Raw genomic sequence first — 57,671 nt, 5'->3', positions numbered from 1 at the left:
GCTTTTCCCTTCCCTCAGCTCTTATCAGCTTGGCGCGGTATCCGAGCAGTTCGGCATTCGCCATGATCAGCATCACCGCGCAGACAGCGATGCAATGGCTACAGCCATTTTATTTTCCGAATGTGTCAAAAAGCTGCGCGGACTGCCATTGCTGACTCTGCAGCATTTTGCAGCCATAATACAAGACACGGATCTCGCTTGGTTCCTTGCAAGTGAACTGGAAGCGCGTCAGCTCAGCACGGCACTGGATATAGATTCCCATCAATACTTCCGGCAGATCGCGCTTAGGTCGGGTGATTGGACGGAGGAGGAGCCTCCACGTGAGGATGGCTCCGACAATCCACTGCAGGATATGAGCTTCGAGGACTATCTGGAGATGGTCAAGACGGGATTCCAGACCATCTTCGAGGACTATGAGGAAAGGGAAGCTCAGGTGACGATGTTCCGCGAGGTGAACGAGGCGTTCGAGAACCATCGCCATTTGCTTATCGAAGCTGGCACCGGCACCGGCAAGTCGCTCGGATATTTGATTCCTTCTTTATATTTTGGAATCAAAAACGAGCGCAAAATCGTCTTAAGCACGCATACGATCAATTTGCAGGAGCAACTGCGTCAAAGAGATCTGCCGCTGCTTCGCGATGTGCTGCCGTTCCCGTTCCGCGCCAGCGTGTTCAAGGGCAGAGGAAACTACATCTGCTTGCGCAAGTTTGAGACGAGACTGCAAACGTTGGAACTGTCCGCAGGCGGCGACGAAAGGTTGACCGCCACACAAATGCTCGTTTGGCTTGGGGAGACGGAAACCGGAGACCAAGAGGAAATCAACTTTGGCAATCGCGGCGGCGAATTCTGGAACACCGTTTCCAGTGATGCGGATTCCTGCCTCAACCGGGCCTGTCCTTGGTTCAAACGTTGTTTTTACCATCGGGCTAAACAAGAATCCAACCTGGCTGATGTCGTTATTACTAACCATTCTTTGCTGTTCACGGATATTAGAGCCGATCATCGACTGCTTCCTGCTTATGAATATCTTGTTATCGATGAAGGCCATCAGCTGGAGGAAGTGGCGGGCAAACATCTCGGTCAGCAGCTTGGCTTTTATGGGTTCTTGAACCTGGCTAACAGGTTGGCTAAAGATTCCCGCAACGGCCTGCTACCGCAGCTGCGCTCGCATATTCAAGGCGAGGACGGGGATGATGTCAGCAAATGGACGGAGCAGCTTGACGAGGTCATTCCGCGCTTTGGGTCTTTAAAAGATACTTGGGAAAAGCTATTTGAGCTGCTTCAGGCGCTTTCTACACCTGCTGCTGGAGCGGCTGAAGCCGGCCAGACGATCGTCAGGCTCAAGCCCGGTGAGCTGCCGAAGGCATGGGAAGCGATCGAGTTTGAGGAGTCGCTCTTTTTCAAGGAAATGAATAAGGTGTTCAAGGTGCTGGACAAGATGAGCTCTGAGATGAAGGATAAGCTGGATGGCAATGCCCTGCAGGGCATGGTAACGGATCTGGCGGGAGCGGTTAAGGATGGAGGACGCATCCGCGACGAGCTTAAGGTGTTCGTGCGGGCGGATAAGCCGGAGATGGTGTACTGGATCGAGTCGAGCGCGAGCACGCGGACGAAAAGTGTACAGCTTCATACCGTGCCAGCCGATGTGAGCGGACAGATTAAGGAATACTTTTTTGAAAGCAAAAAAAGTGTTGTCATTACCTCGGCCACGTTAACCGTACAAAAGTCGTTCCAATACGCTGCCGAGCAAGTTGGCTTGAATCTGGAAAATCCGCATTATGCTCGGACAGTGCAGCTGCCTTCACCTTTCCATTATCGCTCGCAGGCGCTTGTTATGATCCCAAGAGACTTTCCGAAGGTTAAGGGCGCTGCGGCTGATCCAGCTTACATCAATAAGCTAGTAGAATCGCTCTCGGCTGCTGCCATGGAGACGGGAGGACGGATGCTGGTGCTGTTCACCAGCTACCGCATGCTCAAGGAAGTGTATGAGCCGCTCAAGGAAGCGCTGCTTGGCTCTGGTATCCAGGTGCTGGGACAAGGAATTGACAGCAGCAATCGCAGCAAGCTGACGAGACTTTTCCGCCAGCAGCCGGCCTCTGTGTTGCTCGGCACGAGCAGCTTCTGGGAAGGAGTCGACATTCCGGGAGACGCGCTTGTTTGCTTGGCGATTGTAAGGCTGCCGTTCCAGCCGCCGAATCATCCTCTGCAGGAAGCCAAAGCCGAGCTGCTGCAGGAGACGGGGCAGAATCCGTTCATGAAGCTGTCCGTCCCGCAGGCGGTCATCCGTTTCAAGCAAGGGTTTGGCAGACTGATCCGAACCTCCAGGGACAAGGGCATTGTACTTATCTATGATACACGTGTTATCGAGACCTTTTATGGAAAACACTTCCTTTATTCGCTGCCGGGCCCTAAAATTGAACATATGTATGCCGAGCAGTTCATCCCTCGTATGAGGGAATGGATGCAGAGCGATCAAAAGGAGGCCGCGCAGCCTTGAGCAAACTAGGAAAACCAATATCGGAGGCGGTCGTTCGCCGACTTCCGGTTTATCTGCAAGTGCTGAACGACCTGCACATTCGTGATGTTCAAACCGTGAGCAGCCAGGAGCTCGGCCGCAAGCTGGAGCTGAATCCGGCGCAGATCCGCAAGGATCTCGCTTACTTCGGCGAATTCGGCCGTAAAGGCGTCGGTTATGACGTCAATTATCTCATCGAGAAAATCCGCGGCATCCTCAAGCTTGACCAACCGATGTTAGTGGGGCTTGCGGGCGCGGGTAATCTCGGTCATGCGTTATGCAACTACAGCTCTTATGTTAAGGATAATATGAAAATAACAGCTGTTTTCGATGCCAGCCCTGCGAAGATCGGCAAACGAATTAACTCTCTTGAAGTGCTGCCGATCGATCAGCTGCAGGATAAAGTACGCGAGGATGGTATCCAGATTGGTATCATTACGGTGCCGGCGGGAGAAGCGCAAAATGTGGCCGATCGATTCATCGAGGCCGGAGTGAAGGGCATTCTCAACTTTGCTCCTGTCGTGCTGAAAGCTCCGGACCATGTGCGGATTCATTATGCCGATTTTACGACTCAACTGCTGAGCTTGGCCTACTATATGAATAAGGACGGTACGGTAGACGATGAACAAATGGTGGATTGAAAATGGAACTTTCGTCACGATGGACGAAAGCCAGCCAGTCGTACAAGGACATATGGTGATCGAGAATGATCGTATCACCTACATAGGCAAAGAGCGTCCGCAGGATGCGGATTCCATCTCGGTCAAAGTCGACGGCAGCAAAAAAGTATTTATGCCTGGTCTGATTAACACTCACGGACATGCTGCGATGTCGCTGCTGCGCGGTTATTCGGATGATGAGGCGCTTCAGACTTGGTTGCAGGACTATATGTGGCCGATGGAAGCCAAGTTCACGGATGCGGACGTTAAGTGGGGAACTTCGCTAGCCGTTCTGGAAATGCTGAAAAGCGGTACGACGACGTTTGTTGATATGTATGATCGGATGGACGAAGTGGCTAAAGTTGTACAACAGTCCGGTATGCGCGGTGTACTTATGCGCGGTGCAATCGGACTATGTCCAGAGGATGTGCAGAACCAAAAGCTAGCTGAGGCCGTACAGTTCGCCAAGGATTGGAACGGAGCCGCAGATGGGCGGATCATGACGATGATGAGTCCTCATGCCCCTTATACCTGTCCACCAGAATTCATCGAGAAATTTGTGCAAGCTGCACATGATTATGATCTCCCGATGCATACGCATATGTCCGAAACGGTAGCCGAAGTGGAACAAAATGTTCGCGATTACGGTGTGCGTCCGGTAGAACATCTCGATCGCTTGGGCTTCTTCTCCCGCCCGAGCTTTGTCGCTCATGCCGTGCATCTGACCGACGAGGAGATCAGCTTGCTGGCCGAACGCGGTGTAGCGGTATCTCATAACGCAGCCAGCAACCTGAAGCTGGCAAGCGGTGTTGCCCGAGTACCAGAGCTGCTTAAAGCAGGTGTTACAGTGTCGCTTGGCACCGATAGTGCGGCAAGCAACAACAACCTGGATTTATTTGACGAGATTCGCTTGGCAGCGCTAATTCACAAAGGCGTCTCCGGTGATCCAACCGTTATTCCGGCAACGCAAGCGCTGCAGCTTGCCACGCTAGGCGGAGCGGCGACGATTCGTCAGCCGCAACTGGGAGCGCTTCGAGCTGGTATGAAGGCTGACTTCATCGCGCTGGATGCTGACCAACCGCATTTCTATCCACAAACGGATATGATCTCACATCTCGTTTATTCTGCATCCGGTCGCGATGTTCGCGATGTATGGGTGAACGGTCAACAAGTTGTACGGGGCGGAATTTGCCTGCTGCTTGATGAAGAGAAGATCAAGGCAGAGGCGGAAGCTTGCTACCGCAGGCTGGCGGGCAACTGATGGCAAGGGGCCGCAGCCCAAGATGGTATTTCAACCGCAAGGGATGGACCATCTGGGGAATAGTTGCTTTTCTCGCATTGCTTTTTCTGATGCATGCGGAGCTGCGTAACATCCAGAAGCCAGTTTGGGCCGGGGAAGAGCAAGCTGCAGCCGAGGCTAAAGAAAAAGCTGGGCTGGTGGAAGTTGAATCGGCGGAAAAGTACGTTTGGGATGAGCCGTTATGGGTGGTGAGCGGTCGCAATGACAAGGGCAATAGCCTAGTCGTTTGGTTGCTCAAAGATAAAAAGCCCCATACGGAGGATGTTACGCAGAGCGTTAAAGAGGCTGCAATTGCCCAAACACTGCTGACGAGTCGGACTGGGGGGGCGGACATCATCCGCATCCGTCCTGGCTGGTATCAGGGAAAGCCTGTTTGGGAGGCTCATTACTCGCTTCAGAAAGAGCAAAAGCGCTACTACTATGATTTCTATGAATTTGTCAGTGGAAAGTTTATTGCTACTTATTCCCTTACTGCTAAACGTTCTTCCTGATTTGTACACAATTACATGCCCTCTATCGGCATCGAAGTGATATACTCATCGTATAGCATTTATGATATACTAGTATGCATCATAAATCATATTGCGGATGAGCAGGCCTTTTCTTTAGGTCACTTCGATTCAGAAGGGGGCTTTTTGCATTGATTAAATGGAAACCATTTCCCTTTTTCGTGACGATTGCCGTATCGGCAATTCTATTGTTTGGCGGGTGGTATGCCTATCAGCAAACCGCTATCGAGCGTCCTCTCAGCAAGGCTGTTCAGTCGCTGCCGGGTGTTGCTTCTGCAGTACCATCAATTAGCGATGACGCCGTTACGGTCAAGCTTAAGCTTAATACTGGAGCTGACCTACGTACGATATATGATCAAATTTCCCGTCAGGGAGCTTCGATAATTGGTTCCCGCAAGCTCGTATTGCAAATTGACCAAGTTTCCAGTCCTCAGCTTGACGCCGTTTGGTCCACCCAGCTGTTCACGATCGCCGAGGCGATGGAAACTCGCGAATATTCTCGTATCCCCGATACAATGGTTAAGCTTGAAAAAACGCAACCTGGCTTGAAGGCAAAATCTTTGATGGATGATAAAAATGTTTACGTTACGTTGGAATTCGGAACGGATACGAAGTATATTATCCTGCCCCGTGCGGGCGAAGTTATGGGGGTATGGCCAAATGCCTAAATACAGCGTCGAAATTGGCGCCGGCTTTTTGACCGCTCTGCTGGCGTTTCTCTTATTTCGAGGAGTTAATATTGTACCTTTGCTGCTAGCTCTTTCTCTCGCTGCGGTGCTATTTTTCGCAGTTCGCTCCAAAGGCCAATTGGCTGCTGCTGGTGGCAGACGTGATGCGGTATCCAAGACCAGTACTCCTTTTTCGTTTGATGATATAGGTGGTCAGGAACGCGCAAAAGGTGAACTTATTGAAGCACTTGATTTTCTAGTTAAACATGAAGAGATCAGCAAGCTTGGCATCCGGCCGCTCAAGGGTATCTTGCTTACGGGACCGCCGGGAACAGGTAAAACGCTAATGGCCAAAGCTGCTGCATACTATACGGATTCTATCTATTTGACTGCTTCGGGCAGCGAGTTTGTTGAAATGTACGTCGGCGTTGGCGCAGGGCGCATTCGTGATCTGTTCAAGGATGCTCGCCGTAAAGCCCAAAAGGCCGGTAAAAAAAATGCCGTCATTTTTATTGATGAGATTGATGTCATCGGTGGCAAAAGGGATGGCGGACAGCATCGCGAGTACGATCAGACGCTCAACCAGCTGCTTACGGAAATGGACGGTATTCATGCGAACGAATCGCCGCGCATTCTGCTAATGGCTGCAACGAATCGTAAAGAGATGCTGGACCCAGCGCTTTTGCGTCCCGGAAGGTTCGACCGCCATATCGGCGTTGATCTGCCCGACAAAAAAGCTCGTCTGCATATTTTAAACATTCATGCTAAAAACAAACCTCTTGCCGCCGAGGTCAATTTGATGAAAATCGCTGAGGAGTCATTCGGCTTCTCCGGTGCTCAGCTGGAAAGTGTGCTTAACGAAGCCGCCATTTACGCGATGCGCGAGAGCAGCGAGTTTGTCGTTCAGCAGCATCTGTCAATGGCAATTGACAAGGTCATGATGGGCGAAAAGACAGATCGCGAATCCACCAAGGAAGAGCGGGAGCGCGTCGCCATCCATGAGCTTGGTCATGCGATTGCAGCCGAGCTGCTGCGTCCCGGCAGCGTGTCTCAGGTTGCGCTGTCACCGCGTGGAGCTGCACTTGGTTATGTGCGCCATAATCCAACACAGGATCATTATTTGTACACAAAGGACTTTCTTGAAGCCCAAATTATGATCGCGCTTGCCGGCGCTGCTGCGGAGGAAATGTTTTATGGAGGCCGCAGCACAGGCTCTCGTAATGACTTTGAGCAATCGCTCAGCATTGTCCGTACGATGGTGGAATGCGGGCTGACTGAAATCGGCATCATTGAAGATCGGATGATGACGCCGGATCGCTGGGCTACCATTTCTGGCTCGATACTGGACGAATTGATGAGACGCACGAAGGAAATGCTTGGCTCGCGCAGAGAGCTGTTCCAGCATTGCCTGAACATTCTAATCGACAAAGAAACGCTCGGCGGCGAACAGTTCCGCGGGCTGATTAAAGAGGAGCAGACGCTTAGCGCCTGAATCGCTTGTAACTACCAATTTGGACGGGCCATCGGCCCGTCTTTTGTATGTTATGGGGCAAGGTCATCATTTCCTACTTAGGCGTATTGGTAATAAGTGTTTATAAGTGACAGCAGAGCGTCGATTTTGACGGCTCTGTGTCTGCTCATGTACCGCGCTAACGCAAAAAAATCCAGCAGCGGCGCGGTTTTCCTGTCGTGAGATTGTCAGAAATACAGCTCGCTAAAAGTTGTGTAACAGGCCTTTGGAAAGGTATAATAAGGGGCAACCTATAGATAAAAAAGGTATACGAATGGAGCGGACTTACTGTGAATTTTAGAAAGATCGGTGTTATTGGCGCCGGTACGATGGGACAGAGCATTGCCGAAATGCTTGCTTACAAAGGAATGGACGTCTTTTTGATGGAGCTTACTCCTGCCAAGCTGGAGCAGGGTATGCGCAACATTGAGATCAGCCTGGACAAGCAGATCGAGAAATGGGCGCTGACACAGGCCGAGAAAAAGCTTATTCTGAATCGCATTCACGGAGTGACCTCCATGGAGGATTTCTCCCAATGCGAGCTGATCATAGAGACGATTACGGAGGATCTTGAGCGTAAAAAGGCCATTATTGCGGCCGTGGATCGCGCCTGTCCACCGGATGTCATTGTTGCGAGCAATACCTCGACTCTATCGCTGACGGAGCTGGCTAGCGCTGCAGAACATCCAGAACGTGTTATCGGCATGCACTTTGTGTATCCGGTATTCAAGGTGGATCTCGTAGAAATCGTACGCGGTCTGCGCACTTCTGATGCGACCTTCAAGCTGACCAAAGGCTTCGTAGAGCAGGTCATCGACAAAAAAGGCGTCATGGTATTTGAGTCACCAGGTTTCATTACGACACGCCTGATCTGCCTCTTCATCAATGAAGCGCTCCATATTTTGGAGGAAGGCGTTGCCTCGATCGAAGATATCGACAGCGCAATGCGGATCGGTTACTCGTTCCAGCATGGCCCATTCGAGATGGCGGACCGCTTCGGATTGGATTCCGTTCATGCAGCACTTGATTCGATGTTCCGCGAGTTCGGAGAGCTTAAGTACCGTCCATCCTTCATTCTCAAAAAAATGGTGCGTGCCGGCCAGCTTGGAGTTAAAAGCGGGGAAGGCTTTTTCCATTATGACAAGGATGGTGACCGGGTATGAAAATTCTAGTCATAAATGCGGGAAGCTCTTCGCTGAAATACCAGCTGTATGACATGACCGACGAATCCGTTCTGGCCAGTGGCCGCGTAGAGCGGATCGGCATGGATTCCTCAATCGTGACGCATGAGCCGGCTGATCGCCCGGAAGTCAGAGTCGTCGACGAAATTCTTGAGCACACTAGCGCGATCAAGCGCGTGCTCGACATGCTCACGCATAAGGAGCATGGTGTGCTTTCCTCCGTCAGCGACATCGATGCGGTTGGACACCGTGTCGTACACGGCGGCGAAGTGTTCAAGGAGTCGGCACTCGTAAACCAGGAGACGAAGCTAGAGATCCGTAGATTGTTCGATTTAGCTCCGCTGCATAACCCGGCCCATATGATGGGGATTACAGCCGTTGAGGCGGTATTACAAGGTGTGCCTCAGGTCGTCGTTTTTGATACGGCCTTCCATCAAACGATGCCGCAGCAATCGTATCTGTACCCGATTCCGATGGTGCTGTACAAGCGCCATGCGATTCGTCGCTACGGCTTCCACGGTACAAGCCACGCCTATGTGAGCGAGCGCGCTGCGGATCTGCTTGGCAAGCCGCTCCAAGAGCTGAAGCTCGTCAGCTGCCATATTGGCAACGGCGCCAGCGCAACGGCTATTTTGAACGGTAAATCTTTTGATACTAGCATGGGCATGACGCCGCTTGAAGGGCTGATGATGGGCACTCGCAGCGGTGACCTCGATCCGGCAATCGTGCCTTATACGATGAACAAGGAGGACTTGACGCTCACCGAGGTCAATTCCATGCTCAACAAGCATAGCGGCCTTTTGGCGATTTCTGGCCTTAGCAGCGACATGCGCGAGATTACTGAAGCGATGTTCGACGGTGACAAAAATGCCCGACTTGCTTTTGAAATGTACACGTACCGGGTGAAAAAATACATCGGAGCTTACGCGGCAGCGATGAATGGCATTGATGTGCTGCTGTTCACGGCAGGTGTCGGAGAAAACTCCGCTGTTCTGCGCGAGCATGTATGCGACGGGCTTACCTTCCTCGGCATCAAGCTGGACAAGGAGCTCAATGCACAGCGCAGCAAAGAAGCGCGGATCATCTCCACGCCAGATTCCACTGTGACGGTCATGATCGTGCCAACTAATGAAGAGCTGTTGATCGCTCGCGATACGTTCAAGCTGACGAAACAAGCCTAGTATCCATTACAGGCGCAGAATAGAGAGGGGAAGTCTAGGCATGAGTGAGGCATTGGTAACGATTCGGGAAGTATCCGGCCATGTAGGCCGCAGCGTGCGGATTGGCGCCTGGGTTCAACGTAAGCGCTCGAGCGGCAAAATCGCTTTTCTGCAGCTGCGGGACGGCACCGGCTTCATCCAAGGCGTAGTCGCCAAAAACGAAGTGAGCGAGGATATTTGGGACAATGCAGGAAAGCTGACCCAGGAAAGCTCGCTGTATGTGACCGGTACCGTTAAGGAAGAGCCACGCAGCCCATCCGGCTTCGAGCTCGTCGTTGAGGGCATCGAGATCATCCAAGTGACTCAGGAGTATCCCATCACTCCGAAGGAGCATGGTGTCGACTTCCTGATGGATCATCGCCATCTATGGCTCCGCTCGCCCAAGCAGCGTGCGGTTCTGACGATTCGTGCGGAGATCAAGCGCGCCGTCAACGAATATTTCGATACGAATGGATTCACCCAGGTTGATCCGCCGATTCTGACGCCGACCTCGGCTGAAGGCACGACGAATCTGTTCCACACGAAGTATTTTGATGAAGATGCTTATCTGACTCAAAGTGGACAGCTGTACATGGAAGCAGCCGCAATGGCGCTTGGCAAAGTATACAGCTTCGGACCGACGTTCCGCGCCGAGAAGTCCAAAACTCGTCGTCATCTGATTGAATTCTGGATGATTGAGCCGGAGATGGCGTTTGTCGACCTAGAGCAAAGCTTGCGCATTCAAGAGTCATTCGTTGCGCATGTCGTTGCCAGCGTATTGAAAAACTGCCGTCCAGAGCTCGACACGCTTGGCCGTGACGTTTCCAAGCTGGAGGCGATTCAGGCTCCATTCCCGCGCATCACTTATGATGAGGCGATTGATTTCCTGAACAATAACGGATTTGAAGTGCCTTGGGGCGAAGACTTCGGTGCACCGCATGAAACGGCGATTGCCGAAGCATACGACCGCCCGGTGTTCATTACGCATTACCCGGCATCAATCAAGTCCTTCTACATGAAGCCAGATCCGAATCGTCCAGAAGTCGTGCTGTGCGCGGATATGATCGCACCGGAAGGTTACGGCGAGATCATCGGCGGCTCCCAGCGGATCGACGATCCCGAGCTGATGGCGCAGCGCTTCGAAGAGCATAAGCTGCCGCTTGAAGCATACCAGTGGTACATGGATCTGCGTAAGTACGGCACCGTTCCACATTCCGGTTTCGGACTTGGCTTGGAGCGTACGGTAGCTTGGATCTGCGGCCTTGAGCATGTACGTGAAACGATCGCCTTCCCGCGTACACTCTACAGGCTCTATCCTTGATCATGAATCAAGAATTTTCTGCTGCTTATACACGCGCCTTGGCTTCCCTGTTGGGAGACCGGGGCGTGTTCCTGCCTTCGCTGCTGTTACGCTCTTATCGGGAGCTGGGTCTTAGCGACAGCGACTTCATGTTAATGCTGCAATTGATGGCGTTCCGTGATTCGGAGCGCAAGGACTTTCCAACTCCCGAGGAGCTGGCGGTTCGTCTCGGCATATCCGGGCGTTCTGTGGAGCAGATGCTCGGCAGGCTCATCAAGGAAGGCTATTTGACTATTGATGATGCGCTGGATAGTGTGAGCGGAATCCGTTACGAGCGTTACAACTGGCAAGGCTGGTTGGAGCGGGCGGCGCAGTGGGCAGCAGCGGAGGAAGTTGCCGCCGCTGACAGCCCTAAGACGGAAGCTCACGCCCGTCCAGAGCCGACCAACGAGCAGAATCTGTTCGCGGTATTCGAGCAAGAGTTTGGCCGGTTGCTGTCGCCGATGGAATTCGAGCGCATTAGCAGTTGGCTCGATCAAGATCGCTACAGCGACGAGCTGATCCGTTTTGCGCTGCGTGAGGCGGTGTTTGCTGGAAAGCTTCATTTTCCGTACATCGACCGTATTCTGCTTGAATGGAGCCGCAATCGGGTAAGCACGCCGGAGGAGGCTCGCGTCCATAGCCGCAATAAGTTCCGCGGTACTGGCGGCAAGGGCTAAATTCCCTCCGTGTTCGGTAAGTCTGGCATGCCTAAGGAGGCTGGCCGTCATGAAGGTTCGCTTCTGCCGCAAGAATTTAAGGCTGATGTCCAAGTCCGCTTATCAAAAGCTGAAGGACGAGCCCGGCTTGGAGCTCAAGAAGTCGGATTGTCTTGGTAGCTGCCGACTTTGCAAAGAGCGATGTTTTGCCGTAATAAAGGGTAGAACGGTATCCGCCGCGAAGCCCAAAAAGCTCGTTAAGCGCGTGCTCAAAAAGCAATCATCCCCCTAGGAGGCATTCCCATGAACGACAAGTTGGCCAAAGCGTTGAACGATCAGATGAACTTTGAATTTTATTCCGCCCATGTGTACCTCGCAATGGCGGCCCATTGCTCCGGCGAGAGCTTGGACGGCTTCTCTAACTTTTTCCTCGTGCAAGCGGAGGAGGAGCGCTTCCATGCGATGAAGATTTACAAGTTCCTCAATGATCGTGGACGCCGCGCCGTTCTCCAGTCGATGCCGGAGCCGAAAAACGAATACTCCTCGATGTTGGATGTATTTCAGCATGGCTACCACCACGAGCAGCAGAACACGAAAAACTTCTACCATTTGGCTGACCTCGCCCTTGATGAGCGCGAGCATGCGACGATCTACTTCCTCAAATGGTTCATCGATGAGCAGGTTGAGGAAGAGGCTCTGTTCGATAGCGTTATCCAGAAGCTGAGACGGATCGAATCCGACAGCAACGCTTTCTACATGTTGGACAGCGAGTTTGCAGGTCGGAGCTTTACGCCTCCGGCGGAATAAGTTTCTAGGTAATGATATGATCCCCTTACGGTAGGCAGTGAAAAAAGAGTTCATGGTATCATGAACTCAACACTGCTGGCCGGAGGGGATTTTTCATGTGGGCTTTTTGGACAAATCTAAGAGAGTCTGAAGATAAAATGTGGTTATTTTGAAGGCTTGAAATCAAAATTAATGGTTGAAATATCAAAGTGAGCAAAAACAGGAGGGTAAAATGGAAGAAAACTTAAAATTCGGTATTGTTGTAAGTCCTCCTAAACAACAAAAGGTTATGACAGATGCCACTACATTACTTCAACGAACTGTCCGGATTACCAGAATCACAATTTCATACAATCGTTTCCATAGACAACAAGGAAGTTCATCTTGAGACAGTCCCTATAGCCTACAAACAACCTTCCTCCATCTGCCATTCTGAACTTGTGAACCCTAAAGTGGTTGTGATAGATCTTGCTCAGGCGTATCACACGTGGATCAGCGAATGCTTTCCTAATGCCGTTCGCATTGCGGATTGATTTCATTTTCACGGCTATGTCATTGATAGTGTCCAGGAGGTTCGCAAATCGGTTCAGCAAACCCTTTCCCCAGAGCCATAGCAATCTTGAAAAGTCACTATCGACTTCTGAATCCACGCATTGATAGCCTGCCTGAGAAGAGCAAGGCTCAATTAGAAATCCTCCTTACTTACTCTTTAGTGTTACGCAGCGTATTGGAATGGAAGGAAGCATATTCTCGGTGCTATGACTGTTCATCAAATGTCTGCACCGCTAATCTGGGCTTTACCTGCTGGTTGGGGTAAGGAGAAAAAATAGAACATGACGCCGTACGAAGCACCTAAAACCATCGTAATTGGCAGGAAGAGATCGTGAACTTGGACGAATGCAACCGTAGATAGACGACACAATCGTATCAAGGCTTACCAGCGTCGGCACTATTTCACACGTAATCGTGAGTGCTACAAAGCTGGTTTTTTAATTGAGTGTAATCGACGCCGGTTTACAAGTTGAAAAGCTCAACCACTAATATTGAAGCCGCTGAAAAGATTCTTTATCTGTAAGCAACGGACTAGGCCCTGTCTTCAAAATGTAATTCAAGCCGAAATAATGGTAGAATCAGGATATGAGAAGACGATACGAAATACAAGACGAACAATGGGGATTTATTTATAAAAAAACAGCTATCTGTTGAAAGGAAAAGCAAGGTGTACGACCGGAAAAACACAATCGAATGATGCTAAATGCAACGCTATGGATCGCGAGAACCGATGCAGCTTGGTGTGATCTGCAGGATTTTTATGGTTTTTGGAAGTCGCTATACACTCGGTTTCGCCGTTGTGGGACCAAATTCTAACTCATGTATCCATTGAAATCGACTTAGAAAGCGTGATGATTGATGTGACTGTTGTCCGCGTTCATCAGCATGGTTCCGGGGCAAAAGGGGGCAGCAATTTCATGCCATTGTAGATACAACTGGGCAACCCTTTGCGTTTTGAAATGACCGGCGGCCAGAGTCATGACTGCGTAACGGACTATGAGATATTGGAGTCCATGGAGCTGGCTGGGACAAACGTCTTAGCAGATCGCGCCTACGATACAAATGCAATCGTCAATTATCTCGACGAGCAATAGGCTCATGCGGTCATAACAAAACAAGTAAAAAATCTCGTCAGATTCAGCGCCCGTGTGATTGGTGGCTCTATAAAGAACGACATGCGGTGGAATGCTTCTGTAACAAGATTAAACATTACCGTCGTACTGCCACAAGGTTGATAAACTAGCTTACTCGTTCAAAGCTTTTTCGCATTAGTTTCTATCATGGTCTGGCTTCGTTAAGTTTTAAGACAGGCCTAGAACGAGAAGTGGTGGAGCAGAGCGATACGCGGTTTCGGGGATCCCGATGCCAAAGCTAAGCTGGAAAGATGTAAACAGCGCACCACGGAGAGAGAAACCCAATCAACTGACTCATGCTCCCGCGTCTTCTCTTTGGCTACACCCACGACCTGACCTAAATACCAGTACCATATCTTTCTCCCGATGGAAACCTTTTCTACTAAAAATATCTGACGCTATCGAATCGAATTTAAGGCATCGTTGTCTAAACCTTTATGCCTAAAAATCAAAATTCCCAAATCCTATTATAGGAGATTGGTTAGAAGTATGAAACAATTCAACACAAGCTAATGGTGCCATTTGAATGATTTCCCTTAAAGAAGATCTTTTGATGAATTTTAATCAACACATTCCAACATATTTCGACATGTTAATCATATAGATTATACTGCAAAAGAACCATTAACAAAATTGTAAAAAAATGATATTATATAAATGGGTCGCGAACCTATAAATACCAAATCAGGAGGTAATAAATTGAAAACTGTCAAGAAAAAAATTGTATCTGGCATGATCACATTCGGTATTTTATCATTAACTTCCATTACTGCTTTTGCTGCTACTGAACCTTTAACTTATACTTCTTATGCATTGCCTACTTTTAAAGGAAATAATTACACAGGATCTCACCAGAAACAAACAGCTGATGAATTTATAACTAACAAAGTTACTGACATTACTGGAACTAGTACTGCCACTTTTTGGGCTGCTAATGGTATAAAAGAACAAATTTCGAATGATTATGATCAGAAAAAAAACAATGTAAGCAAAATTCAATTTAGAAATTCAGTCTCCAAGGGTGGAGATGTAATTATGGGTATGCAAAATGCTAATTTGAATATTTTGGATAGTGGTTTTGTTTCTGGAGAAGTTGATTTCAGATAATATCGCTTTTTCTTATTGACATCAGAGGAGTGCTGATTTTTCAGCATTCCTCTTTCAGAAAAAGGAGGACGCTTTATTGTTAAGGCAACTAGAATTAGAGTGGCGTTTATGTTCACAAAGAATAACATTCCAAGTACTGACATTCTTGTTTTTTATGTTATCTATAGGAGCATTTTTATTTGTATGCTACCGTAATTACGGGACAGATTTATTGTATGTGCGATCAGCTTACGAAATGTCAATTTTGCAGGGAACATCTACGAGAATCGTTTTAACGATGGAATTAATGCTATTGCCGTTGATGACTCCGCTTATCTACTCTGACTCATTTACAAGAGATATTCACAGCGGAATTTTTAAGGGAATCTTAACACGAGTTGAAATACGTACCTACCTAGTTGCTAAAGCTATTATTATTTTTCTTGTATCTTTTTTAATTATTTTTATTCCTCTGTTGATTAACCAACTTCTATGTCTTTTGGCTTTTCCAAAATTAGGATTCGATAATCGATATAATTTGCCTCCTTACGATATTGGTTTTCAAAATTATGATTCTGAGGCGATCTTGGATGTATTAAGACTAGAAAGCCCGTTGTTGTATAATGTTACTTTTATGCTTTTAATCAGCCTTATGGGTGCTGCGTTTTCCTTGTTTTCATATGGAATATTTTTACTTTTTAATAAAAGTAGATTTGTAGTGTTTTCAGGGATGTTTTTGTTTATAACGATTTTTAATCTGGGTTTGAGTGCAATTGTTTCTTATCGTTGGTCTTTTACCAATCTGTTAGTACCTGGTAACCCAGGCTCTCTCGAGGTGCTGTTTTTTTGGTTTTTGGTTCTGATTCTTGGCTTTATCACTGCATTATTATATACGATAAAGAAACGAGAAGTTGGTTTGGAGAAGTAAATTAGCTAGGGGGCTACTCTTTGCAATGAAACTATATACTCGGGTTCTGGTAGAATGTCTTATTTCCAGAACTATGCTCATTTATTTGCTTGTTCAAACAGCATTATTTGTATTCGCTTTAAAGTCTGTACCTACACTGCCCCAGATCGCCAATTCAATGGAAATAACAACTTTATGGATGAGTATCTACAAAATCATGGCAAATGATAAAGAGTATTTGTTTATTTACTTTCCGGTTTTTTTAATGCTTGTTATAAGAGGGGTCTCATTCAATAATCAGATCCCTGTTATCTTAAGGCAAGGCGTTAAAAAGTGGTGGTTAAGTAATTTATGGTTGATTACAGCCTTATCCATACTGATCTCGTTGGTGATACATCTTTTTCTACTTGCTTCTTTAATATTAAAGGGATCAACTTCGTTAGCCATTGGATCTGAATATCTAAGTTTCTTTCTGTTTTCTTTATTTATTAACTTTGTTGGTTTCTTGATAATTGGGTTGATTGCAGTATCTGTAATTCTATTTACTTCTCAAATACATTGGGGGATCATTGTACCTATTCTGTTACTTGTCTTATTTAAATCAATAAAATTACTACTTAAAGCTGAATGGCTTACCTTTGAAGAATATGTATCCTCCACTCATAAAATTGAGACTGGAAATTTGTTTTTAAAATCCATTGACCTGCTTTTAGTTGGAAGTTTCCTTATTCTGGTAATACTTTGCTACTTCAAGATAAGCATATTTTTAAAGGAGAAAGACTTTTATGAAGCTGAATCGAATAGACATTAAATGGGAAAGATTTATTCTTCTTAAACTTACAATATGGGGAATTTTATTAGCTTTATTCAGTGTGTTGCGTGTGCACGGCTCTAACCAAAGTCTTGATGATTTTATTAGTTCGGCCTATGGAACGATCAACTTGAGTAATGTGCAGAATGTTATCCCTGTTTTAATATGGATGCTCCCGCTTTTGGTTTTGAATTTCATTTTAGGAGATTACATTGATAAGCAGTTAAATCAACATGCTGTGTATATATTTACAAGAACTGAAAAGAGAAAGGAATGGTTAACCGCACAGGCAATCTCATTATTTTCATATGTGATATATTTTCATATTTTATTGCAAGTATTCCTTGTTACATTTGGTTATGTCTCAGGGTTTCGAGCTCTTTCACCTATTACCATGTGGGGAAATGTAGTTTTAGGCATGATAACCTTTTTCTTAAGCAATATCCTAGCTGTATTTATCATAAATCTACTTTCTTTAAGAATGAATACAGTGCCAAGTGCGGCGTTTATAATAGCTTACCAGAGTGTTGTACTATATTTGTCGGGAATCATGCTCAAGAATTCGAGTTCTTCCTACGATTTAATCAAATGGTTTCCGCTAACCCAGGGAGTACAGGGTTGGGATGGCTATGCTGAGATGAGGGTATCGGAATTTTCTCTAGAGGGGAGTTTATTTGCGCTTGTTTATCTAGTTACTGCACTTCTTATTGTCTATTTAATTGGCTTATTTGTAATACAAAAACGAGACTTTTATTAACAGATTGGAGGATTAAGATGACCAATGCTATTGAATTAAATGAAGTCAATAAACGAATCGCTGGAAATCTGGTATTAAATAATATTAGCCTGAAGGCCGAGAAGGGGAAAATCCATGCTTTTTATGGAGCTAATGGCTCCGGCAAGTCCATGTTGTTTCGAGCGATTTGCGGATTGATTAAACCAACAGGAGGAGAAGTGATTGTGGAAGGAAAAAAGCTTCATAAAGAGCGTTCCTTTCCCGAGAGCATTGGGGTGGTAATCGAATCACCGGGATTCTGGCAAGACTATACGGGGCTTGAGAATTTAAAAATGCTGGCATCAATTAGAAATAGGATCTCGCATAAAGAGGTACGTAACTCTCTTATGCGGGTTGGGTTAGACCCAAACGATTCTAGGAAATATAAAAAGTATTCCTTGGGGATGAAACAACGACTTGCCATAGCACAAGCGATAATGGAAGAACCTAGAATTATAATTCTAGATGAGCCTACGAATGCCTTAGATGAAGATGGTATTGAATTAATCCGACAAATTATTCGAGAAGAAAAGGAAAGAGGAGCAACTTTTCTGATTGCAAGCCATAATAAAGAAGATATTGAACTACTGGCTGATTATAAATACCGGATGGTAGATGGACGTCTAAAAGATGAAACGGGGAGAACCGAATGAGATCGTACCGATTTGTGCTTGCTGTAATCATTTTTTTAGTAGCTGGAGCACTAGTAGCCGGGTATAAAACGAAAGCATCCTTTAATTCAAATGTTGAACTAGGGGATTATTTGGAACATAGCGATATGATTCTGAGCTTAGATGAATCGCAAGAATACAGCTCAATCTATTTTGATAATACAATCCAATCCGTCGAGGACTTGAGTGCTAAATCGGAGCTTATTATCAAAGCCAAACCAAGTAACGACAGAAAGAACTTTACTCAGGCAGTTAGATCTATGATCGAAGTTCTTGAAGTGTATAAAGGAAATAAACAGATAGAGGGGACGAATCTTTATCTCTTTGAACCGAGTCACTTCTATGGAAAAAACTATTTTTCGCTTGGTGGCTACCAACTAATGCAAAAGGATAAGGAGTATATTCTCTTTTTAAAATCTTTAAAAAAGCCCACAAACTATTCCTATTCAGAAGATGAAGCCAAGAGCTACATGCCTGTGTCAAGTTATTACGGTAAATTCCCAATTCAACATAATAACGATTCTGCTTCTTATCTACTCACTAGAGATGAACTCGACAATGGAATTCCCTATTCTAAAATACAAAGCTGGGATGTGCTTACTTCCAAAGAAGAAGTTCTGCTAAGATTTATAGAAATAAAACAAGCGGTTATCTTGAGTTATAAAAATTAAAGTCAAAAAATTGAGGCTAAACCGTAAAGTAAGTGCGTGACGGTTAGTATAGCAGCCAATGGTGGTTGCATTCAATGAGAATACCTGCCTAATAGCGACTGCGGTTGCGATTGAAGTAATGGCGGCGTTGAAAGCCTTTAATGCGATTATGACAGCCCTACACTGTTGCGTTTGTCCACCGGCTTATGCACTTGGGACGTGACCATTTCACAGGTACTAGCATTACTTTATTACAGCTCTTGCAGTGGGTTCTTGGAACTCTGGCATGCATATAAGTTTTCCAGTTCCAGAAATCGAGATGGCGCCACATTTTTTTCTCTGCATCGTAAGCCTTGCATGCAGCTCCGCAGTTAGGACATGGAAACAGGGCTCCCCGTTCAAAATCAATAAATAAAGACCAAGATTCATCTTGATCGTCGTACTCAATATGGGTTAATTTCCATGGTTCTTCAAGGGCTAATGCAACGTTGAACAGGTCTGAAATTAGGTTTTCGTTATGACTTAATGAAGTCCACATCCTACATACCACCCTATTATTATTCTTAATAGTCAGTATGCTCACTTTCTCTATTGAACAGACATCAGCCATTCACTGTAGCAATGAAGCGATAAAGGGGTAATAGAGGGGTATACCATTAAGGTCAATCAAGCTAAATTTGGGTATTATATGCACTCTTTTATTACGATCTATACGAATAGCCCTCATCATCAAACTTTTCTAGCATTTGTGAGAACACAAGAGAATCACGTATTAAATAATTATAAAATAAGTGGGGATGGTTGTTATATTCTTGAGTGCAGATTCCAATCTAATGAACACTTAGATCAATTTCTGTTGGGTTTAAACGAATATGCAAACTACAAAATATCGATCGTTCTTAATAAACAAATGACGGTGAAATGATACGTTTTCTTTAACTTTAACGATGACGATCGCTTGGTTAGTTCAATAAAACAGCGACAGTCAAGGACTATTTTTTCGTCCTTGACTGTCGCTGTTTCAATTTCTAGAGACAGTCTAATCCTTTATTTTCTTACTTGGATACATTTTCCGGCTGTTTAACCCCATGCCGATCCATAAAAACAGACTCGGAACAATGAAAAACCAAATCGTTAGCTTAGGCTCAGGAGAAAACGGAACAAAATCAGCAAGCAAAAAAGCGTATAGATTGTAAAAGAGAAAGATCATCCAATTAAATCCCATCAGGCTTGGGAAACTCCAGCAATACACCCCGATTAGTAAGCCGATTAGACTCGCCAACGAGACGGAAGCAAAGTTTTGGAGGCTGGTTCGCATCTGATGCATGTACAAATAGCCGAAGAGTGCATATCCGAAAAAAGAGAGAAGGACAACGAAATAAATCCATAGGGGCTGTCGGCCCGCCATGCTACTAAGCAGGCCGCTGAAGATCAGCACTATTGCATGCGCCGCCAATGACAGCAGATTATTGCGAAGCATCCCGTTCCCCCGTCTCTATCTAGCAAGACCTAACCCATATTCATCCCAGCAGAGCTTCGACTGTGCGAGCATACTCCGATGGCGGCATGCCAGTAGCACGTTTGAAGTCTCTGGAAAAATAATGCAAGCTGGAATACCCCAGCCGTGCCGAAATTTCCGTCATGCTATAACTGCGCTCGCGGATCATTGACTTCGCTTCCTCCAGCTTCATCTGGCGGAACAACTCCATCGGCCCCATGCCGCTATGCAGCTGCACCAGCTCTTTGAGTCGGGTGCGCCCAAGATGGGCCGCCTGGCATAGATCCTCCAGCGTTAACGTCTCCCCGAGCTTCTCTCCCATAAAAGCTTTCAGCTTATCGATTGTATCTTGTCCAGCCGCGCGCATGGCCGGAGTGGCCGATCGCCGGTTGTCACGTCCCCCAGCAGCATCAGCGCTGCGAATCTGACTGATCAGCAGTAGCTCAAGACAGAGCCGGAACATCTGCTCCGAAGTAGGCGGAGCATTAGGATTGCGCCGAATCTGGTGAGTTTTCGGGTCATGAAAGGGCGGCAAGAAACTCGCAAATCCCTCTTGCAGCAGAATCGACAGCCAACCAACCTCTCTTTCTTGAAGAACGTCCACCCGGTCGTGAAGCTTCTCCATGAGCGGGCTGGAGCAGGTGAAAGCGATGACGATCAGGTTAGGCGGTCGATGTTTGCTGTCCACTCGGACCGTATGGAACTCCCCTGGTTTATGGAAAACGATGGTGCCTTGCTGCAGAACAAGCAGCCTGTCGTCGGCACGCACCTCTACCTCGCCCTTGTCCACATATAATAGCTCCCAAAAATCATGCGACTCACCCTCAAACAAAAAGCCCTTTGGGTATTCAAAATAATGCAAGGAAATCAATTCGTCGACTTGTAAGTCCTGTTTAAGGTGTAATGGAATATAATTCATGTTTGGTTTTCCTCCATCAGGACGTTATGCCTCTATCGTACCACGAAAATGCAAAAACAGCGGCCAAAATGATAAATTCAAAACGCTTTCTTCGGTCTATAATCCAAGGTATAAACGTTAGGAAATAGAAGAGGAGGCTGCACTTCATGAAAAAAGGAATTAACGCATGGTCCTTCCCGGCTGGCACTACGGTTGAGCAAAGCATCGCCATCGCCAAGGACGCTGGATTCGACGGTATTGAGCTTGCTCTGGAAGAAACGGGTCAGCTTAGCCTGGAAAGCAGCGACAAGGAAGTTCTCGGTTATTTGCAACTTGCACGCGATACGGGTCTGGAGCTGTCCAGCCTGGCGAGCGGTTTGTACTGGTCCTATCCGCCAACGAGCGACAGCGAGGCTACCCGCAACAAGGCGAAGGACATCATCCGCAAGCAGCTCGAATTCGCAGCCCTTCTTGAAGTGGATACGATTCTGGTTGTGCCAGGTGCAGTCGGTGTCGATTTCATTCCTGGCGCTCCGGTAGTCGCCTATGATAAAGCGTATGAACGCGCCTTGGAGACGTTCCAGGAGCTGGCATCCGAAGCAGAGAAGCTCAAGGTCAACATTGGTGTTGAAAATGTGTGGAACAAATTCCTGCTGTCCCCGCTAGAGATGAGAGGTTTCATCGATGCGGTCGGTTCCGATTATGTCGGCTCCTACTTCGATGTAGGCAACGTCGTTTACTCCGGTTATCCAGAGCATTGGATTCAAATTCTCGGCTCTCGCATCAAAAAGGTTCACTTCAAAGATTACCGCCGCGCGGCTGGCGGACTTCATGGCTTCGTTGATCTGCTTGCTGGCGATGTGGACTATCCTGCCGTCGTGCGTGAACTGGAAGCAATCGGCTATGACAGCTTTGTCACCGCCGAAATGATCCCGCCTTATACGCATCATAGCGTTCAAATCGTATACAACACTTCGGCAGCGATGGATGCCATTCTCGGAAGGAGCAAAAAATAATGATTCGAATTGGTATGATTGGACTTGGCTTCATGGGACGGGCTCATCTCGAAAACTATTTGCGGCTGGAGCAAGAAGGTGTGCAGGTTAAGGTTGTCGCGATCTGCGACGCCGACCCGGTTAAGCTGCAAGGAGGTGGAGGCGGAGGCAATCTCGACGCAGGCAGTACGGTCGTGGATTTGACGGCTTTTGCCCAATATACTTCTATTGCCGAGATGCTCGAAAAAGAGGATCTGGACGCGGTAGATATTACTTTGCCAACATTCCTACACCGCCAAGTGACAGTTCAATGCTTGGAAGCAGGCGTGCATGTATTATGCGAGAAACCGATGGCTATGGATACAGATGAGTGTGACGCGATGATCCAGGCAGCTGAGCAAGCTGGCAAATCGCTGCTGATTGGCCAATGCCTGCGCTTCTGGCCTGCCTATGTTGAGCTGAAAAAGCTTATCGACGAAGGTTCACTTGGAAAAGTAACCTATGCTTACTTCTACCGCGGCGGCGGGACACCGACTTGGGGCCCTTGGGTGCTCGAAAAGGACAAAGGCGGCGGTGCTCTTCTGGACATGCATGTGCATGATACCGATGTCGTCAACTGGCTGTTCGGCAAGCCGGAAGCTGTTTCCACAAACGCAGTTAATGTCATCCCAGGCAGCGGATATGACATTGTGTCGACGAATTATCGTTACTCGCAAGATGCGGTCATCCACACTCAGGTGGACTGGACGCTGAACGGCGATTTCGGCTTTGAGATGGGCTTCCGCGTCACTTTCCAAAATGGTAATCTGCAGTTCGTCAACAATCAGCTGCGTGTGAATCCTAATGATGCTCCGGGTTATGTTGCAGAGCTGTCGGATAACCAAGGGTACTATTACGAAATCAAGTATTTCGTAGAGTCTCTGCTGAACGGTACGCCAATTGAGGAAGCGGACGGTCAAAGCACGAAGGACACTATCGCCATTGTACGCGCCGAAATCGCCTCTGCTGATCAGCGCGGAGAATGGGTAACGGTCGGCTAAGAAGCTAGCGCCGTTGAATTTGTTCTAACAGGAGCTCGTCCGCATCTGCGGCGGGCTCCTGCTTGCGTTTTGCCTACGCTCCGCCTGCGTTCCGCACAAAAATCCAACTACTCGGCAATGCAGTTCTAGTCCGTTAGGCGATAGGTTATTAAGATAGAACTATGGGATGAATATGCTCATCGGAGCTGGTTTCGGTGCTGCAATCTAAGTCATCTTTTACAGAATCATCGCTATCGAGAAACGGTAATTTTACACTATGAGTAAAGGCGGTTTTTAATATGGCTATTAAGAATCCGATCGGCGTAATTGTGGACAGCTTCCAGGTAGGCGTTCGTGAAGGGCTGCGCAAGGCGAAAGAAGTCGGCGCAGACGGCGTACAAATCTATGCTGTATCTGGTGAAATGGACCCGGACCGTCTCGATGCGGCCAACCGCAGGGAGCTGCGCGAATACATCGACTCTCTCGGCCTCACCATTTCCGCGCTTGTTGGTGATTTGGCAGGACATGGCTTCCAGGATAAAAAAGAGAACGTCTGGAAGGTCGAGAAATCCAAGCGTATTCTAGATCTGGCGCTTGATTTGGGATGTAACATTGTCACCACGCATATCGGAATCGTGCCAGATGATGAAAACAGTGAAATCTACCAAACGATGCTGCAAGCTTGCGATGAGATCAGCCGTTATGCAAGCAGCAAAAACGCCTACTTCGCGATTGAGACCGGTCCGGAGCGTGCGACGCATCTGAAGGAGTTCCTCGACAAGCTGAGTACGAATGGTCTGTCCGTCAACTTTGATCCGGCCAATATGGTCATGGTGACAGGCGACGACCCGGTGCAAGGCGTATACACATTGGGCAGTTATATTGTCCACACCCATGCCAAGGATGGCATTAAGCTCAAGGAAAATGTGGACCCCCGCAAAGTTTATGGCATGCTCGGCTTCGAGCATGAAGCGATGAGCCATGAGAAACTTGCGGTTGAAGCCGAGGAAGGCGATGATTTCCGCGAGGTACCGCTAGGCGAAGGCAAAGTGGACTGGCCGAACTATCTCAAAGCGCTGCAGGACATCGGTTACACGGGTTACCTGACAATCGAGCGCGAGGTAGGCGCACAACCGGAGCAAGATATTGCCGCAGCCGTGCAGTTTTTGAGAGGCTTCCGCGCGTAAGAGTGGGCGAGTGATAGAATTTATTGAAGGCCGTCCAGTCCCCTAAAAAAGGGGGACTGGACGGCCTTTGATTTTAATTGCGATTAGACTCAAGCTGCCTTTTTCCGGCGCTGGGACGGTGTAGAAACATAGGCTTTCAACTCCTTGAGCTTGGGCAAAACGACGCCAGCCAGTACGAGCAGGCTTCCGCAAATCGAGAAGAGTGTCAACTGCTCCCCGAATACAATTGCGCCAATACTTAACGCTATGACCGGGGAAACGTACAGCCACGTAGAAGGAAAGAACGCATTGGTCGCTTTTATAAGCCAGGCAAACAAGCTATGTCCTAACATGGAGCCAACGGCAATCAGATACAGCAGCGAGCCTGTGGCGGGTAACCAAGCGATAGAGGCTGAGGAGGGACGTTCCATTAATGCGGATAAAAGCAGTAGTCCCGCTCCACCGACGACCATCTGAGCCGCGTTGAGGACGATAGGAGATTGCTCGGGATTACGCAGCAGTACACGTCTCGTCAAGAGACTTCCGGCTGCATATCCAAACGAGCTCAGCAGAACGAGTAAACAAGCCGTGAGCCACAAGCCGTCATTTCCACCCGACAGATTCGGAAGCATGAGCACAACTACTCCAGCAAAACCGAGCGCACAGCCGAGCTTTTCCATTCGATAAATACGCTGCTTTAGCGCAAGCGACTGCATCACTATAATCGCAATCGGGCCTGTCGCTGACAGCACGGCAGCCATGCCGGAGTCGATATGCTGTTCCGCCCAATAGAGCGCCGAGAACGTCGTAAACGTACTACCTGCTGCGATCAGCAGCACCTCTTTGCGAAAAAGCAGTGAAAGTGAAGCTTTGCGACGCCACATCAGCCAGGCATAAATGATAGCTCCAGCTGCCACAAAACGAATACCGCCCGATAGAAATGGCGGCAGCCCCGCTTCTACGCCAACCTTGATAGCTAGAAAAGTCGTACCGAAAACCATGCACATAATTACATAATTGAACAAAACCATGATGCTTCCCCCTTGTGCTAGTCGTTGATGAATGTAGAGCCCCGATGATGAATTCCCGCTGTTCAATGCTTATGGCGTCCTGTTAGGTGTTTGGACGGCTTTTCCATAGTAGAGGCATCATAACAGTTGACAGTTAGAACAGATTAATTAAGATTAGAACAGAAAGGATTAACCGGAAACCGGAGGATAACAACGGAGGGGAGGCGGAATCATGGAGCAAAAAGAGCAACAAGAGCAAAAAGGGCAATCTGAGGGTCGTTCGATGAAGCTTAAGGTGGAGGAAGCCGTGCTGGAGGGACTGCGAACCGGTGAATGGAAGGAGGGCGAGCGGCTTCCTTCCGTGCGCGTGATGGCGGAGAGGCTTGGCGTACATCGTTTAACGGTCCTTAAGGCTTATAGCCGGTTAGAGGAAGAGAGGGTGCTGGAGTCCAGATACCGCTCCGGTTATTATGTACGGAACCGGGAGTCGGGGGTGGGACTTCCTGCAGGAGGACAGGAGGGGCATTGGGCTTATGCGGCCCGGCCGGGTTACCGCAATCGCAGCCGATTATCGGATATACACAGCTTTCCCGTGATGTATAGAATGTCTGAGGCGCTCCTCGATCCGACATTGCTACCTAACCGTTTTCTTGCCAGCCACGCCAAAGAGGTGCTCGACCGACATCCGATGGTGCTGAGCACTTATTCAACTGTTATGGGAGACCTCGCGTTAAGGGAAGCGATGGCGGAGTATTTCCGGGTTCGGCATGGAATTGAAGCGACAGCGGAAGAAATTATGGTCACCTCTGGCTCGCAGCAAGCGATAGATTTGGTGTCACGCGCTTTGGTTAAGCGGGGGGATAAGGTGTTAATCGAGCGCCCGACGTATAGTCCGGCAATCGATCTGTTTCAGCAGCAGGGAATCCGCATGCTTCCAGTAGATCTGACCCCTGAAGGATACGACTTGGGGAGAATTGAGGAACTAATGCGGGTGGAGAAGCCGCGGATGTTTTATTTGAATCCCACTTTTCATAATCCGACCGGATACACGGTGCCGACTGTACAGCGCAAAGCGCTGATCGAGTTGGCGGAGCGTTATTCCTGCATTTTAGTGGAGGATGACGTTTATCATGATCTATATTTCGATAAGCCGCCACCGCCGCCAATGTTCTATTACGACACGGAAGGTTATGTCGTTTATATTCGCAGCTATAGCAAGTACATTGCCCCTGGTTTACGCATGTCTATGTTGATTGCACGCCCATCGGTCATGGAGGCGATCCGTCCGATTAAGGCTCTGGCCGATGCGGGAACTCCAGTTCTCGCTCAGAAAATATTCCATTCCTTCTTTTTCTCCCATCGCATGCAGGAGCATATTGAGAAATTGAGACTTGCTGTTCGCTTACGCAAGGAAGCTATGGAGCATGCTTTTGAGCACAGCGGATGGAAATGGAGGAGTCCAGAAGGAGGCTTGAATCTTTGGATCCAGCTTCCAAAAGAAATATCTGCAGAGCAGCTGCTTGCCCGCAGTCTGGAGCTGTCCGCCGCTTTTGTTCCCGGCAGCATCTGCGATCCTTTTGGAGAAATGGATGATTGGATTCGAATTAGCTACTCCTTGCTAGGAGAGAAAAGTATCGCTGAGGGAGTGGAGCGGCTGCTCGAAGCCGCGGAATCCTTACCTTCACGGAATTCCAATTAAAAAAATGGCCATGCAGGGAGCCCCTGCATGGCCATTTAGCTTAAGAGCGAGTTTTATTCAGCAGCTCCCAGCGGTACACATATTCAAACAGGAATTCAAACGATTCCAGGTGACGCTTCGCCTCGAAGGCATCTGCTCCCCAAGCATAAATGCCGTGTTTGCGCAGCAGCACACCTGGCAGGCGAGGGTTCAGCACATCGGTAATTTCGGGCACGATACGCGGAATGTCGGCAAAGTTAGGAACGATGGGAATCTCGATATGAGCTTCTTCTTCCCAAATGCCGAGACCTTTGATCAGCTCAACGCCGGTGACGGGCACGGAGCGGCGCTCCCAGAACCATTCCGAGATCACATTGCTGAAAATGGAATGAATATGGAAAATAGCTCCCGCTCCGGTCAAACGGTAAATTTCGCAATGAATCAACGTTTCGGCAGAGGGCTTCAGTGCGGTGGACTCGCATGGCTTGCCATTTTGGTCGACGAGCAAGTAGTCCCCCGGCGTGTGCTTGGACTTATCCTTGCCGCTCGCTGTAATGGCGAACTGGAAGCTGCCGGGATTGTAATCCCCGACGCGCACGGATAAATTACCGCTTGTTCCGGCGAACCAGCCGCGAGAGGCGAATAACTCTTTCACCTCGGCCAGCTCGGCATAAGCGCGTTGTTTGTCCTCTAGCTTCGGTTGGAATTCCTGAAATGACATGTTATATCCCTTCTTTCTTGGAGTGCTGGCGCTCCTTCAGGCTGGCAACAACACCATGGAAGGTAGCGAACTCATGGTGTGGAAGGTCGAGCTCACGGCATTTGAGCGTAAGATGGGAGCGGGAGTACACCTGATCAGCCAGCTTCGCACCTTCGAAGTCGGTGATGCTGTCGCCGATAAGAATCCGCTCATAGGACTCGGCCGGGTAACGGCGGATGACCGCTGTTTTGCACATGCCGCAGCCGCCGTTTGGACAATGTTCATCGCAGGAATGCGGCCACAGAATCTCGATTCTTTCACCAGTAAAATCCGCACGGTTACAATAGATATGATCTTGAGGAATGCCAAATGGCTGCAGCAGCGGATATACAAAAAAGTCAATGCCACCACTCGTCACGAAAAATTCGATCTCTTCTTCATGGCAATAGTCCAGCAATTCCTGGAACCCATCGCGGATAACGGCGTTGCTGATGGAGAAACGGATGACCTCTTCCTTCATGGAAGCCGGGAGGAGGCGGAACAAGTCGCCCACTCCTTGTTGGATAGACATTCGTTGTTCAATGGTATCTTTCACAAGCGTTCCCCAACCCTGGGGGTTGAAATGCTTGATTATCGCGATAATATTATCGTTTTCGGTTATCGTTCCGTCAAAATCGCAGAAGATAACGCGTTTTTTGGCCGCTGAGGAAACCTCTGTATGTATAGCTGTTCCACTGCGGGCTGACTCATGATTCATGCTTTTATGCCTTCTTTCGTAAATGCATTTGCTTAAGCTTCGCGAACGCCCCAAGCTTCCACAGCTGCACGCAGCGCTTCATGGCCTGGCTCGGCAGCCGCTTGCTGAAGCGGAACTCCGCTCATCGCCGCTGTTATAGCCTGACGGAATGCCTGTCCGCCGGCGGCTGCGCCTCCGGGATGACCATGTACGCCGCCGCCGGCATTAACGACGGAATCCAGACCGAAGTCACGCACTAGGAGCGGCACGAGTCCAGGGTGGATGCCAGCGGAAGGGACAGGGAAACTGGTCCGCATCGGGCGAGTTTCATCGAGCAATGCCTCGCGGATGGCCAAGTTTTCCTCCTTTGGCATAACGACGGAGCCGTATGGCGATGGGAACAGCACAAGATCCGCGCCAGCGAGTCGCATCAACTTGCCGAGCAAGAGCGGGGCGGCGATGCCGTAATGCGGCGATGGATAAAACGCCCCGGCCAGCGCTGGATGCGCTGCGATCGGTACATTAATCGTGGAGTCGGCGCTCAGCTCATGCAGAGCATCGTAGCCGTAGGCGAGCACATTGAACAGCAGCGCGTTTGCTCCCTCCGCGATTGCGCGGCGGGCTTGATCGGCAAGTTTGCTCGTAGGGCCCGTCAGGTTGACGGCGTAGAGCAGCTTTTGTCCCGTCTGCTCCGACGCCCGGCGGGCCGCTTCCATACAGACGGTTACACGCCGATCGATGCCGGTTTCCGCATTTTCGAACAGAATCTCGTCATCCTTGATCAGGTCAACACCGCCCAGCGCCTGCTGGTAGAACTGCTCTTCCAACCCTTTCAGATCATGGCCAATAACCGATTTAAAAATGCTCATAAGCAGCGGGCGGTCATGGACGCCTAGCAGGCCGCGCACACCCTGGATGCCGAACTTCGGACCGGGGAATGCACTTTGGAAGCCTTCTGAAACGTCGAGATCGATGAGCTTAACGCGGCCGTCCATCGACAGTTTGCCGAACACCGTTACGAGCAGCGCCGGAATATCCCGGCTGAAGTTGATGTCCGGGTAGGCGATGCGAATATCGGCGTGGCGGCCCCCGGGAGAGCCGTCGCCTTCATGCTCCTCGACTGACAGCACTCGGCCGAGATGTTTTTCCATCTCTGCTTTGCGCAGCTCAGGAAGATCGGTCCAACTGCCGACCGTGAGGCCAACTGCGATGGACAGAGCTTTTTTGGCAAAATCAGCCCCATCATCATGCACGCGATATGTCGCGACGCACATGCCAGTTAATCCGTTAAGATTCGTGTTGGTCACCAAGAACACTCCTTTCCAGTTCGCGTCCAATGTCGGCCGCTCGCTCTGCAGAACGCTTCATGCCGCTGCGAAAATGCAGTCCGACCTCATGCTCCTCCATGAGAGCAATCGCGGCTTGCGTAGTACCGCCGGGACTTGTCACCTGGCGGCGTAGCTCAGCAGGCTCCTCGCCCGTCACACGCATCATCTCAGCAGCGCCAAGCATCGTTTGCACGGTAAGCTCACGAGATAACGCGCTGTCCAGTCCAAGCTCAACACCAGCCTTAATCATGGATTCCATGATGTAGTACAGGTAGGCGGGGCCGCTGCCGGAGACGCCAGTAACAGCTTCCAGCAGATTTTCCTCGACCGTCACAGTGAGACCGACCGAACGGAACAGCTGTTCACCGATCATGCGCTGCTCTACGCTGACATCCGGCGAGAAGCTGATGCCAGTGGCACCAAGACCGATGGAACAGGAGGTGTTCGGCATCGTGCGGACGACCGGCAGCCGCTTGCCGATTAAAGCTTGAATCGTACGGATGGACAGACCGGCAATCATGGAGACGATCAACTGGCCTTCCCGCAGGATGCTGCTCACGGAACGAATGGCTTCCTCGGCGTCCTTCGGCTTCATGCTCAGAATGATGACATCGGCTTCGGCAAGCATTCGTGATTTGTCCTCTGGTGTTTCAGCGGTTGTGAGGCCGTAGCGTGAGCGAAGTTCAGCCAGACGGGGACCGCCGCTGCGGTTGAACATGCCGATTCCCTCCGGCGGACATAACTTGCGCTCGGTCATGCCTCGTGCAACGGCTTCCGCCATTGAGCCTGCACCGTAGAAGCAGAAGCGCAGCTGCTGCAGCTGCGAGTTTTGTGAAGCTGAAGCCGCAGCGGAGTCTGCGGCAGTATGCATAGTCATGAATAGGTGCCTCCTTGTGTCTGATATGCGGTAAGCCGCTTAGGGCTGAATAACGTTGGAAAAAGTGATCCGAGGCGGGACGAACACGTCGACCCAGTAGAGCGATTACCCCCGGATCTGACCGTTGCCTTGGATACGGTACTTGGTTGAGGTGAGTGCAGGCAAGCCCATCGGGCCGCGAGCATGCAGCTTCTGCGTGCTTATGCCGATTTCCGCGCCATAGCCGAATTCAAATCCGTCCGTGAATCGGGTTGAAGCATTATGGTAAACGGCGGCGGCATCTACGCGATCGAGGAACGCCGAAGCGGCTTCATCGCTAGCTGTAACGATGCATTCCGAGTGACGAGTGCCGAACTGCTCAATATGCTCCAGCGCTTCCTCGAGGCTGCTCACCACGCGAATGTTCAGTATATAGTCGTTGTATTCTGTTGCAAAGTCCTGCTCGGTCGCCAGCTGAAATTGTGCTGCGTCTCCGGCAAGTTTAACCGTTTCCGCGCAGCCCTTCAGCTCAACGCCAGCTTCCTTCATCGCGCCAGCTATATGGGGGAGATGTGCCGCAGCAAATTCACGGTGCAGCAGCAGCGTCTCCATGGAATTACATACCGATGGCCGTTGCACTTTGGCGTTGAGTGCGATAGGGAGAGCCATCTCGACATCCGCATCTTCATGGACATAAGTATGGCAGATTCCAGCGCCGGTCTCAATGACAGGCACGGTTGCATTCTCGATAACGTTGCGAATGAGAGCTGCGCCGCCGCGTGGAATAATGACATCCAGCAAGCCGTTCAGTTTTAGCATAGCATCAGCAGAAGCGCGGCTTGGATCTTCGATGAGCTGCAACGCTTCAGGTGGGAGGGCCGAGCCTGCCAGTGCGCCGCGCAGCACTTCGACCAGCTTGAGGTTCGTCTGCAGGGCGGCGCTGCCGCCGCGCAGTACAACGGCGTTGCCGGTTTTCAAGCAAAGCGATGCTGCATCCACGGTAACATTAGGCCGTGCTTCATAAATCATCCCGATGACGCCGAGCGGCACGGTCACCTGTGTAATCTGCAAGCCGTTCGCACGCTGGATGTTTTGCAAGGTGTTGCCAACAGGATCGGGTAAAACGATGACCTGGCGAACGCCCTCGGCGATGCCGACGATGCGCTCCGGTGTGAGCTTCAGCCGATCTAGTAGGGAAGCGGGGGTACCGCCCTCGCGGCCGCGTTGCAAGTCGATTTCATTGGCTGCAAGCAGCTCCGGTGTACGTTGAACCAAAGCGGCTGCAATGAGCTCAAGAGCTTCGTTTTTTTGCTCCGTTGTGAGAACGGCAAGGCTGGCCGCTGCTTTTCTGGCTTTTGCCGCTTTATCCTCTGCTTCGGCCCTTGGCGAGGTATACGTAGAATTGCTGTTCATCTATAGTTCCTCCTTATTAATCATCGTGTCCAAAATGCCGCGTCAAGCCAGCGTAATCCATTCATCGCGGTGGATGACTTCAATCCGATTGACCTCGATCCGTCTGCGGACTTCCTCGGAGCTAAGGCCGGCCGCTGCACGCAGCTGCCAAGCGGCATAGTTGACGATGCCGCGGCCGATCAGCTTGCCCCCCCCATCCGTCACTTCGACGACATCGCCGGGATGGAATTCGCCGCTAATTTCAGTTACGCCTGCAGGCAGCAGGCTTTTGCCTCCATTTATAAGTGCGTTCTTCGCGCCTTCATCAACCGCAACTCGGCCGCTTGGCGTGGAGTGGAAGCCGAGCCATTGCTTTTTGACGGGAAGATGATTTTTCTGCGAATCAAAATAGGTGCCTTTGCCGCGTCCGTCAGCGGCCAGCTGCAACTCGCCGGGCTCCAGCACGCGCCCGATGAAGGCCGGTACGCCGCCGCGCATGGCGATGCGGGCTGCTTCGATTTTGGAGCGCATGCCTCCGGTACCAACGCTAGTGCCAGCGCCGCCGGCATGACTCATCAGCTCACCGGTAATTTCCTCAACGCGCTCGATTTTGCGGGCATTGGGATCGTACCTCGGATCGGCGGTATAAAGCCCGTCGGTATCCGTAATAATAATGAGCTGCCCAGCCCCGACCAGATTGGCGACCAGCGCCGAGAGCATATCGTTATCGCCAAATTTAAGCTCATCCGTCGATACGGTATCATTTTCGTTAATAATCGGGATGACCCCTTGTCGCAGCAGCTCTTCAATCGTCATCATCGCATTGCGGCCACGGCCCCGAGTCGTAAAATCCGGTCGCGTCAGCAACAGCTGCGCACAGCGGATGCCTTCTGAGGCAAGAGCCTCCTGATAAGCCTGCATCAGCAGCGCCTGGCCGACCGCAGCGGCCGCTTGTTTTTCATGCAGCAGCTTGGGTCTGGATTCGTAGCCGATTACTTTAAAGCCAGCCGCTACTGCGCCGGAAGTGACAAGCAGCACCTCATGGCCTTGCCGATGCAGGGATGCCAACTCAGCGGCATAAAACGCCAGCTGTTTTTTGTTCAATCCGCCTTCGGGACTCGTAAGCGAGCTGCTCCCGATTTTGATGATGCGTCTTTGTCCGTTCATGTTAACTGTCAACTCCTGATTCACTTTTTCCACCGAGCAATGGGTCAGCATACAAAAAAAAGCTTTCGTCCTCTAAAGGACGAAAGCTTCAGCTTCCGCGGTACCACCTTAAACTTGGACGGCAAATGCCGTCCCTCTCGGGGCCCTTGTAACAGAGGGCGCTGTCCGGCTCCTCGCCGGGCGCTCCGGGACGGGTGCAGACGGCGAGCGCTGCAATCTCTCCCAGCCAATGGAGATTGCTCTCTGATGCGCCGCTGATGTCTGGCATTTCCCTTCATAGCGTCTTGAGTTTTATGATTGCAACCAGCATACCATGACGCCCGATCACTGTAAAGCCGTAAAGGAACCCGGATGGAGCCCGTTCAGCCGAACAACCCGAGCTTCCCGATTCGTGCGATCGCCTCGCGCAGCCGATCCTCATCGGTAAGCAGGCCGAGCCGCACATAACCTTCGCCGTGGGTGCCGAAACCAATGCCTGGCGCGACGACAACGTCGGCTTTTTCCAGTACAAGGTCAGCGAACTCTGCCGAAGTATAACCTTGCGGCACAGGCAGCCAGCAGAAGAAGGAGCCGCCCGGTCGCTCGGCCTTCCAGCCGATGCGATCCAGCTCTTGGAATAGGGCATTCAGTCGGGACTCATACTTAGCGCCTAGCTCCCGCACCGATTGCTGCGAACCGTTCAGCGCGGCAGCGGCAGCTTCTTGAATGCCGCCGAACAGGCTGCAGAAATAATGGTCCTGAATCAGGTTGATCAGCTCGATAATCTTCGCATTGCCGAGCGCAAAACCAACTCGCCAGCCGGCCATATTGTACGTTTTAGAAAGAGTGTAAAACTCAACTCCAACGTCTTTGGCTCCCGGAGTTTCCAGGAAACTGATGGGGCGTTGACCATTGAAGCCGAGCGCGCCGTAGGCGAAGTCGCTTGCCGCGACGATTCCGTTACTTGCAGCGAATTCGACTGTTTCACGGTAGAACTCCGCTGTAGCTACGGCTCCAGTTGGATTGTTCGGATAGTTGAAAAACATCAACTTGGCGTCTTGGCGGTCAGCATCGCTGATCGCTCTGTAATCCGGCAGGAAGCTATTTTCCTCGCGCAGCGGCATAAAGGACATACGCCCTCCAGAGAGGGACACGCCGGACCAATAGTCGGGATAACCGGGATCTGGCACGAGGCATAGATCCCCAGGATTCAGCAGGCACTGACTGATCTCGATCAGCCCTGTTTTGCCCCCGAACAGAATAGCCACCTCAGTTTCCGGATCAAGGTCAACGTTGTAGTCCTCCTTGTAGCGCTTAGCCACAGCTTCCTTTAAAAAAGGATAACCGCGAAAAGGGGGATAACGGTGATATTTCGGGTCCGCGGACGCTTGCTGCATCACTTCTACGATATGCGCAGGTGTCGGGGTATCAGGGTTACCTTGACCAAGGTTGATTACATCCCGGCCGCGTGCGGCCTGTGCGTTGGCTTTACCGACCAGTTTGGCAAAAAACTGCTCTGGCAGCCCCTGCATCCGGTTAGCGGGTACAATGTCGGGCACCGTTCCGCTGAAGCGGCTATTGCTCATCTTGTCATCACTCCATTGCTCATCCTTGCAGAAGTCCGCAGCTCATGCGATAGGCCTTCCAGCATTCTGCACCCATGGTATCAGAGGAAGGTCAAGCTGTCGAGAGGCCGGGATGAGAGTGGGGAATTCAAGGCTGGATACCGGTTTTATTGAAGAAGGGAGTCAGGTCCGGATTGGCCGTCAGTAGATAAGGTTTCTTTTTTTTGTCGAATACGAGCAGCTCGGGTTCACGCTCCTTACAATAAAACAGGAACACATCCTCAACTTGAAAGGTAAGGGTACCTTTGCGCAGCTCATACGGTTCTTGAAGTGGTATACGGAAGACATACCCGCATTTTTCATCTGGAGACAGATTTGCGGAAAGGCCTTCGGCAGAATCAAGCCAGCTTTTAGCCATCTGTTGGTACTCCGCCGAATTGTCGAGCGTACGCACGACTTTACCTGCATTGATATCAAAAATCTGCACCGGACGGTGTGCAGTTTGGGGAGCGGAAGAGGCCTCAAAAGCTTCGGCCATATTCGCCGGAAGGAAAACAGGCGGTAAATCAATGTTTTCGCCTGCTGCTGGACTCCATGAGCTTGAACTAATTGCTGCAGGCGATGCGGCGCCAACTTCCGGCAAATCAGCGAACACAAAGGTCAAAACAAGGGAAAAGGCAGCAAAAGTGGCCGCATGGTTTAAGCGTTTGGGCATAGGGAGTGCTCCTTTCGTGCTGCTCAGGGCAGCCGGGACTCTACCCTTAACCTGTCCATCTTGACATCACACTATGAGACGTTAAGATTAGAACAATCAAAAGGTACACGGTTATTTTGCCGGGGAAAGGTGCTGTAATAGATGAATAAACAAAACGGAGGCCTCCGCGTTGCGGCGCTGCAAATCCATGTAGATGCTGGAGAGCCGGAGCTCAATTTTCAAAGGGTGCAGAGCCGATTGCAGGAGGCTGCATCAGCGGATATTAAGCCTGACGTCATTATTTTGCCGGAAATGTGGAATACGGGTTACGCACTCGATCGCATTGGAGAACTGGCGGACCCTGAAGGGGAACGCACTCGCACGATGCTTGCCGAATTCAGTCGGGAGACGGGCATTCATGCCATCGGCGGCTCCATTGCAGAGAAAAAACAGGATAAAGTTTTCAACACTATGTACGCTTTCGACCGGGAAGGGCGTTTAGCTGGGGAATATTCTAAAATGCATCTTTTCCGTCTTATGCAGGAAGAGAAACATCTGGCAGCAGGCGTGCAGCCCGGACTGTTTACGCTGGAGGAATCACAGGCTGGCATGATGATTTGTTATGATATCCGTTTCCCTGAGCTGGCTCGAACGCTGGCGCTGGCCGGTGCAAAGGTGCTCTTCGTGCCCGCAGAGTGGCCAAAACCTCGTCTGCATCATTGGCGGTCGCTGCTTATCGCAAGGGCAATTGAAAATCAGATGTACGTCGTGGCCTGCAACCGGACTGGAATAAGCGGTGAGACCGAATTTTTTGGACATTCAATGATTATTGATCCATGGGGTGAAGTTCTGGCCGAAGGCGGCGAGGAGGAAGAGATTCTAACCGTGGATATTGATCTGGCATTGGTGGATGAGGTGCGCGGCCGTATCCCCGTGTTCGAGGATCGCCGGCCGCAGCTGTATCGTCTTTAGTTGGTGTATTGCCCGTAATGTTTGCTCACAGCGGCTTTCATCGTCTCAATAAAAACTTCTGCCGCTTTGGACAGATAACGTCCCTTACGGCTGGCAATGACGAGTGTGCGGGATGGCTTGCCCACAAGGGAGCAAAAATGCGGCGTGAACTCGCTGCGTCTGCCATGCGCGATCATATGGGGAATAAACGCCAAGCCCATTCCTGCAGCTACGAGTGATTGCACCGTTTCAATATTGCTGCTCTCAAAAACAATTCGCGGCTGGAAGCCAGCCCCGGCGCATAGGTCGATGGCGATTTGCCGGAAGCCTTGGCCTTTTTTGAGCACGATGAACGGCTCGTCCTGCAAGGACTCAAGCGCCACAGGCTCCGTGCGGCCGGCAAGCGGATGGTTCGGAGGGACTGCAAGCGTGATCTCCTCTCGAATCAACGGCTGATAGATCAGCGTGGAGTCAATGAGCGGCAGCGATAACAGACTGATGTCCGTCTGGCCGCTGACGGCCAGCTGCTCCAGATGCGCGGTTGTGTCCTCCACGAGCACCAGCTCAATATCGGGATAAAGCAGGCCGAATTGGGGCAGCACGATCGGCAGGATATGGGAACCGGTAATCGGCAGGCTGCCGATTACGAGGCGGCCGCGCCGCATTTGCGCCATATCCTCCATCTCTGTTTTGAGCTGCTCGATACTGTCGAGAATGGACTGCGCTTTATCTACAAAAACCTCTCCTGCATGTGTAAGCTCCACAGAGTTGGTCGTGCGGCGCACGAGCAGGACACCAATTTCTTTTTCTAGCTTGGATAGCTGTTGGCTGAGCGAAGGTTGAGCGATATGAAGCTTCTCCGCAGCACGGGAGAAGTTAAGTTCTTTGGCGATGTGAATGACATATTGCAATTGGCGCAGTTCCATAGTTGGCTCCTCTACATAAGCTTTATAGCATAAGGCTATAACCATTATAGATATTATATCTTGGAACAATCAACATATAACGTGTATTCTAGTATCAGATTAATAAACCGTTTCTTCACAAATGGTTCACTATTTGTTCACAATTTCGAATTTTAAGACAGACAACACAATGTTTATGAACTGATACTCATACGAGGTGATACAAATGAAAAAGCGTACTATGTTCGAGAAGATCTGGGACAATCACGTTATTCAAGCAGAAGAAGGCAAGCCAAGCATCATCTATATTGACCTGCATCTGGTCCATGAGGTTACTTCGCCGCAGGCGTTCGAGGGACTTCGCCTTTCTGGCCGTGGGATTCGCCGCCCGGACCGTACATTCGCTACGATGGACCACAATGTACCGACCAAGGACCGTTTCAACATCAAGGATCCAATCTCCAAGCAGCAAATCGACACCCTGACTAAAAACTGTGAAGACTTTGGAGTTAAGCTGTTCGACCTTCACAACATTGATCAAGGCGTTGTACACGTTATGGGTCCTGAGATCGGCCTCACTTGGCCGGGCAAAACGATCGTTTGCGGCGACAGCCATACGAGCACACATGGTGCTTTCGGCGCGCTGGCTTTCGGTATTGGCACGAGCGAAGTTGAGCATGTAATGGCGACTCAATGCCTGCAGCAGTCAAGGGCAAAAACGATGGAGATTCGCTTCAACGGCTCCCGCAAACCGGGCGTGACAGCGAAAGACATGATTCTTGGTCTGATCGCCAAGTATGGCACGGATTTTGCTACCGGTTATGTACTTGAGTACACTGGCGAGTCGATTCGTTCCCTGACGATGGAAGAGCGTATGACCGTCTGCAACATGAGCATCGAGGGTGGCGCTCGCGCAGGCCTTATCGCACCGGACAGCACTACGTTCCAATACCTGCGCGGCCGCGAATACGCTCCTCAGGGAGCTGACTTCGACAGGGCTGTCCTCGCTTGGAGCGAGCTCTCCTCCGACGAAGGCGCCGAGTATGACACTGTGCTTGAATTTGATGTCGACAGCCTGATTCCGCAAGTTACCTGGGGCACAAGCCCGGGCATGGGCACAGATATTACGTCTGTCGTTCCGACTCCGGCTGATCTGCCAACAGAAAATGAGCGTAAAGCAGCCGAGAAGGCGCTTGAATATATGGATCTGAAGCCAGGCACGCCGATGGCACAGATTCCTATCGATTATGTATTTATCGGCTCTTGTACGAACGGCCGCATCGAGGATCTGCGTGCTGCAGCCGAGATCGCTAGAGGCTACAAAGTCAGCAACCATGTAACAGCAATCGTTGTTCCAGGATCTGGACGTGTCAAGCTGCAGGCGGAGAAAGAGGGCCTCGATCACATCTTTACGGAAGCGGGCTTTGAATGGCGTGAGGCTGGCTGCTCCATGTGCCTGGCGATGAACCCAGACGTTCTGGAGCCTGGGCAGCGCTGTGCATCGACGTCGAACCGTAACTTCGAGGGCCGTCAAGGCCGCGGCGGACGTACGCATCTCGTATCCCCAGCTATGGCGGCTGCTGCAGCCATCAAGGGACATTTCACGGATGTGCGTGATTGGGAGATCAAACAAAAAGTAGCGAACTAATCTGCGGCCTATCGCAGCTTCATACAGAAGGGAGCACCAACGACTATGGAACCATTTGTTAAACATACGGGCATCGTAGCCCCTGTTGATCGGGTCAATGTGGATACCGACGCAATCATTCCTAAGCAATTTCTCAAGCGCATCGAGCGCAGCGGCTTCGGCCAGTTCCTGTTCTTCGAGTGGCGTTTTGACGAAGAGGGCAATGTGAACCCGAACTTTGAGCCCAACAAACCGCGTTATCAGGGCGCTTCCGTCCTGATCTCCCGTGCTAATTTTGGCTGCGGCTCCTCCCGCGAGCATGCACCATGGGCCATTTTGGACTACGGCTACAAAGTCGTAATCGCTCCGTCCTATGCGGATATTTTCTACAACAACTGCTTCAAGAACGGTATTCTTCCGATCAAGCTGAGCGAGGAGCAAGTTGAAGATTTGTTCCAGCGCACAGCGGCTCATGAGGGCTACCGGTTGAACGTTGATCTGGAAAATAACCTGCTGACCGATGACCATGGCCTGCGCATCGAGATCGAGCTCGACGAGCATCGTCGCCAGTTCCTGCTGCAAGGGCTGGACGATATCGGCCTCACGCTCAAACATGCCGATGCTATTACCGCTTATGAAGAACGCCGCCAAGGCGCGTTTGCTTAAGAGGCTGATTTAGACATTAGGATTATCAAAGTGAACAGACACCGCTTGGCTCCCAAAAGGGAGTTGAGCGGTGTTTTTGTTTTTCTAGAATCGGCGCAGCATAGAGAGAAGGTTTACAGGTAGTAGCCGTGCCATAGGGAACCTTTTTTTAATATTTATATAGAAATACCCGAATCAGGCGGGCATCCCGGTTGGTTCAATAGAGGACAAATTTATAAATCCTCGTTTTATTTCGCAACACAGCTGCGGGAGGAAAAGATATGAATCATTCGATAGAAATTTCTAAAGAACGGAGCTTGGGAATTGTACTGGTATTGTTTATTTTGCTTGTAATAACCCTCTCTATCTTTTCCATTCCTCCTACAGAGCTGGGCGGTCAGCTTGAGCTGGGAATCGCCGCAACACGCAGATTCCGGGTCGTTAATGAAACGCGAATATACACGTTAATGGCAATCCGCAGCAGCGGAGACTTCGAATCTCCAGGACCTCCGATTCCATTCGAAATACCGCCGAGAGGAGGAGATCATAATTTTGAGGTGGAGGTCACCGGAGATGCATCAATTGAGTTCCGAGTAGAAGAGCATACTAGCGAAGGTGGGTATTTTGTGCGTGGATTCGTCGAGGTCGGCATGAGGACAGATCTTTTTGCAAGAAGGTCTGTCTCAGTAACGTTGTTAAATCACCCTCCGGTCACCTATCAGGTTACGGATTCCAGCAGCGTTATTACATTCAGATAACCGCTATATTATCTCTGTATTTGATTGCATGCAGTTAAGCCTCCGAAGCGAAGATGTTCGGGGGATTTTTTGCGCGCTTGCGGGCACTGGTTAAACAAAGGGCTCATGCCGAAATCGAGAAGAACCGGGTCAGAAATGGTGGCCAATTAACTTCATATTTACGCATAAAAAATTTTAGATGATCCCTTTTTTAACAACTTTCCGAGCCTGTTTTCGTTTATATAGTTACCTTAATTTACCAATGTCAATGCCGTCGACGAGGGCAAAGCGGTGAATCCGGTTAATGCTCAAATCTTCGCTGGTAAACAAGAAAGCAAGTCTCTAAGAGAGGTGTTAACTTGAAAAAAATATTTAAATTTACTCTAATTATTGCATTTCTTGCTCCAGTTTTAACTGCTGTATTCATTCCGTTTTATAACAATTATAATGCATATTCCGTAAAAAAGATTTAATCAGCTTACCTTTGCCAGACAAAACTAAGATGGTAGATTCTGTATCATTAGCCGGAAAATTAGTGGGGAATGGAAATGGAATGCAATTTTTCGGTGCTATTTTAATCAAATCGGAACTGACTATCGATGAATTAAATAATTTTTATTTAGACTATCGAGAAGATGAATGGAGTTACTTAGTTGAAAAGCAAGAAAGTAATTTAATTTCTGTTATTGAAATTGGTAACACGACTTTCAAAGCGTTAAACGCAGATGAAAGACTAGTCAACTATTATATTGTTTATAATTGGGGCAGCAGTAAGTTTCCATTAAGTGATCTTGATTTACGAGGACATTAACTCTCGAGACTCAGAGCATTTCTGCCCGACCATTCATGCACTAATCCATCGAAGGCATAATCAAGTCATCTTAAACTTTTGATCTATAGTCTGAGATATAACACAAACAATTTCAGATATAGATAAAGTGCCATCAACAATAGTGTCAGAGTTCGGCTTTATCGTTTTTAGCATCTCCAAATAACCCCGCCTCCCTTGTGATAAATAGTTATTCATATCCACTATGATATTTTCAACAGGACTATTGTTAAAATCTCTTGAAACACGACGTGCCATTGCAATATCCAATGGAGTATCAATAAACACAGTGCAATTAATGAATTTGCTCATTTTAGAGTGTTTATAGGCAAACGGAAAGTCCAGCACTATGTAGTTTAAAGGTTCGGTAAGCAATGCTTCTAAATCTTTAATAAGAGGCGATAAATCCCAGTCGTCGTAATCAGCTCCATTATCAACCCAACCTATAATGTCTTCAGGACCATCGAAATTGTAATTGTCAAAAAACAGTGTTTTAGAGTTTTCCAGTTTTTCATTGAGATGCGTCGAGATTGTTGTTTTTCCTCCACCAGATACCGCAGCAATGGCAATAACAAAAGGTAACTTGCCTTTTTTCATAATTGTCCCTCCTATTTTTCAAACGTTAGTTTAGCTCGAACTGTGCGGCCAGCAAGAAAAAAATAATCCATCGAAGTTTCCTGTCCATAACTAGTTATAACATAATAATGGATGCCAAAGCTTCTCGTTTGCGGTACTCTCGAGGAGACAATCCCATGCGACGGGTGAAAATACGCGTAAAAAAGCCTCTGTCCGTGTACCCACATTTTTCGGCGGCCAGCTGTACGCTATCGCCGCTTAGCAGAAGCTTGCAGGCCAGCTCGATGCGGATGTCCTGCACGTAATCGCCCAACGTTTTTCCCGCTGTTTCCTTGAATTTACGGTGGAAATGACGTACACTCCAGCCGATCTCGGCAGCGAGCTGTTCCGCATGAACCGCTTCGGCCGGGTTCTGTTGGATGCGTTCCAACAGCAGCTCCAGCTTATCCTCCCCACGATGCATAGGAGCAGGGGATGCCGGATCGCCTTCAAAGTGTTCCTCCTCGGCAAGCCCACGTTCGATCTCGGCTAACAGCTGCACAAACATCGCATGCAGGATTGGCTCCGCATATTCCTCCTCTTTACGATGCACCGCAAGAGCCGCCTCGAATATTCGCCGATACGCTCCCTTATGATCCTTTAATTTCACCCACTCAGGCTCGCGGCCAGATGCCAACATATCCAGCGCCATTCTGGCGCGCTCAAGCCGCTTCATGCCTGGGAATCCGGCCATTGCTGCTTCAACCTGCTCCGGCAAAAAGATGAAGTTGCTTATGAGCAGCGGCTCCGCGCCTTTCATCGAGCGGGGACGAAACACATGCTCCGTGCCGATCGGCAGCAAAAATAAATCTCCAGGCGCTACGTCCATAGAGCAATCTCCGATGTAATGCGTTCCTCTTCCTGTCAAAACAAGGCTGATTTCCGCAAATTCATGCCGATGCAGATGCAAATGAAACGACTCCGACACCTGATTGATATGGTAAGGCAGATTATGATGGAAAAATAGCGAAGCCGGCGTTACATCCACTACGGTGCGAACCATGCGTTCCCCTCCTTATTGTCAGAATAACCATCCTTTTTGGCATAATCAACCCCTTTTTTATGAATGCTTGAGCGTACAATGAGGTGGAATAAGGCAGAGAGGATGATCATCATGAATATTGGCCGGACTTGGTCAGCCAAATGGATTTGGGGCGGAGAAGAGGATCGTCCCCGCAACGAATGGCGCTGCTTCCGTAAAAGCTTTGAGTGCCCGGAGAACGGCCTCAAAGAAGCTGTTTTGCATATAAGTGCAGATTCCCGCTACGTTCTGTATGTAAACGGAACGCAAGCGGGACGCGGCCCCGTCCGTTCCTGGCCCGAGGAGCAATCCTATGACAGTTACGATGTCGCTCATCTGCTGCTGCCCGGCCGCCGCAATACGATTGCTGTGTTAGTGCTGCATTTTGGTATGTCCAATTTTTATTATTTGTTGGGACAAGGAGCTCTCATCACAGAGCTGGAAGGACCATCCGGCGTATTGCTCGCCACGGACGATTCCTGGGGGACAAGCCGCCTTCCGGGACAACAGTCCTCAGCTCCCCGCATGTCCTGTCAGCAGGCTTTCGGCGAAGTTATTGATGCGCGCGAGCTTCCAGAGCATTGGACAACAGACGAAACTGCGGAAGGCTTTCAGGCTTCTGGCATGGGTTGGGAGGCGGCAAGGCAAGTTGCTGCTGCTGGCGAGGGCCCTTGGAAAAAGCTCGTCCCCCGCGACATTCCGTTTCTTACGGAAGAAAAGGTATATCCATCGGCTGTTATATCTCTGTGTGAGGTTCAGCCTCCGGCGTATGCGGCCGCTTTTGATCTGAAAACAATTATGCTGCCGGAAAGCGTTTGGAGCGCTAATCCGATCGCTTACAAAGCGTTCCTTTCGGTTCAGGTCAATGTTGAAAAATCCTGTACCTTCACAATCGGGTTCCCTACGGGAGCCGAAGGAGCCGTTTTTCTTGACGGCAAAAAGGCCGTGCGCAGCTACGGCGTGGAGCCGGAGCGCTACGACGTATTTGAAACGTCGGCAGGCTCGCATCTTGTGCTGATTGAAACGGAATCCCGCTACGATCACGGGAGCAGCTGGCATCTTGGGTTCCATGCCGATGCGCCGTTTACGCTGTCCCGCCCTGAATTGGCATCAACAGCACTAAGCGGTTCTGCCACCGGGACAAATGCTGACGGCAATCCGTTTGCACTGATCGGCCCCTTCGCCACTGCCGAGCGGACGCAGCATTGGCTGGACAGTCCGCCGCTCCCCGATCATCCGCTTTATATTCAGCTGCGGGAAGGGGTTTCGCCGGAAAGTCTGCCGGAGCTTGAGTCGTGGGTGAAGCCGCTCGATACCCGCCTGTATACTGATCAGGACGTATTTGGCAGCAGCGTGTGGCAAACAGCGACAAGGGCGCTGGCTGTTCCGGCACAGCTGCAGCAAATGGTCGTACCCGCACCTGAACCGGCGGTTCTGCCCGGCCTGGCTGGAGATTGCGAGTTTGTCGTTGATCTCGGCGAGCAGCGCTCAGGTTATATCGGCTTTGAGCTGGAAGCAGCAGCCGGCACTATTTTAGACGTATATGGGATTGAGCATATGGAAGGAGACTACCGGCAGCATACGTACGGACTGGATAATACCATTAGTTACATCTGCAGGGACGGCAGGCAGAGCTACCTCTCGCCTGTGCGTCGGGGCTGCCGTTATCTGATCGTAACCGTGCGGCAAGCAAGCGCTCCCGTCAAGCTCTACGAAATGTATATGAACCAAAGTTCGTATCCGCTGCCGCAAAGAGGAGAGTTCCGCTGTTCCGATTCGCTTCTGAACGAAATTTGGCAAATTAGCCGGCGTACAACCAAGCTCTGCATGGAGGATACCTTTGTCGACTGTCCAGCCTACGAGCAGACTTTCTGGGTCGGCGACGCCCGGAATGAAGCTCTAGTTAACTATTATGTATTCGGCGCGACCGATATCGTTAAACGCTGTCTGAATCTCGTTCCCGGCTCAGAGAGCCGCAATCCGCTTTATTTGGATCAGGTGCCGAGCGGCTGGAACAGCGTCATTCCGAACTGGACCTTTTTCTGGATGATCGCCTGCCAGGAGTATGTGGAGCATACGGACGACAGCGACTACGCCAAAACGATCTGGCCATCGGTGCAAAGCGCATTGGAAGCGTATTACGAGTACATTGACGATAAAGGTCTGCTGAATATCCGCAGCTGGAATCTGCTGGACTGGGCGCCAATTGATCAGCCTAACAGCGGCGTGGTAACACATCAAAATCTGTTCTTTATGAAGGCAATGAGGCTATCTGCAGCTCTTGCGCAAAGAGCGGGGCAGTCGGAACAAGTGTCCCTGTGGCAGGAGCGGAGCGAAGTGCTGCGGACCGCAATCAACCTTCATCTGTGGGATGAAGAGCGTCAAGCTTTCCTTGACTGCATCCATGAGGACGGCAGGCGCTCGGAAAAATTCAGCGTTCAGACTCAGGTAATTGCTTGTCTTTGCGCCGTTGCAGACGGCGAGCGAAAAGCCTCGATCGAGAGTCATGTGCTTCAGCCGCCTGTTGGCTGGACGCAAATCGGCAGCCCGTTTATGAGCTTTTTCTATTATGAGGTGCTGGCAAGCCTTGGGCGCTCCGACCTGCTTGTGGATGACATTCGCCTGCAATACGGACGTATGCTCGATCACGGGGCGACGACTTGCTGGGAGATGTACCCAAGCTTTAAAGAGAACCGGGCCAGCTCCGATATGCTGACACGAAGCCACTGCCACGCCTGGTCGGCGGCTCCTGGATATTTTCTAGGGCGGGAAATTCTCGGTGTTCGGCCGTTGGATACGGGATGGCGCAAGGTGGAAATTGCACCGGAACCGGCCGGACTGAGATGGGCCAGCGGGGCTGTTCCCCTCCCGGAGCAAGGCGAGATCAAAGTAGCGTGGAGTATGAATGGCGATAACATGAAGCTGACCGTAACGGCGCCGGAAGGAATCGAACTCGATTTCAAATGGCCGGAAGGCGTTAAGGGAAGTTTGGAGGTTAAGCGGGTTTTCTTGCTGTAAGCTTGGTGCGGGTTTGGAATCGGTCGTTTACAGCTCGCTAGCTAGTAGTTCCCCTGATGGGAAAAATTCTTCAGGGGATTTTTTGTGATCCTAGAAGTTGCACTGATCCTGTTGTCGAACGAAGCGGAGCGAGCCATCGTCCTGGAGAAACGGAAGTGGTCGCATTTGCAGGCGAATTTTAACCGGACTATGTCCAAGGAAATCAGGAAATTCGACTGCAAGAGCGGATCGGAAGGATGATGGCACGCGGAGCGAAGCTGCGATAACGATAGAAGGTTAACGAGATAAGAAGCGAAGCTATAGCAGCAGTAGAAATACTACAATGCCACATTTGCTAGATAGACAAATTAATCAGGGCAACCTCCTCTATACGCAAAAAAAGTTGCCAAGGTTCCCTTTTTTTCGCAACTATTCGAGCTAACTCGCGTCTAAATATTTGCCTGACTTTGCCATAGTGGATGCCGCCGGCATGGTGAAGCGGGTGAATTCGGTTTTTAGAGGTGAATGATGAAGAAAGTAGTTTTAATGCTGTTGTTTGTGGTTGTGTCTTTATCCATGTTCGCTACGGTCTCATCCGCGGCGAGCAAAGCTCCCAAGCTGTTCCTGAACGGTCTGGAGCTTCAGTCGGCATCGGCGCCGAGAATCGAGAAGAGTACTACTTTCATTCCGATTCGTACGGTGGCCGAAGGGATGGGCTTTGATGTCACATGGGACAAGGCGGCAAAAAAGGCAGTCATACATAATGGAGACAGCCTGATCGAGCTCGTTGTCGGCAGCAAGTCGGCCCAGGTCAACGGATCGAAGGTCGGGTTGGCAACCCCAGCGAGGATTGTCGGCAATGGATCTGCCAGCACAACGATGGTTCCGCTGCGTTTTGTCAGCGAGAACATGGGTCTGCAGGTGTATTATGATGCTCCGGCGAAATCAGTTTATCTGTTCCAGCCTAATGTAGAGGAGCCGACTAATCCCGGCTCGGATGGCGGCAATGGAACAGAACCTGGCGGCACAGAGCCTGGTGGTGGCAACACTCCCCCTGGCGACGGCAACACTGCACCAGGTGGCGGCAACACGAATCCTGGCGGTTCGAACGGTAACAATGGAAACGGCGGAAACACCGGCGGCAATTCCGGTACAGGTACGATTCCCTCAGACGCACAGGCACTGATTACGTCCATTGATTATGACGGAATCGGCACGACGAACATTGCTTATGAAGGTATTACCTCTGTAGGCGAGCCACAAGTTTTGACCAATCCGGATCGACTTGTGCTGGACATTCCGGCAGCGGCGTTCAAAGAGACATTCTCTCCTGGTTTCACGGCCACGACGGCCAAGATGGGAGAGCTGGTGACGGAAGGCCCGCTGCTGACGAAGGTGCGCTACTCTTATTACTCGGACAAGCCCTCTACGGTAAGGCTTGTATGGGATTTGCAAGGGGCAGCACAGTATACGGTCACCAAGACGGAAGGCTTGATTCAGCTCACCATTGGAAATGCGCTTGAGCCGATTCCAACGGAACCGACAACGCCGTCCGGAGACAAGATTTTCAAAGTTGTCATCGATGCGGGCCACGGGCAACAAGATCCTGGGGCGTCAGGCGCAACAGGCAAGACGGAGAAATCCTTCAACCTGGCTATTGCACTGAAGGTCAACGAGCTGCTCAAGAAAGAGCCTCGTATCCAGCCGATCTTAACCCGTTCGGACGATACTTTTCTTACTTTGGACGAGCGAGTGGCACTGGCCAACAAGCTGAATGCCGATCTATTCTTGTCCATTCATGCCAATGCGCTTAAAGGATCTCCCGCTTCCGGAACGGAAACGTACTATAGTCGTCCGGACAGCAAAACGTTCGCTGACATTATTCATAAACATTTGCTTGATGCAACTGATCTTCCAGACCGCAAGGTCAAGACTGCAGGATTCGTTGTCATCAAAAAAACGAATATGCCTGCTGTGCTGACGGAATCAGGTTTTTTGACCAATTCCAAAGATGAAGCGGTGCTTTTCAATGAGGCCAAGCAAAATGAAATCGCGCAGGCGCTTGTGAAAGGCATTAAGGAATATCTCAACCTGTAAGGAGGCGACAGTTAGCCATGAAGCAGCCTAGAACTAAGCTGGCGGCGCTGCTGGCCGTTGCCGCTGTAACACTCGCCCTTGCCGGCTGTGGAGCGAAGGAGTCGCTCGACAGCGGCGCCGGAGGGGCTAGTCCTTCACCTTCGCCCGCCGCTGTTGCTCCCACCTCTCCTTCTCCTTCACCTTCACCGCAAGCCGGGGAGGGCTCTGGAGAAGGGACGACGGTTGGCAACGGATCCCAGAAGGACAAGACGAAGCTGGAAATCATCATCTACCAGACGGATTCCGAGCTGACGGCTCTCAAAGAGCTGAAGACGGAAATCAGCTTTGCGAACGAAGAGGATAAACTGCGTGCAGCTCTTGAAGCTCTCGCAGGTGGGGACCGTGAAGGCAACCAGTCCTTATGGCAGGGAGTAACGCTCAACTCGGTCAAGGTGTTAGATGGAGCTGCGACGGCTGATATGACGATTCCGGACGAGTCCCGTCTCGGCGGCCCTGGCGAACAACTGGCGCTCGAAGCGATGGTCAAAACGGCATTCCAGTTCAAAGAGATTCAATCATTGGATCTGCTTGTGGACGGCAAGGCCGTAGATAGCTTGATGGGCCATGTGGAGCTGGATCACCCGATCCTGCGCAGCGCCTACGAAGCTACAAAATGAATGTAGATTAATCCAATCATAGGGGAGAGCCGAAAAGATGCCACTGTCCACCAAAGCCTATAGAATTGCCACGGGTATGATCGCCCTCTCCCTCCTGGCTGGAGGATCGGCCGCTGCAGCTGCAGCGGCTTCTTCCTCGTCAGGGGGACCGGTTGCGACTGCAGCAGCCGGATCGTTTTTTGCCGATGTCAAAACAGGTCACTGGGCTGAGCGCAGCATTATGAAGCTGGCACTGCAAGGTATTATCGTTGGTGACAAGGGGAATTTCCGTCCCGCTGCGTCCGTGAGCCGTCAGGAAGCCATTGTCATGGCGCTGCGTTTTATGGGCAAAGAGAAAGAAATTGACGCCGAGCAGGCCGTCGTGTTCCCGGAAACGTTTAAAGTAAATACATATTACAAACCTTACGTTGTTCTTGCCTTCAAGCTGGGCTTGCTGGATCAAGCGGAGGAGTTCAAAACGGCGGAGGCACAATCCAAGCAGGAGTGGGGCGGCACCACGGCTTCTCGTGAGTGGATTGCCAAGCTGATCGTTAAAGCCGCTGGCAAAAACGATTTGGCGCTTGAGCTGGCCACGAAGAGCTCTTCTTTCCAGGATGCTAAATCGATCAGCAACGGTTATGCGGGATATATTAACGCTGGTGTATCGCTCGGGCTCGTAAAAGGTGTCACCGCCCAAAAGTTTGACCCGCTAGCGGCAGTCAATCGCGCCTCGGCGGCGATAATGTTCAGCCGCGCTCAAGCGCTGGCTCCAGTTTCTTATCCTGGTGAAACAGGGGGAGTACTCACTTCGGTGAATGGCACGACGATTACACTTTTCACGGATGACGGAATGCGCTCGTTCAACTTGGCTGCGGATGCCCGCTTCTACAAGTTTGACAGCGAAGCCGCCCTCAAATCGTCCTCCGAGCTCCAGTTGTACACTCATGTGCAAGTGCTGGGCGGGGGAACGGATGCCCTTTTTGTGGAGCAGACAGATTCCGAGCCACAGGTGAAATCGACGGAAGGAAGCATCTCGCGCGTAGCCCCAGCCCAAAATACGATTTGGCTGTGGGACGGTGAGCGGATGATCGATATTTCGTATGACTCCACTCTGAGCATTAAGACGCAAGAAGGCGCTAAGCTGGCGCTTTCCGACCTTAAGCCGGACAGCCAGGTCATCGTCAAAACCGATACTTTCCGCGAGAAGCCATCCGCTCTTGAGGTTATCGTCAAATCGGCACCGATAAGCAAGGAAGGCACTGGCACCGTGTCGGCAGCAGGAAGCGGATTGCTGACGGTCAAAACGGCAGCCGGAAGTGATGAAACATGGCCGGTCGGTGGGGCTGTAGTGGTGCTCGGCTGGGATGGCCGGGCGCTGACTGATGGTCTGGCCGGGCTGAAGGCGGGCGACAGCGTAAGCTACGTTGTCAAGGACAGCCAAGTTGTATCCGTGAAAGTAACCGATACGAATGTCCGTGCTGCCAGCGGTACGTTTAGCGCGTATGCCGGGGATATTTTGACCTATGTGTCCGGAGGCAAATTGCAGTCCAGTTATTTGGCCGACAATGTGGTGCTTGTCATCCAAGGCATTGATGGGCCGGTGCTGAGCGATCTGTACAAGGATGATCAGCTGGAGCTGACGCTCGATGCAGCCGGCAAAGTGACCCAAATCAACGTTAAAAACCGCTCGCTTAGCTCACTGACTGGCGCTGAGATTCTCAGTTATAGCGCGGAGCAAAAGGCTCTCACTGTCAAGGGAACAAACGGCAAGCTGGTTGCTCTTCAGGTGACCGACAAAACGAAGGTTGAGCTGAACGGTCAGCAAATGCCAGTTGCTACAGCTGCTTCGTTGCTGCGTCAAGGCCAACGCGTCTCGGTCGGTTATTCCGGCAGCGATGCTGTGCTTATCCGTTTTGTTTACCAATATTCAGGGACGATTGGACTGCTCAATACAGCGACAAAAACGCTGGCTCTTTCACTTGAGGATGGAACTTCGGTTACGTTGCCTTTTGATGCGCTTTCTGTCGACTGGTATGGTAAAACTGGCGCCGTGCTTGCTGATGTTAAGGTGGGCATGAAGGTAACGGCTGCTCTCGATAGCAATCAGACCAAGGCGGTCAGCCTTAAAGTACATCAGAATATTCAGTTTAAAATTTCAACCATTGACGCTGCAAACAAAATAGTTGGACTGCAGCCCCCTTCCGGAACCGGCATTGCCCTGAACACAGGCAACATCTCGCTGAAAGGCGAGGACGGAGCTGCAATCCCGTTCACTTCACTTGCCGTAGGACAGACGGTCAACGTTACGTATGCGGGACAGGCTCCGGCCGCTCTGACGCAAGTAGGAGTTCGTTTCGGTAAAGTTACGGCTGTTGCTGCTGACTCCGTTACGATTCAGGAATATGGCGGCGCTAGCCGCACTGTAGCGCTTGGTACCGGATTCTCCATCATCAAGAACGGCACAACTAGCAGCGTAGCCACCGCTATCGCTGTTGGAGACCGCGTCGAGGTGCGGAAAAATGCCGATGGAGCCGTTGTCATCGAGGATAACAGCGGTATGAAGCGTAGCTTCTGGAAGCTCGAAAATGGCCAGCTGCTCGTTAAACGCAGCTCGCTTAACGACAGCAACTACCGCTTCGCTGTTAGCGAAACGGCGGTTATCACGGCAGCGGGCGCGCCGATCGCGCTCAGCGCGCTTGTAGATGGCGACGCGATTACGTTGTACGTATTCGGCGGCAAAGTTTTGGAAGTTGTGAAGGGCTAATGTTCCGCTAGCACCATCGGGATTGAAGTTCATGATGCTCCAGCCTTCGGGCTGGGGCTTTTTTACATTTAAACAGGATGGGTGAGAAAAAGAAATTTCATTTAGGGGTCGAAACTTTTCCCCATAATGAACGTCAAATCATATGTTAAAATATGGGATTATGATAGGGGACAAGATCATGTTGAAGAAATGGATCAAAGTGTTGGTTGGCTGCGCTCTGCTTTCTAGTAGTCTTCTCTTTACGAGTACTTCCGTACATGCAGCAGCCCCTTCGGTCTTCGTGAACGGGGAGCTGCAGGGAAAGGCGATTACAGTAAATGAGAGAACTTTGGTCAAGTTACGGGCGCTGACGGATCCGGAATGGCTCGTTTTTGCCTATGATCCTAAGACGAGAATCGTCATGTTTCACACGAAAGACAATCGTATTAAGGTAGAATTACGCGAGGGAGAAAAAACAGCTACCGTCAACGGCAAAAAAGTTCCCATTGATGCAGCAGTTGTAAACAAAGGTGGCTTGACCTATATCCCGATTCGTTTTATAAGCGAGACGCTTGGCGCATATGTGAAGTATTTTGCGGAAGACAATCGTGTCATCGTCCGTACACCTAGATATGAGACGCTTATGCAAGGAGACCTTACGAAGGCACGGCTAGTTGCGATGGGACTGCCCAAAATTCAAGGTGATGCCCCAGCGCCTGAATCCGGTGAAGGCTACCATTCCAGAGGTTATATTTTTCCGGAAGGCGAGGCTCTCCGTTTTATTTTTAACGATGCGGGATACAGTTACGGATATTATGAAGTGAATGAACAAGGCATGGCGATCCTTAAATGGCAGTATGATGATGTGGCGGAGCGGGAATGGGGGACGAAGCCGGCCTTTAAACGATCTGTTTATTTCGATGATTTCTTTATGAGCGGATTGTTTAATTACGGCACAATGGACGCTGAAGGCAAGCGTAAGGAGCTAGGGAGCTTTAAACCTGAGCAAAGTTATAGCAATATTGCGATGCCGATTGAAGGGGAAAAACGAACGGATGCCAGACCCGAACCGGAAGCTCCTCAAGGGAAAATAAAGAAGTAATCATGAACTTTTCATTACAGGAGCCCAGAAAGGGGCTTCTTTTTTTAGCGATAAGTGCTTTTTCGGTTGCACCGGGCGAGTAGATTCGTTAAACTTTGAACGATAGTGCAACTAGGGAGAGATCGTTTCGATGAAGGCTTCGGATAAAATCCGGTTCATTCTGGATACGATGGCGGAGATGTTTCCAGACGCTCACTGCGAGCTGAACCATTCAAATCCGTTCGAGCTGACGATCGCGGTGCTGTTGTCTGCTCAATGCACGGATGAGACAGTCAATCGGGTCACAGCAGATCTGTTTCGCAAATACCGCTCGCCCGAGGATTATCTCAAGGTGGAGCTGTCCGAGCTGGAGCAGGACATTCGCCGTATCGGTCTGTTTCGCACTAAGGCAGCTAACATTCAGAAGTTATGCCGAATTGTGATGGAACAATATGATGGAGTGATTCCTTCTACGCATGAAGAGCTGACGGGGCTTCCCGGTGTTGGCCGTAAAACAGCCAATGTAGTTGTCAGCAATGCTTTCGGCGTGCCAGCAATCGCGGTGGATACTCATGTAGATCGGGTATCGAAGCGACTTGGTCTAGCGAAGCCCGATGATTCGGTGCTTGAGGTCGAGAAAAAGTTGATGCGGCGGGTGCCACGCGAAGAATGGACGCTGACGCATCACCGATTCATCTTTTTTGGGCGGTATCATTGCAAGGCACAACAGCCCAAGTGTGAGATATGTCCGCTGATTGAATTGTGCAAAGAAGGACAGCGGCGTATGAAAGTGGCTTCCGAGCCTAAACCTAAACAAAAAAAGGGAGCTCCTGCCAAACGGGCTGCTTCCAATCTTTAAGCGAAGGATGATGACAATGAAATGTATCAGCGTATTCACTAATGATTTTGCGTTGTTTTCGGATATTTATGAGCAGGTAATGACATCCCCTCCGGGTGAAAATGAAGACCTCGTTATCGAAGGCGTAACGGTCAGCGGCTCCGGCGATCTGCCAGCCCAGTACCTTGAGCGCATGCGCATCAAGCCTGAAGTTGTCGTTATGCGCGAGAAGAAACGCAACGTTATGATTCTGCAACATGGCAATGTGTTCGAAATCTGCATTCCGACGGAAGAGGATGAAGATGAAGAAGAAGCGCCAGCAATTTAGTCCTATGGCGCGCCCGCATGCGGGCCTTGTCTGAGCTCACGGCCAACAGCCGTCCCTGTCGCCGGGGACGGCTGTTTTTCATTATATATATTTCGTGAAGTGGGCAAAGCTGTATTGCTTGCGGGACGCCGCATGGTGGACGGGAGAAGAGAAAAAGAGGTGTTTCAGTTGAAACAGGCAACTATGCAAAAAGAATCATTGCTTGGTCTTCAGGGTGCGGCTCGCGGCCTCGCTGGTTTGCTAGTGCAGGAAAAAGCGGAGGAGCTCGCCGGGCGCTCGCAGCAGTTGGAGGATAAGCTGGAAGCTGGGCTGCTGACGGTTGCCTTCTGTGGGCATTTTTCGGCAGGTAAGTCGACGCTGGTCAACGCGTTATGCGGTGCCACGTTGCTGCCCTCCAGTCCGATTCCGACTAGCGCTAATGTGGTATCAATTCGCAGCGGTGAACCGGCAAAAGCAGTCATTCAAGCGATCGTGGATGGCAAGGAAACGACTCTTGAAGCTGATCCGCTACGGCTAGAGGACTATTGCAAAAACGGCGAAGTGTTTCGCAGCGTTGACATTACCTATCCGGCTGCCGGACTAGGTCGGCATACGCTGCTGCTGGATACGCCGGGCATCGATTCAACGGATGACGCTCACCGCATGGCTACGGAATCGGCCCTGCATTTGGCTGACGTCGTGTTTTATGTGATGGATTACAATCATGTGCAATCGGAGATTAACTTCGAATTCGCCAAAGGGCTGAAGGATTGGGGAAAGCCGTTGTACCTGATCGTCAATCAAATCGACAAACACCGTGAGGAAGAGCTTCCCTTTGCCCAGTACAGACGCAGTGTGGAGGAGGCTTTCCGCAGCTGGCATTTGGAGCCGGCTGGTATTCTGTATTTGTCGCTGCGTGAGCCGAATCATCCCTATAGCGAATTCGAGGAGCTGAAGCGGCTGCTCGCTGAGCTAGAAGGACACCGGTTGGAGCTGACACAATGGAGCGTTGACGCCTCGCTGCGGCATCTGGCGCGTAGCTTCCTGCGTCTCAAGCTTGAGGAAGAGGAAAGGGAGCGGGAGCAACTGCAGGAGCAGGCTGGTCCGCAGGAACAGCGAGCGGAGCTCCAGCAGTCGATGGGTGAGCTGCAGGCGACGGTCGCCGGTGCGGAGTCGGGGCCAAGACAACTTGAGGATGCGTTAAAGGCGGATATATCCAAAACGCTCGACAATGCCAATTTGATGCCAGCGGCGATCCGCGATATAGCGGCGGCGTTTTTGGAAAGCCGTAAGCCTGGATTTAAGGCGGGGCTGTTGTTCGCCGCCGCCAAAACGGCTGCGGAGCAGGAACGTCGCGCCGCAGTGCTGGTGGAGGAGCTCGGCAGGCAGGTGCAGGCCGAAGCAGCCTGGCATTTGACCGAGCTGCTGCGCAAAGCGGGGGATCGTGAAGGTTTGCAGGGCGAGCAGCGCCAGCAATGGGAGCGGCAGCTTGAAAGTGGGCTCGCCTGGCTGCCGGATGGGGCCTGGCTGGCGGCCCGCGTGAGCAGCGGCGCAGTATTCGGCGGCGAGTACACGCTCGTGTACTGCCGCGAGGCTGCCGCGGAGATTAAGGCGCAGCTGAGGCGCGGCGCGTTCCAGGCCGCAGCCTTGCTCGCGGCTGCGGTGGCGCCGCGTTATGCGGCCGCGGCGGAAGCTGCGTGCGGCGAGCTGGCTGCGCTAGGCGGCCAAGCCGCCGCGCTGGCGCGGCTTGGCGCGCTGGAGGCGGCCGCCGCGGAGCGCGAAGCGCTCGCGGGCGCGCTGCTGCCGGCAGCAGCGCAGCGGCCGGCACTGCCGGCGCCGCAGCGCGCAGCGCGAGCCGGCGCAGCCGCGCAGGCGCAGGCGGGCGCAGCCGCGCCAGCCGCAGGCGTGGCCGCGGCACGCGGCGCTGCGCCTGCGGCGGCGCATGGCGCCAGCGGCGCGCGCGCAGGCGCAGCTAGCGCGGGTGCGCTTGCGCCGCAGCGCGCTGCTGCCGCGCGGCTGCGCGCCGCGGCGGAGCTGCTCGCGCCGCAGCCGGCGCTAGCCGCGGCCGCGAGCGCGATGCTCGCCCGCGCCGAGCGCCTTGGCGCGAGCAACTTCACGATCGCGCTGTTCGGAGCATTCAGCGCGGGCAAATCCTCGCTCGCCAACGCTCTCATAGGCGAGCGGGCGCTGCCCGTATCGCCGAATCCGACAACGGCGGCGATTAACCGCATTCTTGCGCCGACGGCGGAGCAGCCGCATGGGACGGCGCGCGTCAGTATGAAAAGCCGCGAAGCGCTGCTGGACGATTTGCGCTACTCGCTTTCTTTGCTGGGCGAGGATGCTTCAACTGCCGAAGAAGCAGTACTGCTGCGTCGTATCGCTGCACTTCGTCCAGAAGGTATTCACGCCGCTGGGAGGCCGCATTATAGTTTCCTCAAAGCAGCTGAATCCGGCTGGGCAGAGCTGAACCCGCTGCTTGGGCAAGAGCTGAGTGTAGAAGAAGAGGAGTACCGCCGCTTCGTGGCTGAGGAAAGCCGCTCCTGCTTCGTTCGCGAGATCGAGCTGTATTACAGCTCGCCGCTAACGGATCAGGGGATCGTACTCGTCGATACGCCAGGGGCTGATTCTGTCAATGCCCGCCATACGGGAGTGGCCTTCAACTACATCAAGAACGCCGATGCGATTCTTTTTGTCACCTATTACAACCATGCTTTCTCCCAGGCGGATCGACAGTTCCTCATGCAGCTGGGCCGGGTGAAGGATCAATTCGAATTGGATAAAATGTTCTTCCTCGTCAACGCGGCCGACTTGGCCGCATCCGGTGATGAGCTGAACGATGTTTTGAAGCATGTGGAAAGCAATCTGCTGCAACATGGCATCGGCTTCCCGAGATTATTCCCGGTCTCCAGCCTGCTCGGCCTGAGAGGCAAGCAGACTGGAGATGAGGAAGTTCTTTCACAATCCGGCATTCCAGCGTTTGAGGACAGCTTCCTCAGCTTCACTCGAAACGAACTCGGCCGATTGGCCGTGCAAGCAGCAGACGGTGAGCTGGATCGCGCCGCAAGGACGATTCAAGGCTGGATTGAGGCCGCTGAAGGCGATGCCGATACGCGGGAGCGTCAAAGAGCCAAACTGGAAGAGATGCGAGAGCAGGGGCTGCGCATCCGCGCCGATATCGTTGATTCTCCACCGAATGCTGAGCTGGAAAAGGAGATGCGGGAGCTGTTCCACTACATCCAGCAGCGTATCTGGTTCGGCTTTGGCGATTTCTACAACTTTGCTTTCAACCCCTCGAGCCTGCAGGATGACGGGCGTGATCTGCGTCATTCCGTTTGGACATCCTGGTTAGAACTGCAACGTATGCTGCAAATGGAGCTTTCGCAAGAATTACTGGCGACGACGCTGCGTCTGGAAACAGCCTCCGGTAACCTAATTCGCACACGCAGCGAGGCTGCCGCTGGGAGCTTATCCTCCATGCTGCCTGGTTTCCAGCACGCGCCGTGGGAAGCATCAGCCCTTGGGGCCCCGCCGGAGCTTACTGCGTGGCAAATTTCGTCCGTGGACGGCAAGCGGCTGTATAGCTTGTTCCGCAATCCGCGAAGCTTTTTTGAGGGCGATGGCAAAAAGAAGCTCCGCGACGAGCTTGAGCAGCAGCTTGCCCCGGACATCCGTCGCTGGATGGAGGAGGCCTCCGCAGCTTGGCTGTCTCATTACACAACTTGCTTGAATATTGGCTTAAAGGATGCAGCTGACACGCTGCTCGGGGCATTCGCTCTTGACTTAGATGGCCGTATTGCCTCTATGCACGAGGGCGGTAATCTCGAGGCGCTTCGCGAGCTGAGCGCTAAGCTAGCTGAGTTGCAGCAAGAGGCGGGCTAAGCGCTAGGATAAGCATCGGCGCGCCATTCAAGTAACAAAAGTTACTTGCTTCTCTCCAAGTGAGCATCAGGAGCGTCATTCAAGTAACAAAAGCTACTTGCTTCGCTCCAAGTGAGTATCGGCTCGCCACTCAAGTAACAAAAGTTACTTGGTTCGCTCCAAGCGAGCATCGC

General features: G+C 50.9%; 50 protein-coding genes and 4 pseudogenes (1 of these 54 only partly in view). 39 read left to right on the top strand and 15 right to left on the bottom strand.

Features of this window, described 5'->3' with window-relative positions:
- The 20 genes and pseudogenes from dinG to CGZ75_RS07965 form a co-directional block, all read left to right on the top strand.
- Positions 1-2,497 carry the 3' portion of an ATP-dependent DNA helicase DinG gene (dinG, locus tag CGZ75_RS08060; protein ID WP_089523689.1) on the top strand. It extends 365 nt beyond the left edge of the window, so 2,497 of the gene's 2,862 nt are visible here — the last part of the coding sequence; its start codon lies beyond the left edge, outside the window; the stop codon is at positions 2,495-2,497.
- Positions 2,494-3,156 carry a redox-sensing transcriptional repressor Rex gene (locus tag CGZ75_RS08055; protein ID WP_245850744.1) on the top strand — a complete coding sequence of 221 codons (663 nt, stop codon included), beginning with the start codon at positions 2,494-2,496 and terminating at the stop codon, positions 3,154-3,156. Before dinG ends, CGZ75_RS08055 begins: the two co-directional genes overlap by 4 nt.
- Positions 3,137-4,435: an amidohydrolase gene (locus CGZ75_RS08050; protein ID WP_089523687.1), complete on the top strand. Its 1,299-nt coding sequence runs from the start codon at positions 3,137-3,139 to the stop codon at positions 4,433-4,435. Before CGZ75_RS08055 ends, CGZ75_RS08050 begins: the two co-directional genes overlap by 20 nt.
- Positions 4,435-4,965, top strand: a complete 531-nt coding sequence (locus CGZ75_RS08045) for a cell wall elongation regulator TseB-like domain-containing protein (protein ID WP_089523686.1) — start codon at positions 4,435-4,437, stop codon at positions 4,963-4,965. The genes CGZ75_RS08050 and CGZ75_RS08045 overlap by 1 nt, the downstream gene beginning before the upstream one ends.
- Positions 4,966-5,114: 149 nt before the next feature.
- A complete protein-coding gene (locus CGZ75_RS08040; protein WP_089523685.1) occupies positions 5,115-5,651 on the top strand; it encodes a hypothetical protein in 537 nt (178 codons plus the stop codon).
- Complete coding sequence (locus CGZ75_RS08035) at positions 5,644-7,143, top strand: AAA family ATPase (protein ID WP_089523684.1); 1,500 nt, start codon at positions 5,644-5,646, stop codon at positions 7,141-7,143. Before CGZ75_RS08040 ends, CGZ75_RS08035 begins: the two co-directional genes overlap by 8 nt.
- Before the next feature lie 308 nt (positions 7,144-7,451).
- Positions 7,452-8,324, top strand: coding sequence for a 3-hydroxyacyl-CoA dehydrogenase family protein (locus CGZ75_RS08030; RefSeq protein WP_089523683.1), 873 nt, complete (start codon positions 7,452-7,454; stop codon positions 8,322-8,324).
- Entirely contained in the window at positions 8,321-9,523 is a 1,203-nt protein-coding gene (locus CGZ75_RS08025) for an acetate kinase (protein ID WP_089523682.1), read from the top strand. Before CGZ75_RS08030 ends, CGZ75_RS08025 begins: the two co-directional genes overlap by 4 nt.
- A gap of 40 nt (positions 9,524-9,563) precedes the next feature.
- Positions 9,564-10,862: an asparagine--tRNA ligase gene (asnS, locus tag CGZ75_RS08020; protein WP_089523681.1), complete on the top strand. Its 1,299-nt coding sequence runs from the start codon at positions 9,564-9,566 to the stop codon at positions 10,860-10,862.
- A gap of 2 nt (positions 10,863-10,864) precedes the next feature.
- Complete coding sequence (locus CGZ75_RS08015; protein ID WP_089523680.1) at positions 10,865-11,560, top strand: DnaD domain protein; 696 nt, start codon at positions 10,865-10,867, stop codon at positions 11,558-11,560.
- A gap of 49 nt (positions 11,561-11,609) precedes the next feature.
- Positions 11,610-11,831 (top strand): DUF1450 domain-containing protein, encoded by a 222-nt coding sequence (locus CGZ75_RS08010; protein WP_089523679.1) that lies wholly within the window; start codon positions 11,610-11,612, stop codon positions 11,829-11,831.
- An 11-nt stretch (positions 11,832-11,842) separates the two neighbouring features.
- Entirely contained in the window at positions 11,843-12,346 is a 504-nt protein-coding gene (locus tag CGZ75_RS08005; RefSeq protein WP_089523678.1) for a ferritin, read from the top strand.
- Between the two features lie 419 nt (positions 12,347-12,765).
- Positions 12,766-13,350: pseudogene (locus CGZ75_RS26445) on the top strand (ISL3 family transposase); the annotation flags it as partial.
- 199 nt (positions 13,351-13,549) lie between these two features.
- Positions 13,550-13,693: pseudogene (locus CGZ75_RS26440) on the top strand (transposase); the annotation flags it as partial.
- Positions 13,694-14,709: 1,016 nt separating this feature from the next.
- Positions 14,710-15,117: a hypothetical protein gene (locus CGZ75_RS07990; protein ID WP_089523676.1), complete on the top strand. Its 408-nt coding sequence runs from the start codon at positions 14,710-14,712 to the stop codon at positions 15,115-15,117.
- Between the two features lie 76 nt (positions 15,118-15,193).
- Positions 15,194-16,024: a hypothetical protein gene (locus CGZ75_RS07985; protein WP_089523675.1), complete on the top strand. Its 831-nt coding sequence runs from the start codon at positions 15,194-15,196 to the stop codon at positions 16,022-16,024.
- Between the two features lie 25 nt (positions 16,025-16,049).
- Positions 16,050-16,814 carry a hypothetical protein gene (locus CGZ75_RS07980; protein ID WP_089523674.1) on the top strand — a complete coding sequence of 255 codons (765 nt, stop codon included), beginning with the start codon at positions 16,050-16,052 and terminating at the stop codon, positions 16,812-16,814.
- The gene (locus CGZ75_RS07975; protein ID WP_089523673.1) at positions 16,789-17,571 is read left to right on the top strand and encodes a DUF2705 family protein; all 783 of its coding nucleotides are present in this window, start codon (positions 16,789-16,791) and stop codon (positions 17,569-17,571) included. The genes CGZ75_RS07980 and CGZ75_RS07975 overlap by 26 nt, the downstream gene beginning before the upstream one ends.
- A 17-nt stretch (positions 17,572-17,588) precedes the next feature.
- Positions 17,589-18,242, top strand: a complete 654-nt coding sequence (locus CGZ75_RS07970; protein ID WP_089523672.1) for an ATP-binding cassette domain-containing protein — start codon at positions 17,589-17,591, stop codon at positions 18,240-18,242.
- Positions 18,239-18,931, top strand: coding sequence for a hypothetical protein (locus CGZ75_RS07965; RefSeq protein WP_089523671.1), 693 nt, complete (start codon positions 18,239-18,241; stop codon positions 18,929-18,931). The genes CGZ75_RS07970 and CGZ75_RS07965 overlap by 4 nt, the downstream gene beginning before the upstream one ends.
- A 244-nt stretch (positions 18,932-19,175) precedes the next feature.
- On the opposite strand, the pseudogene CGZ75_RS26435 reads toward CGZ75_RS07965, so the two are convergent.
- Positions 19,176-19,448: pseudogene (locus tag CGZ75_RS26435) on the bottom strand (transposase family protein); the annotation flags it as partial.
- Positions 19,449-19,538: 90 nt separating this feature from the next.
- On the opposite strand from CGZ75_RS26435, the pseudogene CGZ75_RS07955 reads away from it, so the two are divergent.
- Positions 19,539-19,835: pseudogene (locus tag CGZ75_RS07955) on the top strand (Lrp/AsnC family transcriptional regulator); the annotation flags it as partial.
- 114 nt (positions 19,836-19,949) lie between these two features.
- On the opposite strand, the gene CGZ75_RS07950 reads toward CGZ75_RS07955, so the two are convergent.
- Together CGZ75_RS07950 and CGZ75_RS07945 are read right to left on the bottom strand one after the other, a co-directional pair.
- Positions 19,950-20,390: a hypothetical protein gene (locus CGZ75_RS07950; RefSeq protein WP_089523669.1), complete on the bottom strand. Its 441-nt coding sequence runs from the start codon at positions 20,388-20,390 to the stop codon at positions 19,950-19,952.
- A 40-nt stretch (positions 20,391-20,430) separates the two neighbouring features.
- The gene (locus CGZ75_RS07945) at positions 20,431-21,327 is read right to left on the bottom strand and encodes an AraC family transcriptional regulator (RefSeq protein WP_089523668.1); all 897 of its coding nucleotides are present in this window, start codon (positions 21,325-21,327) and stop codon (positions 20,431-20,433) included.
- A 146-nt stretch (positions 21,328-21,473) separates the two neighbouring features.
- Between CGZ75_RS07945 and CGZ75_RS07940 the strand changes: the two genes are divergently transcribed.
- From CGZ75_RS07940 to CGZ75_RS07930, 3 genes are all read left to right on the top strand, one after another.
- Complete coding sequence (locus CGZ75_RS07940) at positions 21,474-22,322, top strand: sugar phosphate isomerase/epimerase family protein (RefSeq protein WP_089523667.1); 849 nt, start codon at positions 21,474-21,476, stop codon at positions 22,320-22,322.
- The gene (locus CGZ75_RS07935) at positions 22,322-23,341 is read left to right on the top strand and encodes a Gfo/Idh/MocA family protein (protein WP_089523666.1); all 1,020 of its coding nucleotides are present in this window, start codon (positions 22,322-22,324) and stop codon (positions 23,339-23,341) included. Before CGZ75_RS07940 ends, CGZ75_RS07935 begins: the two co-directional genes overlap by 1 nt.
- A gap of 278 nt (positions 23,342-23,619) precedes the next feature.
- Complete coding sequence (locus CGZ75_RS07930) at positions 23,620-24,507, top strand: sugar phosphate isomerase/epimerase family protein (protein WP_089523665.1); 888 nt, start codon at positions 23,620-23,622, stop codon at positions 24,505-24,507.
- An 89-nt stretch (positions 24,508-24,596) separates the two neighbouring features.
- Here the strand turns inward: CGZ75_RS07930 and CGZ75_RS07925 are convergent, their stop codons facing one another.
- Positions 24,597-25,517, bottom strand: coding sequence for a DMT family transporter (locus CGZ75_RS07925; RefSeq protein ID WP_089523664.1), 921 nt, complete (start codon positions 25,515-25,517; stop codon positions 24,597-24,599).
- Between the two features lie 211 nt (positions 25,518-25,728).
- Here CGZ75_RS07925 and CGZ75_RS07920 point away from each other — a divergent pair, with 211 nt between their 5' ends.
- Positions 25,729-27,195: an aminotransferase-like domain-containing protein gene (locus CGZ75_RS07920; protein WP_245850743.1), complete on the top strand. Its 1,467-nt coding sequence runs from the start codon at positions 25,729-25,731 to the stop codon at positions 27,193-27,195.
- Between the two features lie 40 nt (positions 27,196-27,235).
- On the opposite strand, the gene mtnB is transcribed toward CGZ75_RS07920, so the two are convergent.
- From mtnB to CGZ75_RS07880, 8 genes are all read right to left on the bottom strand, one after another.
- Positions 27,236-27,895: a methylthioribulose 1-phosphate dehydratase gene (gene mtnB / locus CGZ75_RS07915; RefSeq protein ID WP_089523663.1), complete on the bottom strand. Its 660-nt coding sequence runs from the start codon at positions 27,893-27,895 to the stop codon at positions 27,236-27,238.
- Between the two features lies 1 nt (position 27,896).
- The gene (locus CGZ75_RS07910) at positions 27,897-28,631 is read right to left on the bottom strand and encodes a 2-hydroxy-3-keto-5-methylthiopentenyl-1-phosphate phosphatase (protein WP_089523662.1); all 735 of its coding nucleotides are present in this window, start codon (positions 28,629-28,631) and stop codon (positions 27,897-27,899) included.
- A gap of 32 nt (positions 28,632-28,663) precedes the next feature.
- Positions 28,664-29,884 (bottom strand): 2,3-diketo-5-methylthiopentyl-1-phosphate enolase, encoded by a 1,221-nt coding sequence (locus CGZ75_RS07905; RefSeq protein WP_089524611.1) that lies wholly within the window; start codon positions 29,882-29,884, stop codon positions 28,664-28,666.
- A 13-nt stretch (positions 29,885-29,897) separates the two neighbouring features.
- Positions 29,898-30,815 carry a pyrroline-5-carboxylate reductase gene (gene proC, locus CGZ75_RS07900; RefSeq protein ID WP_089523661.1) on the bottom strand — a complete coding sequence of 306 codons (918 nt, stop codon included), beginning with the start codon at positions 30,813-30,815 and terminating at the stop codon, positions 29,898-29,900.
- Positions 30,816-30,920: 105 nt separating this feature from the next.
- On the bottom strand, positions 30,921-32,207 hold the full coding sequence (locus CGZ75_RS07895) for a glutamate-5-semialdehyde dehydrogenase (RefSeq protein ID WP_089523660.1): 1,287 nt from the start codon (positions 32,205-32,207) through the stop codon (positions 30,921-30,923).
- A 42-nt stretch (positions 32,208-32,249) separates the two neighbouring features.
- Positions 32,250-33,353, bottom strand: a complete 1,104-nt coding sequence (gene proB, locus CGZ75_RS07890) for a glutamate 5-kinase (RefSeq protein ID WP_245850742.1) — start codon at positions 33,351-33,353, stop codon at positions 32,250-32,252.
- Positions 33,354-33,715: 362 nt separating this feature from the next.
- Positions 33,716-34,918 (bottom strand): pyridoxal phosphate-dependent aminotransferase, encoded by a 1,203-nt coding sequence (locus CGZ75_RS07885; protein ID WP_089523658.1) that lies wholly within the window; start codon positions 34,916-34,918, stop codon positions 33,716-33,718.
- 127 nt (positions 34,919-35,045) lie between these two features.
- The gene (locus CGZ75_RS07880; protein WP_089523657.1) at positions 35,046-35,612 is read right to left on the bottom strand and encodes a hypothetical protein; all 567 of its coding nucleotides are present in this window, start codon (positions 35,610-35,612) and stop codon (positions 35,046-35,048) included.
- A 141-nt stretch (positions 35,613-35,753) separates the two neighbouring features.
- Here CGZ75_RS07880 and CGZ75_RS07875 point away from each other — a divergent pair, with 141 nt between their 5' ends.
- Positions 35,754-36,563: a carbon-nitrogen family hydrolase gene (locus tag CGZ75_RS07875; protein ID WP_089523656.1), complete on the top strand. Its 810-nt coding sequence runs from the start codon at positions 35,754-35,756 to the stop codon at positions 36,561-36,563.
- On the opposite strand, the gene CGZ75_RS07870 is transcribed toward CGZ75_RS07875, so the two are convergent.
- A complete protein-coding gene (locus tag CGZ75_RS07870; protein WP_089523655.1) occupies positions 36,560-37,468 on the bottom strand; it encodes a LysR family transcriptional regulator in 909 nt (302 codons plus the stop codon). The genes CGZ75_RS07875 and CGZ75_RS07870 overlap by 4 nt on opposite strands.
- A 205-nt stretch (positions 37,469-37,673) precedes the next feature.
- On the opposite strand from CGZ75_RS07870, the gene leuC reads away from it, so the two are divergent.
- From leuC to CGZ75_RS07850, 4 genes are all read left to right on the top strand, one after another.
- Positions 37,674-39,095, top strand: coding sequence for a 3-isopropylmalate dehydratase large subunit (gene leuC / locus CGZ75_RS07865; RefSeq protein ID WP_089523654.1), 1,422 nt, complete (start codon positions 37,674-37,676; stop codon positions 39,093-39,095).
- Between the two features lie 45 nt (positions 39,096-39,140).
- A complete protein-coding gene (gene leuD / locus CGZ75_RS07860) occupies positions 39,141-39,740 on the top strand; it encodes a 3-isopropylmalate dehydratase small subunit (RefSeq protein ID WP_089523653.1) in 600 nt (199 codons plus the stop codon).
- 260 nt (positions 39,741-40,000) lie between these two features.
- Positions 40,001-40,477: a hypothetical protein gene (locus CGZ75_RS07855; protein WP_089523652.1), complete on the top strand. Its 477-nt coding sequence runs from the start codon at positions 40,001-40,003 to the stop codon at positions 40,475-40,477.
- Between the two features lie 463 nt (positions 40,478-40,940).
- Entirely contained in the window at positions 40,941-41,267 is a 327-nt protein-coding gene (locus CGZ75_RS07850; protein WP_217900049.1) for a hypothetical protein, read from the top strand.
- A gap of 60 nt (positions 41,268-41,327) precedes the next feature.
- Here CGZ75_RS07850 and CGZ75_RS07845 read toward each other — a convergent pair whose 3' ends face one another.
- Together CGZ75_RS07845 and CGZ75_RS07840 are read right to left on the bottom strand one after the other, a co-directional pair.
- A complete protein-coding gene (locus CGZ75_RS07845) occupies positions 41,328-41,882 on the bottom strand; it encodes a nucleoside/nucleotide kinase family protein (RefSeq protein WP_089523651.1) in 555 nt (184 codons plus the stop codon).
- 94 nt (positions 41,883-41,976) lie between these two features.
- The gene (locus CGZ75_RS07840; protein ID WP_089523650.1) at positions 41,977-42,903 is read right to left on the bottom strand and encodes an AraC family transcriptional regulator; all 927 of its coding nucleotides are present in this window, start codon (positions 42,901-42,903) and stop codon (positions 41,977-41,979) included.
- Positions 42,904-43,014: 111 nt separating this feature from the next.
- Between CGZ75_RS07840 and CGZ75_RS07835 the strand changes: the two genes are divergently transcribed.
- From CGZ75_RS07835 to CGZ75_RS07800, 9 genes are all read left to right on the top strand, one after another.
- On the top strand, positions 43,015-45,939 hold the full coding sequence (locus CGZ75_RS07835; RefSeq protein WP_089523649.1) for a family 78 glycoside hydrolase catalytic domain: 2,925 nt from the start codon (positions 43,015-43,017) through the stop codon (positions 45,937-45,939).
- Positions 45,940-46,023: 84 nt separating this feature from the next.
- Positions 46,024-46,179 (top strand): hypothetical protein, encoded by a 156-nt coding sequence (locus CGZ75_RS25130; protein WP_176444727.1) that lies wholly within the window; start codon positions 46,024-46,026, stop codon positions 46,177-46,179.
- Positions 46,180-46,443: 264 nt separating this feature from the next.
- Entirely contained in the window at positions 46,444-48,015 is a 1,572-nt protein-coding gene (locus CGZ75_RS07830; protein WP_089523648.1) for an N-acetylmuramoyl-L-alanine amidase, read from the top strand.
- A 17-nt stretch (positions 48,016-48,032) separates the two neighbouring features.
- On the top strand, positions 48,033-48,671 hold the full coding sequence (locus tag CGZ75_RS07825) for a GerMN domain-containing protein (RefSeq protein ID WP_089523647.1): 639 nt from the start codon (positions 48,033-48,035) through the stop codon (positions 48,669-48,671).
- 37 nt (positions 48,672-48,708) lie between these two features.
- Positions 48,709-51,414 carry an S-layer homology domain-containing protein gene (locus tag CGZ75_RS07820; protein ID WP_089523646.1) on the top strand — a complete coding sequence of 902 codons (2,706 nt, stop codon included), beginning with the start codon at positions 48,709-48,711 and terminating at the stop codon, positions 51,412-51,414.
- Between the two features lie 178 nt (positions 51,415-51,592).
- On the top strand, positions 51,593-52,495 hold the full coding sequence (locus tag CGZ75_RS07815) for a copper amine oxidase N-terminal domain-containing protein (RefSeq protein ID WP_245850741.1): 903 nt from the start codon (positions 51,593-51,595) through the stop codon (positions 52,493-52,495).
- A 130-nt stretch (positions 52,496-52,625) separates the two neighbouring features.
- Complete coding sequence (gene nth, locus CGZ75_RS07810) at positions 52,626-53,333, top strand: endonuclease III (RefSeq protein WP_089523645.1); 708 nt, start codon at positions 52,626-52,628, stop codon at positions 53,331-53,333.
- 16 nt (positions 53,334-53,349) lie between these two features.
- Positions 53,350-53,640 carry an NAD/NADP transhydrogenase alpha subunit gene (locus CGZ75_RS07805; protein ID WP_089523644.1) on the top strand — a complete coding sequence of 97 codons (291 nt, stop codon included), beginning with the start codon at positions 53,350-53,352 and terminating at the stop codon, positions 53,638-53,640.
- Positions 53,641-53,823: 183 nt separating this feature from the next.
- Positions 53,824-57,498, top strand: coding sequence for a dynamin family protein (locus CGZ75_RS07800; RefSeq protein WP_425436478.1), 3,675 nt, complete (start codon positions 53,824-53,826; stop codon positions 57,496-57,498).
- Positions 57,499-57,671 lie beyond the last annotated feature (173 nt).

The sequence above is a fragment of the Paenibacillus herberti genome, from assembly GCF_002233675.1.
GTDB lineage: Bacteria > Bacillota > Bacilli > Paenibacillales > Paenibacillaceae > Paenibacillus_O > Paenibacillus_O herberti.
This window is presented reverse-complemented; position numbering and strand designations above follow the sequence as displayed.

Coding starts and splice junctions, on each gene's coding strand:
- CGZ75_RS07880 (WP_089523657.1), bottom strand. CDS start 35,612: ATGCCCAAACGCTTAAACCATGCGGCCACTTTTGCTGCCTTTTCCCTT.
- CGZ75_RS07975 (WP_089523673.1), top strand. CDS start 16,789: ATGAAGCTGAATCGAATAGACATTAAATGGGAAAGATTTATTCTTCTT.
- CGZ75_RS07800 (WP_425436478.1), top strand. CDS start 53,824: ATGCAAAAAGAATCATTGCTTGGTCTTCAGGGTGCGGCTCGCGGCCTC.
- CGZ75_RS08035 (WP_089523684.1), top strand. CDS start 5,644: ATGCCTAAATACAGCGTCGAAATTGGCGCCGGCTTTTTGACCGCTCTG.
- CGZ75_RS08045 (WP_089523686.1), top strand. CDS start 4,435: ATGGCAAGGGGCCGCAGCCCAAGATGGTATTTCAACCGCAAGGGATGG.
- nth (WP_089523645.1), top strand. CDS start 52,626: ATGAAGGCTTCGGATAAAATCCGGTTCATTCTGGATACGATGGCGGAG.
- mtnB (WP_089523663.1), bottom strand. CDS start 27,895: ATGTCATTTCAGGAATTCCAACCGAAGCTAGAGGACAAACAACGCGCT.
- CGZ75_RS07855 (WP_089523652.1), top strand. CDS start 40,001: ATGAATCATTCGATAGAAATTTCTAAAGAACGGAGCTTGGGAATTGTA.
- CGZ75_RS08010 (WP_089523679.1), top strand. CDS start 11,610: ATGAAGGTTCGCTTCTGCCGCAAGAATTTAAGGCTGATGTCCAAGTCC.
- CGZ75_RS07935 (WP_089523666.1), top strand. CDS start 22,322: ATGATTCGAATTGGTATGATTGGACTTGGCTTCATGGGACGGGCTCAT.
- leuD (WP_089523653.1), top strand. CDS start 39,141: ATGGAACCATTTGTTAAACATACGGGCATCGTAGCCCCTGTTGATCGG.
- CGZ75_RS07945 (WP_089523668.1), bottom strand. CDS start 21,327: ATGAATTATATTCCATTACACCTTAAACAGGACTTACAAGTCGACGAA.
- leuC (WP_089523654.1), top strand. CDS start 37,674: ATGAAAAAGCGTACTATGTTCGAGAAGATCTGGGACAATCACGTTATT.
- CGZ75_RS07895 (WP_089523660.1), bottom strand. CDS start 32,207: ATGAACAGCAATTCTACGTATACCTCGCCAAGGGCCGAAGCAGAGGAT.
- CGZ75_RS07925 (WP_089523664.1), bottom strand. CDS start 25,517: ATGGTTTTGTTCAATTATGTAATTATGTGCATGGTTTTCGGTACGACT.
- CGZ75_RS07820 (WP_089523646.1), top strand. CDS start 48,709: ATGCCACTGTCCACCAAAGCCTATAGAATTGCCACGGGTATGATCGCC.
- CGZ75_RS07830 (WP_089523648.1), top strand. CDS start 46,444: ATGATGAAGAAAGTAGTTTTAATGCTGTTGTTTGTGGTTGTGTCTTTA.
- CGZ75_RS07930 (WP_089523665.1), top strand. CDS start 23,620: ATGGCTATTAAGAATCCGATCGGCGTAATTGTGGACAGCTTCCAGGTA.
- CGZ75_RS07905 (WP_089524611.1), bottom strand. CDS start 29,884: ATGTGCGTCGCGACATATCGCGTGCATGATGATGGGGCTGATTTTGCC.
- CGZ75_RS08050 (WP_089523687.1), top strand. CDS start 3,137: ATGAACAAATGGTGGATTGAAAATGGAACTTTCGTCACGATGGACGAA.
- CGZ75_RS07965 (WP_089523671.1), top strand. CDS start 18,239: ATGAGATCGTACCGATTTGTGCTTGCTGTAATCATTTTTTTAGTAGCT.
- CGZ75_RS07840 (WP_089523650.1), bottom strand. CDS start 42,903: ATGGTTCGCACCGTAGTGGATGTAACGCCGGCTTCGCTATTTTTCCAT.
- CGZ75_RS07980 (WP_089523674.1), top strand. CDS start 16,050: ATGAAACTATATACTCGGGTTCTGGTAGAATGTCTTATTTCCAGAACT.
- CGZ75_RS07805 (WP_089523644.1), top strand. CDS start 53,350: ATGAAATGTATCAGCGTATTCACTAATGATTTTGCGTTGTTTTCGGAT.
- CGZ75_RS07970 (WP_089523672.1), top strand. CDS start 17,589: ATGACCAATGCTATTGAATTAAATGAAGTCAATAAACGAATCGCTGGA.
- CGZ75_RS07910 (WP_089523662.1), bottom strand. CDS start 28,631: ATGAATCATGAGTCAGCCCGCAGTGGAACAGCTATACATACAGAGGTT.
- CGZ75_RS08015 (WP_089523680.1), top strand. CDS start 10,865: ATGAATCAAGAATTTTCTGCTGCTTATACACGCGCCTTGGCTTCCCTG.
- CGZ75_RS07940 (WP_089523667.1), top strand. CDS start 21,474: ATGAAAAAAGGAATTAACGCATGGTCCTTCCCGGCTGGCACTACGGTT.
- CGZ75_RS07815 (WP_245850741.1), top strand. CDS start 51,593: ATGTTGAAGAAATGGATCAAAGTGTTGGTTGGCTGCGCTCTGCTTTCT.
- CGZ75_RS07875 (WP_089523656.1), top strand. CDS start 35,754: ATGAATAAACAAAACGGAGGCCTCCGCGTTGCGGCGCTGCAAATCCAT.
- CGZ75_RS08005 (WP_089523678.1), top strand. CDS start 11,843: ATGAACGACAAGTTGGCCAAAGCGTTGAACGATCAGATGAACTTTGAA.
- CGZ75_RS07845 (WP_089523651.1), bottom strand. CDS start 41,882: ATGAAAAAAGGCAAGTTACCTTTTGTTATTGCCATTGCTGCGGTATCT.
- proC (WP_089523661.1), bottom strand. CDS start 30,815: ATGACTATGCATACTGCCGCAGACTCCGCTGCGGCTTCAGCTTCACAA.
- proB (WP_245850742.1), bottom strand. CDS start 33,353: ATGAACGGACAAAGACGCATCATCAAAATCGGGAGCAGCTCGCTTACG.
- CGZ75_RS07870 (WP_089523655.1), bottom strand. CDS start 37,468: ATGGAACTGCGCCAATTGCAATATGTCATTCACATCGCCAAAGAACTT.
- CGZ75_RS07920 (WP_245850743.1), top strand. CDS start 25,729: ATGGAGCAAAAAGAGCAACAAGAGCAAAAAGGGCAATCTGAGGGTCGT.
- CGZ75_RS07885 (WP_089523658.1), bottom strand. CDS start 34,918: ATGAGCAATAGCCGCTTCAGCGGAACGGTGCCCGACATTGTACCCGCT.
- asnS (WP_089523681.1), top strand. CDS start 9,564: ATGAGTGAGGCATTGGTAACGATTCGGGAAGTATCCGGCCATGTAGGC.
- CGZ75_RS08025 (WP_089523682.1), top strand. CDS start 8,321: ATGAAAATTCTAGTCATAAATGCGGGAAGCTCTTCGCTGAAATACCAG.
- CGZ75_RS07950 (WP_089523669.1), bottom strand. CDS start 20,390: ATGCTTCGCAATAATCTGCTGTCATTGGCGGCGCATGCAATAGTGCTG.
- CGZ75_RS07825 (WP_089523647.1), top strand. CDS start 48,033: ATGAAGCAGCCTAGAACTAAGCTGGCGGCGCTGCTGGCCGTTGCCGCT.
- CGZ75_RS07835 (WP_089523649.1), top strand. CDS start 43,015: ATGAATATTGGCCGGACTTGGTCAGCCAAATGGATTTGGGGCGGAGAA.